The sequence below is a fragment of the Mesorhizobium sp. NPDC059025 genome, assembly GCF_042739655.1.
Lineage (GTDB): Bacteria > Pseudomonadota > Alphaproteobacteria > Rhizobiales > Rhizobiaceae > Mesorhizobium.
Map to the genome: position 1 here is coordinate 379,485 of NZ_JBHYIM010000005.1, position 50,444 is coordinate 429,928.

The 50,444-nt window shown below is 63.7% G+C and carries 47 protein-coding genes (1 of these 47 only partly in view); 28 read left to right on the forward strand and 19 right to left on the reverse strand.

What is annotated here, in order from left to right; genetic code table 11:
• The 3 genes from ACFWYE_RS15345 to ACFWYE_RS15355 all read right to left on the reverse strand — a co-directional run.
• A protein-coding gene (locus ACFWYE_RS15345) for an ABC transporter ATP-binding protein (protein ID WP_379112448.1) crosses the window boundary here: on the reverse strand, positions 1-1,034 show its 5' portion. Its footprint begins 505 nt before the window's first position; the window shows 1,034 of its 1,539 coding nt (coding positions 1-1,034); its start codon is at positions 1,032-1,034; its stop codon lies beyond the left edge, outside the window.
• Positions 1,035-1,303: 269 nt separating this feature from the next.
• A complete protein-coding gene (locus tag ACFWYE_RS15350) occupies positions 1,304-2,332 on the reverse strand; it encodes a BMP family protein (protein ID WP_379112450.1) in 1,029 nt (342 codons plus the stop codon).
• Between the two features lie 177 nt (positions 2,333-2,509).
• Positions 2,510-3,409 carry a LysR family transcriptional regulator gene (locus tag ACFWYE_RS15355; protein WP_379112452.1) on the reverse strand — a complete coding sequence of 300 codons (900 nt, stop codon included), beginning with the start codon at positions 3,407-3,409 and terminating at the stop codon, positions 2,510-2,512.
• A 189-nt stretch (positions 3,410-3,598) separates the two neighbouring features.
• Here ACFWYE_RS15355 and ACFWYE_RS15360 point away from each other — a divergent pair, with 189 nt between their 5' ends.
• Positions 3,599-4,408, forward strand: a complete 810-nt coding sequence (locus ACFWYE_RS15360; RefSeq protein WP_379112453.1) for an SDR family oxidoreductase — start codon at positions 3,599-3,601, stop codon at positions 4,406-4,408.
• A 44-nt stretch (positions 4,409-4,452) separates the two neighbouring features.
• Here ACFWYE_RS15360 and ACFWYE_RS15365 read toward each other — a convergent pair whose 3' ends face one another.
• The gene (locus ACFWYE_RS15365) at positions 4,453-5,268 is read right to left on the reverse strand and encodes a helix-turn-helix domain-containing protein (RefSeq protein WP_379112527.1); all 816 of its coding nucleotides are present in this window, start codon (positions 5,266-5,268) and stop codon (positions 4,453-4,455) included.
• 295 nt (positions 5,269-5,563) lie between these two features.
• Between ACFWYE_RS15365 and ACFWYE_RS15370 the strand changes: the two genes are divergently transcribed.
• The 5 genes from ACFWYE_RS15370 to ACFWYE_RS15390 all read left to right on the forward strand — a co-directional run bounded on the left by ACFWYE_RS15370 (position 5,564) and on the right by ACFWYE_RS15390 (position 11,822).
• On the forward strand, positions 5,564-6,835 hold the full coding sequence (locus ACFWYE_RS15370) for an ABC transporter substrate-binding protein (protein ID WP_379112454.1): 1,272 nt from the start codon (positions 5,564-5,566) through the stop codon (positions 6,833-6,835).
• Positions 6,836-6,960: 125 nt separating this feature from the next.
• Entirely contained in the window at positions 6,961-7,821 is an 861-nt protein-coding gene (locus ACFWYE_RS15375) for a carbohydrate ABC transporter permease (protein WP_379063777.1), read from the forward strand.
• Positions 7,821-8,654 (forward strand): carbohydrate ABC transporter permease, encoded by an 834-nt coding sequence (locus tag ACFWYE_RS15380; protein ID WP_379063775.1) that lies wholly within the window; start codon positions 7,821-7,823, stop codon positions 8,652-8,654. The genes ACFWYE_RS15375 and ACFWYE_RS15380 overlap by 1 nt, the downstream gene beginning before the upstream one ends.
• Before the next feature lie 34 nt (positions 8,655-8,688).
• Positions 8,689-10,719, forward strand: coding sequence for an aldo/keto reductase (locus ACFWYE_RS15385; protein WP_379112455.1), 2,031 nt, complete (start codon positions 8,689-8,691; stop codon positions 10,717-10,719).
• A gap of 38 nt (positions 10,720-10,757) precedes the next feature.
• Positions 10,758-11,822: an ABC transporter ATP-binding protein gene (locus ACFWYE_RS15390; protein ID WP_379112457.1), complete on the forward strand. Its 1,065-nt coding sequence runs from the start codon at positions 10,758-10,760 to the stop codon at positions 11,820-11,822.
• A gap of 138 nt (positions 11,823-11,960) precedes the next feature.
• Here the strand turns inward: ACFWYE_RS15390 and ACFWYE_RS15395 are convergent, their stop codons facing one another.
• Positions 11,961-12,851: a LysR family transcriptional regulator gene (locus ACFWYE_RS15395; RefSeq protein WP_379112459.1), complete on the reverse strand. Its 891-nt coding sequence runs from the start codon at positions 12,849-12,851 to the stop codon at positions 11,961-11,963.
• 101 nt (positions 12,852-12,952) lie between these two features.
• Between ACFWYE_RS15395 and add the strand changes: the two genes are divergently transcribed.
• The 3 genes from add (at position 12,953) to ACFWYE_RS15410 (ending at position 16,238) form a co-directional block, all read left to right on the forward strand.
• A complete protein-coding gene (gene add, locus ACFWYE_RS15400) occupies positions 12,953-13,993 on the forward strand; it encodes an adenosine deaminase (protein WP_379112461.1) in 1,041 nt (346 codons plus the stop codon).
• A gap of 146 nt (positions 13,994-14,139) precedes the next feature.
• Positions 14,140-15,498 (forward strand): guanine deaminase, encoded by a 1,359-nt coding sequence (gene guaD, locus ACFWYE_RS15405; RefSeq protein ID WP_379112462.1) that lies wholly within the window; start codon positions 14,140-14,142, stop codon positions 15,496-15,498.
• 281 nt (positions 15,499-15,779) lie between these two features.
• Complete coding sequence (locus ACFWYE_RS15410; protein ID WP_379112463.1) at positions 15,780-16,238, forward strand: GFA family protein; 459 nt, start codon at positions 15,780-15,782, stop codon at positions 16,236-16,238.
• 19 nt (positions 16,239-16,257) lie between these two features.
• On the opposite strand, the gene ACFWYE_RS15415 is transcribed toward ACFWYE_RS15410, so the two are convergent.
• Together ACFWYE_RS15415 and ACFWYE_RS15420 are read right to left on the reverse strand one after the other, a co-directional pair.
• Positions 16,258-16,869, reverse strand: a complete 612-nt coding sequence (locus ACFWYE_RS15415) for a class I SAM-dependent DNA methyltransferase (protein ID WP_379112465.1) — start codon at positions 16,867-16,869, stop codon at positions 16,258-16,260.
• A 26-nt stretch (positions 16,870-16,895) separates the two neighbouring features.
• Positions 16,896-17,051, reverse strand: a complete 156-nt coding sequence (locus ACFWYE_RS15420) for a hypothetical protein (RefSeq protein WP_165358088.1) — start codon at positions 17,049-17,051, stop codon at positions 16,896-16,898.
• Between the two features lie 101 nt (positions 17,052-17,152).
• On the opposite strand from ACFWYE_RS15420, the gene ACFWYE_RS15425 reads away from it, so the two are divergent.
• The gene (locus tag ACFWYE_RS15425; RefSeq protein ID WP_379112466.1) at positions 17,153-18,085 is read left to right on the forward strand and encodes a LysR substrate-binding domain-containing protein; all 933 of its coding nucleotides are present in this window, start codon (positions 17,153-17,155) and stop codon (positions 18,083-18,085) included.
• A 66-nt stretch (positions 18,086-18,151) separates the two neighbouring features.
• Here the strand turns inward: ACFWYE_RS15425 and ACFWYE_RS15430 are convergent, their stop codons facing one another.
• On the reverse strand, positions 18,152-19,840 hold the full coding sequence (locus ACFWYE_RS15430; protein WP_379112468.1) for a hybrid sensor histidine kinase/response regulator: 1,689 nt from the start codon (positions 19,838-19,840) through the stop codon (positions 18,152-18,154).
• Positions 19,841-20,192: 352 nt separating this feature from the next.
• On the opposite strand from ACFWYE_RS15430, the gene ACFWYE_RS15435 reads away from it, so the two are divergent.
• Complete coding sequence (locus ACFWYE_RS15435) at positions 20,193-20,540, forward strand: hypothetical protein (protein WP_379112470.1); 348 nt, start codon at positions 20,193-20,195, stop codon at positions 20,538-20,540.
• A 56-nt stretch (positions 20,541-20,596) separates the two neighbouring features.
• Here the strand turns inward: ACFWYE_RS15435 and ACFWYE_RS15440 are convergent, their stop codons facing one another.
• Both ACFWYE_RS15440 and ACFWYE_RS15445 read right to left on the reverse strand, forming a co-directional pair.
• Positions 20,597-21,592, reverse strand: coding sequence for a proton-conducting membrane transporter (locus ACFWYE_RS15440; RefSeq protein ID WP_379112472.1), 996 nt, complete (start codon positions 21,590-21,592; stop codon positions 20,597-20,599).
• A 263-nt stretch (positions 21,593-21,855) separates the two neighbouring features.
• Positions 21,856-22,548, reverse strand: coding sequence for a FadR/GntR family transcriptional regulator (locus ACFWYE_RS15445; RefSeq protein WP_379112474.1), 693 nt, complete (start codon positions 22,546-22,548; stop codon positions 21,856-21,858).
• Between the two features lie 207 nt (positions 22,549-22,755).
• Between ACFWYE_RS15445 and ACFWYE_RS15450 the strand changes: the two genes are divergently transcribed.
• The 8 genes from ACFWYE_RS15450 to ACFWYE_RS15485 all read left to right on the forward strand — a co-directional run bounded on the left by ACFWYE_RS15450 (position 22,756) and on the right by ACFWYE_RS15485 (position 31,285).
• Positions 22,756-23,484 (forward strand): SDR family oxidoreductase, encoded by a 729-nt coding sequence (locus ACFWYE_RS15450; RefSeq protein WP_379063758.1) that lies wholly within the window; start codon positions 22,756-22,758, stop codon positions 23,482-23,484.
• Position 23,485: 1 nt separating this feature from the next.
• Positions 23,486-24,997, forward strand: a complete 1,512-nt coding sequence (locus ACFWYE_RS15455) for a sugar ABC transporter ATP-binding protein (RefSeq protein WP_379112476.1) — start codon at positions 23,486-23,488, stop codon at positions 24,995-24,997.
• Positions 24,994-25,995: an ABC transporter permease gene (locus tag ACFWYE_RS15460; protein WP_379112478.1), complete on the forward strand. Its 1,002-nt coding sequence runs from the start codon at positions 24,994-24,996 to the stop codon at positions 25,993-25,995. Before ACFWYE_RS15455 ends, ACFWYE_RS15460 begins: the two co-directional genes overlap by 4 nt.
• A gap of 91 nt (positions 25,996-26,086) precedes the next feature.
• Positions 26,087-27,028, forward strand: coding sequence for an ABC transporter substrate-binding protein (locus tag ACFWYE_RS15465; RefSeq protein WP_379112480.1), 942 nt, complete (start codon positions 26,087-26,089; stop codon positions 27,026-27,028).
• A gap of 77 nt (positions 27,029-27,105) precedes the next feature.
• Positions 27,106-27,963, forward strand: coding sequence for a fumarylacetoacetate hydrolase family protein (locus tag ACFWYE_RS15470; protein ID WP_379063750.1), 858 nt, complete (start codon positions 27,106-27,108; stop codon positions 27,961-27,963).
• Between the two features lie 19 nt (positions 27,964-27,982).
• Positions 27,983-29,257: an L-fuconate dehydratase gene (locus ACFWYE_RS15475; protein WP_379112482.1), complete on the forward strand. Its 1,275-nt coding sequence runs from the start codon at positions 27,983-27,985 to the stop codon at positions 29,255-29,257.
• Between the two features lie 4 nt (positions 29,258-29,261).
• Positions 29,262-30,038, forward strand: coding sequence for an SDR family oxidoreductase (locus ACFWYE_RS15480; RefSeq protein ID WP_379112484.1), 777 nt, complete (start codon positions 29,262-29,264; stop codon positions 30,036-30,038).
• Positions 30,039-30,139: 101 nt separating this feature from the next.
• Positions 30,140-31,285: an alpha-hydroxy acid oxidase gene (locus ACFWYE_RS15485; protein WP_379112486.1), complete on the forward strand. Its 1,146-nt coding sequence runs from the start codon at positions 30,140-30,142 to the stop codon at positions 31,283-31,285.
• A 206-nt stretch (positions 31,286-31,491) separates the two neighbouring features.
• Here ACFWYE_RS15485 and ACFWYE_RS15490 read toward each other — a convergent pair whose 3' ends face one another.
• A complete protein-coding gene (locus ACFWYE_RS15490; protein ID WP_379112488.1) occupies positions 31,492-32,688 on the reverse strand; it encodes an MFS transporter in 1,197 nt (398 codons plus the stop codon).
• A gap of 216 nt (positions 32,689-32,904) precedes the next feature.
• Here ACFWYE_RS15490 and ACFWYE_RS15495 point away from each other — a divergent pair, with 216 nt between their 5' ends.
• Complete coding sequence (locus ACFWYE_RS15495; RefSeq protein WP_379112490.1) at positions 32,905-33,204, forward strand: DUF982 domain-containing protein; 300 nt, start codon at positions 32,905-32,907, stop codon at positions 33,202-33,204.
• 41 nt (positions 33,205-33,245) lie between these two features.
• Here ACFWYE_RS15495 and ACFWYE_RS15500 read toward each other — a convergent pair whose 3' ends face one another.
• From ACFWYE_RS15500 to ACFWYE_RS15525, 6 genes are read right to left on the reverse strand one after another with little or no spacing between them, the layout of a single operon-like run.
• Positions 33,246-34,307: an ABC transporter ATP-binding protein gene (locus ACFWYE_RS15500; protein ID WP_379112492.1), complete on the reverse strand. Its 1,062-nt coding sequence runs from the start codon at positions 34,305-34,307 to the stop codon at positions 33,246-33,248.
• 20 nt (positions 34,308-34,327) lie between these two features.
• Complete coding sequence (locus ACFWYE_RS15505) at positions 34,328-35,413, reverse strand: Gfo/Idh/MocA family protein (protein ID WP_379112493.1); 1,086 nt, start codon at positions 35,411-35,413, stop codon at positions 34,328-34,330.
• A complete protein-coding gene (locus tag ACFWYE_RS15510; RefSeq protein ID WP_379112529.1) occupies positions 35,410-36,429 on the reverse strand; it encodes a Gfo/Idh/MocA family protein in 1,020 nt (339 codons plus the stop codon). The genes ACFWYE_RS15505 and ACFWYE_RS15510 overlap by 4 nt, the downstream gene beginning before the upstream one ends.
• 49 nt (positions 36,430-36,478) lie before the next feature.
• Entirely contained in the window at positions 36,479-37,360 is an 882-nt protein-coding gene (locus ACFWYE_RS15515; protein WP_379112495.1) for a carbohydrate ABC transporter permease, read from the reverse strand.
• A complete protein-coding gene (locus ACFWYE_RS15520; RefSeq protein ID WP_379112497.1) occupies positions 37,350-38,294 on the reverse strand; it encodes a carbohydrate ABC transporter permease in 945 nt (314 codons plus the stop codon). The genes ACFWYE_RS15515 and ACFWYE_RS15520 overlap by 11 nt, the downstream gene beginning before the upstream one ends.
• Positions 38,291-39,577, reverse strand: a complete 1,287-nt coding sequence (locus ACFWYE_RS15525; protein ID WP_379112531.1) for an ABC transporter substrate-binding protein — start codon at positions 39,575-39,577, stop codon at positions 38,291-38,293. Before ACFWYE_RS15525 ends, ACFWYE_RS15520 begins: the two co-directional genes overlap by 4 nt.
• A 244-nt stretch (positions 39,578-39,821) precedes the next feature.
• On the opposite strand from ACFWYE_RS15525, the gene ACFWYE_RS15530 reads away from it, so the two are divergent.
• Together ACFWYE_RS15530 and ACFWYE_RS15535 are read left to right on the forward strand one after the other, a co-directional pair.
• Entirely contained in the window at positions 39,822-40,736 is a 915-nt protein-coding gene (locus ACFWYE_RS15530) for a LysR family transcriptional regulator (RefSeq protein WP_379112499.1), read from the forward strand.
• Positions 40,737-40,895: 159 nt separating this feature from the next.
• Complete coding sequence (locus tag ACFWYE_RS15535) at positions 40,896-41,363, forward strand: GNAT family N-acetyltransferase (protein ID WP_379112501.1); 468 nt, start codon at positions 40,896-40,898, stop codon at positions 41,361-41,363.
• Between the two features lie 6 nt (positions 41,364-41,369).
• On the opposite strand, the gene ACFWYE_RS15540 is transcribed toward ACFWYE_RS15535, so the two are convergent.
• Positions 41,370-42,197: a GNAT family N-acetyltransferase gene (locus ACFWYE_RS15540; protein WP_379112503.1), complete on the reverse strand. Its 828-nt coding sequence runs from the start codon at positions 42,195-42,197 to the stop codon at positions 41,370-41,372.
• 258 nt (positions 42,198-42,455) lie between these two features.
• On the opposite strand from ACFWYE_RS15540, the gene ACFWYE_RS15545 reads away from it, so the two are divergent.
• Positions 42,456-43,211, forward strand: coding sequence for a carbon-nitrogen hydrolase family protein (locus ACFWYE_RS15545; protein WP_379112504.1), 756 nt, complete (start codon positions 42,456-42,458; stop codon positions 43,209-43,211).
• A 35-nt stretch (positions 43,212-43,246) separates the two neighbouring features.
• On the opposite strand, the gene ACFWYE_RS15550 is transcribed toward ACFWYE_RS15545, so the two are convergent.
• Positions 43,247-44,494 (reverse strand): ROK family protein, encoded by a 1,248-nt coding sequence (locus tag ACFWYE_RS15550; RefSeq protein WP_379063712.1) that lies wholly within the window; start codon positions 44,492-44,494, stop codon positions 43,247-43,249.
• Positions 44,495-44,677: 183 nt separating this feature from the next.
• Between ACFWYE_RS15550 and ACFWYE_RS15555 the strand changes: the two genes are divergently transcribed.
• The 5 genes from ACFWYE_RS15555 to ACFWYE_RS15575 all read left to right on the forward strand — a co-directional run.
• A complete protein-coding gene (locus ACFWYE_RS15555) occupies positions 44,678-47,218 on the forward strand; it encodes an ATP-binding cassette domain-containing protein (RefSeq protein ID WP_379112505.1) in 2,541 nt (846 codons plus the stop codon).
• 5 nt (positions 47,219-47,223) lie between these two features.
• Positions 47,224-48,213 carry an ABC transporter permease gene (locus ACFWYE_RS15560; protein WP_379112507.1) on the forward strand — a complete coding sequence of 330 codons (990 nt, stop codon included), beginning with the start codon at positions 47,224-47,226 and terminating at the stop codon, positions 48,211-48,213.
• Positions 48,214-48,260: 47 nt separating this feature from the next.
• The gene (locus tag ACFWYE_RS15565; RefSeq protein WP_379112509.1) at positions 48,261-49,262 is read left to right on the forward strand and encodes a rhamnose ABC transporter substrate-binding protein; all 1,002 of its coding nucleotides are present in this window, start codon (positions 48,261-48,263) and stop codon (positions 49,260-49,262) included.
• A 51-nt stretch (positions 49,263-49,313) separates the two neighbouring features.
• Positions 49,314-50,099 carry a glutamine amidotransferase gene (locus ACFWYE_RS15570; protein WP_379112511.1) on the forward strand — a complete coding sequence of 262 codons (786 nt, stop codon included), beginning with the start codon at positions 49,314-49,316 and terminating at the stop codon, positions 50,097-50,099.
• 139 nt (positions 50,100-50,238) lie between these two features.
• Positions 50,239-50,444, forward strand: a 206-nt coding sequence (locus ACFWYE_RS15575) for a transaldolase family protein (RefSeq protein WP_379112513.1), incomplete at its 3' end; no start/stop codon positions are given.

Below are 50,444 nucleotides of genomic sequence, written 5' to 3' on the forward strand. Positions count from 1 at the left end.
CGGGCGATGCCGGCTTGCAATGCCGCCAGCGGCGACCATGTCGTCACGGTGGTGCCGTTGACCCGCACCGTGCCCGACACCGGCGCCTCCATGCCGGCGAGCAGCCCGGCCAGCGCGGCCTGGCCGTTGCCCGAAACGCCGGCGACGCCGGTGATCTCGCCGCCATGCAGCGCGAGTTCGATGTCCTGCAGCGCCGTGCCGTGGGCGCGCCGTGCGGTCGAGACCCCCTTCAGCTCATAGAGCAACGCCCCGCGCTCGACTTTGGCCACGACAGGTGGCGTCACTTCGCGCCCCACCATCAGGGCGGCCAGCTCGTGGCGATTGGTCTCGCCTGTACGGCGCTCGCCCGACAGCTTGCCGGCGCGCAGCACCAGCACGCGATCGCTCGCCATCATCACCTCGTTCAGCTTGTGCGAGATGAAGATCACCGACAGGCCCTTGGCCACCAGCAGTTTCAGCGTCTTGAACAGCGCCTCCGTTTCGGTCGGCGTCAGCACCGCCGTCGGCTCGTCGAGGATCAGCACCCTTGCGTCACGGTAGAGCGCCTTGAGGATCTCGACGCGCTGGCGTTCGCCGACCGAAAGATCGGCAACGAGCGCATCCGCCTTGACGGCCAGCCCGAAATCCCGGGCCAGCTGGTCGATCTTGGCGCGCGCGGCCGAACGGTCGAGTTTCAGCCGAAACAAGGGTTGCGTGCCGAGCGCGATGTTGTCGATCACGCTCATATTGTCGGCCAGTGTGAAGTGCTGGTGCACCATGCCGACGCCGGCAGCCAGCGCCGCCTTCGGGTCTCCCGGCGGCAGCGGCTTGCTGAACACCTCGACGCTGCCTTCGTCGGCCACATAGTGACCGAACAGGATGTTCATCAGCGTCGTCTTGCCGGCGCCGTTCTCGCCGAGCAGGGCGATGACCTCGCCCTGCCGGAGTTCGAACGAAATGCCGTCGTTCGCGGTCAGCGCACCGAAACGCTTGGTGATGCCCGAAAGCCTGAGTGCCGGAGCGTTTTGGATGAAGCTGGTCGAAGGTGATGTCATCCGGTGCGTCCTTCGAGGCTCGCCCGGCCAAGACAGGGCTTGCCTTGCACCGACCTGCGGGCTCGCACCTCAGGATGAGGACCGTTGTGGCAGGTCGAGAGGAAACTTCGAAACACGTTGGATTTTGGGCGCCGTTGCACGACAGCCCTCATCCTGAGGTGCGAGCCTGCACAGCTTTGAAAAAATTGCCAAGAACCATGCGGGCGAGCCTCGAAGGACGCACCAGATCGATGCTGCATGTCTTCGAAACTCCCTGATCGCGACCCCTATCAGCTCGACTTCGGCTCCTTGTCGTCGATCTCGATCGTCAGGCTGCCGTCCTTGATCGCCTTTTCCTTCTCGGCGACCTTGGCCATGACTTCTGCCGGCACTTTGCCGTCGAATGAACCCAGCGGCGCCAGCGAGCAGCCGCCGTTCTTCATGAAGGAATAGACGCCATAGTCCTCGGCCTTGAAGGCACCGGCCTTCACCTGCGCGATCGCGTGGTCGAGGGTAGGCTCGAAATGCCACAGCGCCGAAGCCACCACCGTGTCGGGATAGTCCTTCTGCGTGTCGATGACGTTGCCGACCGCCAGCACCTTGCGCTCCTTGGCCGCATCCGAAACGCCGAAACGTTCGGCGTAGAGCAGGTCGGCGCCGGCGTCGATCTGCGCGAAGGCGGTTTCCTTGGCCTTGGGCGGGTCGAACCACGAGCCTATGAAGGCGATCTGGAACTTGGTGTCGGGCGCGCTCTCCTTCACGCCGGCGATGAAGGCATTCATCAGCCGGTTCACTTCCGGGATCGGATAGCCGCCGACCATGCCGATGTTCTTCGACTTGGTCATCGCGCCGGCGATCAGGCCAGTGAGATAGGACGCGTCCTGGATGTAGTTGTCGAAGGTCGCGAAATTGGCCGCCTTCGCCGCGTCGGGCTTGAAGCTGGAGCCGGCGAGGAAGGCGACGTCCGGATAATCGGCAGCGACCGCGCGCGCCGCGTCCTCGACGCCGAAGACTTCGCCCAGGATCAGCTTGTGGCCTGCCTCGCAATATTCGCGCAGCACGCGCTCGTAATCGGTGTTGGCGGTGTTCTCCGAGAAGACATACTCGATGTCGCCGCGTTCCTTGGCGGCATTGGCCGCCTTGTGGATGCGGCTCACCCACTGCTGCTCGACCGGAACCGTATAGACGGCCGCGACCTTGATTGGATCGGCGGCGAAGGCGCGGCCGGCGAAGCCGCCGGTCATGGCGAGTGCGGCGCCGGCACCGACGCCCTTCAGGATGGTGCGGCGGGACGGCGTGAAGGAGCTGGAAGTCGACATGTTGCTTGGTTCCCCTGGCTGGCTTTTTTATCTTTTGGTCAAAACTACCAAGAGACTCGCGCGAGCACAATGTGCCGTGGCGATGACACAGGATGCCGGGCGAGGCAATTTCCAGATGGCGGAAGCCCACAGGAAGCTGCTCGTCGCGCCGCCGCGATCCATGCAAGGTCGACGCCGTTATCGGGCGTGTACCGTCCGCACCACATCGATGAAGGCGCGCAACTTCGGTTGGCTCTGCGTCGCCGCCGGGAAATAGAGGAAGATGCCGTCATCCTTGCCGATCTGGTCGGCGAACAGGAGCTGCAGTTCGCCGCGTTCGACCTCCTCATGGACCTCCAGCTCCTGGACATAGCCAAGCCCGATCCCGGCCTTCACCAGTCGGACGAGCGCCAGCCGGTCGTCCACGATCAACTGCTGGGGCATCTTCACGCGGATCGTCCTTCCGCCGCGCTCGAACTCCCAGATGTGAAGCGCTCGCGAGGATGGGAACCGGAACAGGATGGCCTTGTGCCGCGGCAGGTCCTCGAGCCGCCTCGGTGTGCCCGAACGGGCGAGATAGTCGGGTGTCGCCGCGATGGCCCATCTGTTTTCCGGCGTCAGCCGCACCGCGATCATGTCCTTGTCGATGGCCTCGCCCAGGCGGATGCCGGCATCGAAGCCTTCGGCGACAAGATCGACGAGCGCGTCGTTCAGCGAGATGTCGAGCACGACCTTCGGATACAGCTCCTGGAAACGCTCGATGATCGGCTGGATCGGATAGCGCATTGCGCTTCGCGGGATGGTGAGGCGCAGCGTGCCTGCCGGCACCGACTGGGCCGTGCTCAGGGCCTCGAGCGCATCGCTGATCTCGTTGGCCGCGCGATCGAGGCGCTGGAACAGTTCCGCGCCGGCCTCGGTCAACCGCACCTGCCGGGTCGTGCGCTGGAAGAGCCTGGTCTGGTAGCGCGTCTCGAGCGCCCGTATCGCCTTGCTCATCGCGGTCGGGCTGATATCGAGCGCCTCGGCGGCAGCGGTGAAACTGCCATGGCGTGCGACTGCCAGGAAGTGCGGCAGTCCGTCGAACAGGTCGCGATTCATCGGCTGAGCCAGTCCGGAGCGTTTGATGTGTCTGGAGGGTAGCCTACAACTATGAACCCTGGGTTCAAGACCCTTGTCGTCACCTGTAGATTATCTCCATAATCAGAATTGCTACATGCCACCCGTCGCAGACCCGATCCCTGGGCTGCAGTCAGGGCCTGCCGAATGGCGGTGGGCGAAGGAGTGAGCATGTCACAGACAGTTCTCATAACCGGCTCGTCGACCGGCATCGGCCGGGAAACCGCCAGGCTGTTTCAGGCGCGAGGCTGGAACGTTGTAGCCACGATGCGGACGCCGGAAAGCGAGACCGAGCTCAACCGGCTCGACAATGTCCGGGTCCTGCGCCTCGACGTGACGGATGAAGCCAGCATCCGTGACGCCGTCGCCGAAGGCATAAGCGCGTTCGGTTCGATCGATGTCCTGATCAACAATGCCGGTTTCGGCGCTTATGGCCCGCTCGAGGCGACGTCGCTCGAAACCATCCGCAAACAGTTCGACACCAACGTCGTCGGCCTGCTCGCGGTCACCCGGGCGGTGCTTCCGCACATGCGCAGCCGCCGCTGCGGCACGATCGTCAACATCAGCTCGATGGGCGGTCGCGTCGCGTTTCCGCTGGGCTCGCTCTATCACGGCAGCAAGTTCGCGGTGGAAGGTCTGACCGAGGCGCTTTCCTACGAGCTCGGTGCGATCGGTGTGCGGGTCAAGCTCGTCGAGCCGGGCATGACCAAGTCTGATTTCGGCAGCCGTTCGCTTGTCTTCAGTTCCGACGAGTCCATGCCCGAATATGCCGTGCTGGTGAAGGGCACGGTGGAAGCCTTTGCCACCCTGCCGGCGGCGGAAACATCGGATGTCGCCGAGACGATCTTTGCGGCCGCCACCGACGATGCGGAGCGCCTGCGTTATCCGAGCGGCAACGACGCCAGGATGTTCATCGACATGCGCCGCGAGCAGGACGACGAGACCTTCGCGCGGTCTCTGAAGCGCATGTTCAACATGTGACGCCGCGCCTTTTCCTGCGAAGGCTGCACGACAGCCTGCGCGGGTCAGGCCGTTGATCCTGCACGCCGGAAGCTGGATGGCGTCATGCCGGCCAGCCTGCGGAACGATTTGTTGAAGGCGCTCAGCGAACCGAAGCCGCTTTCCATGGCGATGTGCAGCACGTTGGCGTCCTCCTCGCGCATCAGCATCGCCTGCGCGTAGCTGAGGCGCAAAAGGTTCAGGTACTCGTTGAGGGTCATGCCGGTGGAGCGCCGGAAGACGCTCATGGCGTATTTCGGATGGATGGCGAATTCGGCGGCGATGTCGGCGATGCCGATGTCGTCGCGAAAATTGTCGGCGATGTAGGTACAAAGACGCAGAGCCAATGGCAGCGCGCGCTGATCGAATTCCTCGGCGGCGGTTGCGGCGCCCACGCCGGGCAGCAGCTCATAAGGCTCGAAACGCATGCGCTCGATCCGCAGCAGCAATTCGTTCACGGCGTGCGCGGCCTTCGTCGCATCGCCAGATCGGGCATAGAGGTTCCAGCGCTCGAAATTGCAGCAATCGGCTGGATCGGTCGCGCGCAGGAGGAGCACCTGGCCTGCCATCAGGTGCTGCTGGACGCCGGTCGGCAGGTTCAGCCGGAAGAAATGCACCAGCGGCAGATGCGCGCCCGCATAGATGGTGTCGTCGCTGCGCCAGTCCATCTGATGCGGGATGCCGCCCCAGAACAGGCAGAGATCGCCTTTCGTCAGCAGAACCTCGCGCTCGGCCATCCGGTAATGGACCTTGCCTTCCACGATGAAGTTCACCTCGACCTGGGCGTGCCAGTGCGGCGCCTCCATGACCACGGGATGCGTGTGGAACATCTGCAATTGCATGGGGAAGGCTTCAACCGTGCTTGCGCCGGTACGCCAGTAGGAATCGCTCGCTACCTTGCCGTTCACCAAGAAGAGAGCTCCTTTCGCCGAGCGAAGAACCGCGTGCAGTGTAACGCGGTCCTTTCCAAGCGCAAATGGAAGGCCAGCCGGCAAAGCCGGGACGCATGCAATCGATGCCGGGATACCGCGATCTTACCATTCGGCAAATTCATGTTCCGTTTGCGGGAGACCGGCCTGTTCCATCGGCTAATCTCGGCCTGCTCCGGGAGAGAGCAATCGAAATGGGAGGAACAGGATGCGTAACACACTCGTGTGCGCGGCGATGGCGCTTGCGCTGAGCCAGGGTTCGGCGCTTGCCCAGTCCGGCGAGATCACGATCTGGAGCTGGAACATCGCCGCCTCGTCGCTGAAGGAGACGGTCGCCGGCTTCAACAAGCAGCACCCCGACATAAAGGTGAACGTCCAGGACCTCGGCAACCAGCAGGTGTTCGACAAGACCCTCGCCGGCTGCGCCGCCGGCGGCGCCGGGCTGCCCGACATCATCACGGTCGAAAACCAGGAAGCCGAGATATTCTGGAACCAGTTTCCCGACTGCTTCGCCGACCTGAAGACGCTCGGCTACACCGACGCCACGGCCAAGCTTTTCCCCGAATTCAAACGCGTCGAACTGGAAGCGAACGGCAAGGTCTATGCCATGCCCTGGGATTCCGGTCCGGTTACTGTGTTCTACCGCCGCGACTTCTATGAGAAGGCGGGTGTCGATCCGGCGTCCATCAGGACCTGGGACGATTTCATCGCCGCCGGCAAGAAGATCACGCTGGCCAATCCCGGTGTCATCATGACCGAGGCCGACCTCAACGGCGACGACGAATTCTTCCGCATGATCTCCAACGAACAAGGCTGCGGCTACTTCTCGCCCGACGGTTCCACCATCACCGTCAACCAGCCCGGCTGCGTCACCGCGCTGGAAACGGTTCGGAAGATGAAGGCGGACAACCTCGTCAGCGCCGCCAACTGGGACGAGAAGATCCAGGCTACCAAGGCCGGCAAGGTCGCGACGCATATTTTCGGCGGCTGGTACGAAGGCACGATCCGCTCCAATGCCAAGGAACTTGCCGGCAAATGGGGCGTCTATCCGTTGCCCAGCGCAACCGTGGACGGTCCGCATGCGGCCAATCTGGGTGGCTCGTCGCTGGCGATCACCGAAGCCTCCAAGAACAAGGAAGCCGCCTACGCCTTCACCAGCTACGCGCTGGGCACGGTCGAGGGCCAGGTCACCATGCTGAAGGCTTACGGGCTGGTGCCGTCGCTGCTGTCCGCGCTCGATGATCCGTTCGTGCAATCGGGCCAGCCTTACTGGGGCGACCAGAAGATATGGGTCGACGTGCTGTCGACCCTGCCCAAGGTCAAGCCAAGCCGTGGCACGACCTATTTCACCGACGCCAACAAGATCCTCACCGCCACGCAGCTGAAATACATCGAAGGCGGTTATCCGGATGCCAAGGCAGCGCTCGACGATGCCGCCAGGCAGATCGAGTTGGCAACAGGTCTGCCCCTGTCCCAGTAACCTCCCCAGGGACGCCGGCAGCGGGGACTAGAGCGTCTGTTCCGACCGCAATTGACGCTCTAGTCCCGATTTTCGGGCCGATATGCTGTGTCCTGTCGCCGGTGTCTCTTGTTTCTGGAGTTGGAATGCGGCCCCGCACACTCACCGCCTACGGTTTCCTGACGCCGTATCTGCTGATCTTCCTCGCCTTCTGGGTGTGGCCGATCATCAGCTCGTTCTGGATGTCGTTCCTCAACACGCGTCGCCTGCCATGGACATTCGCGCCGCAGGCCAACTGGGGCCGCCTGCTGGTCGATCCGGCCTTCGCCAATGCGCTGAAGAACACGCTGATCATCCTCGTCGTGCAGGTGCCGGTCATGATCACGCTGGCGACGGTGCTGGCCGTGCTGCTGCATTCGCCTCTGCTCAGGGCGCGTGGACTGTTCCGCTTTGCCTTCTTCGCACCCGTCGTGGTCGGCGAAGTCGCCTATGCCGCCGTCTTCCGGCTGATGTTCAATTATGAGTTCGGCATCATCAACAAGCTGCTGGCTCTGATCGGCATCGCGCCGATCTCCTGGACCTCGAACCCGACCGCAGCCATGGCGCTGATCATCATCGCCGTCACCTGGCGCTGGGCCGGCTACAACGCCATCCTGATCCTGGCCGGCCTGCAGTCCATCCCGCAGGACCTCTACGAGGCCGCGACGCTCGACAAGGTCTCGAAGACCCGCCAGTTCCTGTTCATCACCGTACCGCTGCTCAGGCCGATAATCCTGTTCTGCATCGTGCTGTCGATCATCGGCACCATGCAGCTGTTCACCGAGCCGTTCCTCATCACCAATCGCGGCGGTCCCGGCGGCGCCACGGAAACGCTCGGCATGCTGCTCTACCGGCAGGGCTTCCTGTCGTTCAACTTCGGCTATGCCTCGAGCATCGCCTACACCATCGCGGCGATCGCCATGGCGCTTTCGCTGCTCAACATGTGGGCCGGAAAGGAGCGCCGCTGATGCCGTCCTTCACTTCCCGGACAGCTCGCGCCATGGCGCTCCATGCGGTGCTGCTGCCGCTGGCGCTGATCTGGCTGTTTCCGCTCTGGACGATGTTCGTCTTCGCCACGCTGCCCGATGACGGCATCTTCGGCTCGACCATACAATTGCTGCCGTCGACAGCCTTTGCCGACAATTTCGCCAATCTGCAGCACGACACGGATTTCATCCGCGCCATGGTGATCTCCATCATCGTGGCGACCGTCTACACGCTGCTGTCGGTGGCGCTCACCGCGATGGCCGGCTGGGCGCTGGCCCGCTATCGCTTCGTCGGACGCACGGCGGTGATCGGCATCATCTTCGGCACGATCACCTTGCCCTATTTCGTCGTCGTCATCCCGCAATTCATCATGGTTGCGCGCGACTTCAACATGGCCAACAGCTGGTTCGCGCTGATCGTGCCGCCGCTGTTCAATTCGCTCGGCGTGCTGTTCATGCGCCAGTCCTTCACGATGCTGCCGGAAGAGGTATTCGATGCGGCGCGGGTCGAAGGCATCAGCGAATGGCGCACGTTCTTCCACATCGCGCTGCCGATGACACGGCCGACGCTCGCCGCGCTGTCGATCATCCTCTTCCTGCACAGCTGGAACAACTATCTGTGGCCGCTGCTGGTCAACAGCCGGCCGGAGATGATGACCGCGCCGGTGGCGCTGGGCAGCCTGATCGGCCTCACCAAAGTGTCCTGGGGAGGCATCATGGTCGGCGCGGTGGTGCTGACCGCACCGATGCTTGCCCTGTTCGTCGCCCTGCAACGCCATTTCATCGCCGGAATCTCGGCCGGTGCGGTCAAGTGACCGTCCCGGCCCGCTGCCAATCGAGGAGACCATCATGAACACGCCGAACAAGATCCGTTGGGGCATCGTCGGCCCGGGCAACATCGCCAGGGCTTTTGCCGGTGGGGTTGCGCATTCGCGCAGCGGCGTTCTGGCCGCCATTGCCACGCGTGATCCCGGCAGGCCCGATCTCGCCGAAGCCTTTCCCGGCGCGCGGATCCTGCGGGGATACGATGCGCTGCTCGAGGATCCGGACGTCGATGCGGTCTACATCGCCACGCCTCACCCGGGCCACGCCGAATGGGCGATCAAGGCGCTCGAGGCCGGCAAGCACGTGCTGGTCGAGAAACCGATGGCGCTGACCGCCTTCGAGGCGGATGCTATCATGCATGCGGCCCGCAAGGCAGGCCGCTTCCTCGGCGAAGCCTACATGTATCGCCTGCATCCGCAGACCTTGAAACTGGTCGATCTGATCAAAGGCGGCGCCATCGGCGAAGTGCGGCTGATCCGTTCCAGCTTCGGTTATGCGATGCCGTCCGTCATGCCCGAGCACCGTCTTTTCGCCAACGACCTTGCCGGCGGCGGCATTCTCGATGTCGGCGGCTATCCGGTTTCCATGGCCCGCCTGATTGCCGGTGCGGCGGCAGGCGAGCCGTTCCTCGATCCCGAAAGCGTCACCGGTGCCGGCCATCTCGGTGTGACAGGTGTCGATGAATGGGCTTCTGCGCTGCTCAAGTTTGCCAACGGCATCGTCGCCGAGGTCTCCTGTTCCATCTTGCTCGCCCAGGACAATGTGCTGCGCATATTCGGCACGAAGGGACACATCGAAGTCGCCGATTTCTGGTTTGCCTCTGGCAAGCAGGGCGGCACTGGTTACATCGATGTCGTTACCGCCGACGGCAGGCAGGCGGTCGAAGTCCATGAAGAGGGCTGGCTCTATTCCTTCGAGGTCGATGCGGCCGGTGACGCGATCATGGCCGGTGGGCAGGAATTCGCCTGGCCGGGCATGGATTGGACCGACAGCCTGGGCAACCTGCGCGTCATGGACAGATGGCGTGCCGCGATCGGCCTCGAATACGGTATCGAGAAAGCGGGCGGCCGCCCGAACACGATTTCGGGGCGCAGGCTTGCCCGCAACGGCACGCGCATCCTGAAGCGCCTAGTCCCGGGCCTCGACAAGCCGTCTTCGGTGCTGGCACTCGGCTTCGAGGATTTCCGCACCTTCTCCTCCGGCGCGATCCTGCTCGATGCCTTTTTCGAGGCCGGCGGCAATCTCTTCGACACGGCCTTTGTCTATGGCGGCGGCTATACCGAAAAACTGTTCGGCGAATGGCAGCGCAATCGCGGCACGCGCGCGGAATCGGTCGTCATCGGCAAGGGCGCCCACACGCCGTTCTGCACGCCCGATGCGATCGGCAGGCAGCTGACGGTATCGCTCGACCGGCTGCAGACCGATCACGTCGACGTCTATTTCATGCACCGCGACAATCCCGACGTGCCGGTCGGCGAATTCGTCGATGCCATGGATGCCGAGGTGCGGGCAGGCCGCATCCGTGGCCCGGTCGGCGGTTCCAACTGGACGCGCGAGCGCATGGCGGCGGCAATCGACTATGCCGAAAAGAACGGCAGGCAGGCTCCCGGTGCATTGTCCAACAATTTCTCGCTGGCCGAGATGCTGGTGCCGATCTGGGATGGTTGCGTCGCCTCCTCCGACGCCGGCTGGAGGCAATGGCTGATCCAGCGGCAGATGCCGAATTTCGCCTGGTCGAGCCAGGGGCGCGGCTTCTTCACCGAACGTGCCGGCCGCGACAGGCGTGACAGCGAGGAACTGGTGCGGGTCTGGTATTCCGAGGACAACTTCGCTCGTCGCGACAGGGCGATCGAACTGGCCGGCCGCCTTGGCAAGAGCCCGATCCATGTGGCGCTGGCCTACGTGCTGGCGCAGCCATTCCCGTCCGTTCCCCTGATCGGGCCGAGGACGCTGGGCGAGCTGGACGACAGCCTGCAGGCGCTCGACATCACGCTGTCGCAGGCGGATCTCGACTGGTTGCTCAACGGGCCGTCACCACAACGCAAGGCCGGATGAATGCCGTCGCAGCGCATCGAGCAGGGGAGAGCCGTGATTTGAGTGCGATCGAGCTGAAAGCGGTCAGGAAATCCTTCGGCGTGGTCGACGTCATCAACGGCGTCGATCTCGCCATCGGGGCAGGTGAGTTCTGTGTTTTCGTCGGCCCTTCAGGCTGCGGCAAGTCGACCCTGCTGCGCATGATCGCCGGACTGGAGGATGTCACTTCCGGCGACGTGTTCATCGCTGGAAGGCGGGTCAACGCCGTCGAACCCGGCGATCGCGAACTTGCCATGGTCTTCCAGTCCTACGCGCTCTACCCGCACATGACTGTCGAACGGAACATGGGCTTCGGCCTCTCCATGAATGGCATGGCGAAAGCCGAAGTCGAAAGGCGCGTCGCCGAGGCCGCGGCTGCGCTGCAACTGCAGCCGCTGCTCAAGCGCAGGCCTGCGCAGCTTTCCGGCGGGCAGCGCCAGCGCGTTGCGATCGGCCGCGCCATCGTGCGGCACCCCAAGGCCTTTCTGTTCGACGAGCCGCTGTCCAATCTCGACGCCGAACTCAGGGTGCAGATGCGCGTCGAGATCACCAAATTGCACCGGCAGCTCGGCGCCACCATGATCTACGTCACGCATGACCAGGTCGAGGCGATGACCATGGCCGACCGCATCGTCGTGCTGCGCCGTGGCGTCATCGAACAGCAGGGTCGCCCGATCGATCTCTACCGCGATCCCGACAACGCGTTTGTCGCCGGCTTCATCGGCTCCCCGAAGATGAATTTCTTCAAGGGTGTCCTGCGTCCCGACGGCACGATCGGCCTGGCGGAAACCGCGTTTGCGCCCGCGCTGTCCTGCAGCCCCGGAGGCGGCCAGGAGGTAACGATCGGATTGCGGCCGGAGCATTTCGAGATCGGAGGCGAGGCTGGTGTTTCGCTTACGATGGAGATCGACCTGATCGAGAACCTGGGCGGCAATTCGATCTGGCATGGCCATTTGTCCAGCGGGGAAAAACTCCTGGTCGAACGCCGCGGCTATCACGACCAGGGTCTCGGAACTTCGGTGCCGGTTTCATTCCGGCGGGAAAACGCGCTGATCTTCGACCACGACGGCAAGCGGCTGCGCTGAGGCGTTGCGCGTCCCCTTTGCACGCGCAACACTCCGACATTTTTGATCCACACAGCGTGCTTTTCTGCACGGGCACAATGGCGATGCCGCAGGCTGCCTGGCGAGTAAACGTCAGCATTTGCCCCCTGGGCAACATGCTCAAAACAGATCGGTGATGTAATCGACTGCCGCGCGAATTCGTGCACTTCCCCTGAGTGCAGGATGCAGCAGCAGCCATACTTCCTGTTCAAGTTCGGCGATTTCGGGGATCACGCAGACCAGCTGCTCGTCGGGATCGCCGATGAAGCTTGCAAGGACGCCGAGGCCGGAATTGCCGCGCAGCCCGTCGAAAATTCCCAGCGCATAGCTGCAGCGAAGAACGGTCCGCGAGGCACCGGGAAGAGATTTCAGCCATTTTTCCGTGGGAAACTCGCTTCGAAGTTCATCAAAGCCGACGAACGACAAAGAACGCCAATCCCGGTTCTCGATATGCTGCCGATGGTCCTCGAAATATCTGCGTGAGCAATAGAGACCGAACCGGATCGATCCCAGGCGCCGGATCAACAGGTCGCAATCGCGAGGGCGCGTTGTCGTCACGACAAGGTCGGCCTCGCGCCTGCCGAGGTTGTATGGTTGCTGGGATGTAAGCACTTCCACCGACAGGCTGGGATAGCTTGAGCTGAAGGTCTCCATCCTTGTCATCAGCAGATAGGAAAGCCATTCATCGGCGTTGATCCTGACGGTTCCAACGGGCGAACTCGGGCTGTGCGCCTCTCCCGCCCTGCCGATTTCGTGCGCCAGTTCCTCCATCTGCTCGACCCAGCCAATGACGCCTTGCCCGAGCGGAGTGGGTATGCATCCGGAAGGAAGCCGCTCCAGCACGCGTGCACCCAGGCAGGTCTCCAGATTGGCCAGATGCCGCGAAAGCGTTGCGGGGCTCAGGCCGGTATCGTCAGCCGCCGCGCGCATCGTGCCCGAACGGACGATTGCGAGCAGCACCTGAAGGTCGTCCCAGCGCAGCCGTTTCATATTTGCAATGCCTTGTTTCATGGCACGGCATTCCTTTTCACTCGCATTCATATAATTTAACTATTACGCAAACGCCAGAAGGAATATGGCGGGCGATTTAAAAGAATAGAATGGAGGATAGCGTGAATTACGCCGAGTTCGTGCGCCGGCTTCCCAAAGCTGAATTGCACATTCACTACGAAGGATCGATGCGTCAAAAGACATTCTTCGAACTTGCCAGGAAGAATGGAATACCGCTACCGACAGAAAACGCCGAAGAACTGTATAACTATGACACATTGGTGGATTTTCTGAAGATCTACGACCTTTGCGCGAAGGCGATCAGGGATCAGGGCGACTTCGCGCGCGTCGCCTATGAATCTTTGGAAGACGGCGTCAAGAGAGGCAATCTCCGCTATCGCGAGATGTTCTTCAATCCGACGACCCACACCAGCGAGGGTGTCCGCTACGAGACGGTGATGGACGGTATGCTCGAGGGTATCCGTGCCGCAGAAAAAGATTTCGGCGTGCGGTGCAGGCTGATCCCCTCGATCTATCGCGCGCATTCTCCACGAACGGCGCAGGAAATGATGGAGACCCTTGTCCAGCGCTATCGTGACGACATCATCGGAATGGGATCTGACGCCCTTCCCGACGACGGGACGGAAGGCCTGCAGCATTTCGTCAAGACTTATCGCTACGCAAAGCAGCAGGGTCTGCGGGTTTCGGCGCATGCGGCTGAAAGCAAGAACACATCGCACAATTTCACCTATGCGCTCGATACGCTTGGCTGCGACCGCATCGATCATGGTTATGACGTGCTTGCAAGCGACGACCTTGTGAAGCGCGCGGTGGACGAAGGGATATTCTTCACCTGCTGCCTGACAGCGGTCGCCGTCACCCAGGTCTGGCCCGACCTGACGCGTCAACCCATCCGGGAAATGGCGGAGCGCGGTATAAACATCACCTTGAACTCCGACGATCCGGCGATGTTCAACACCGACATAGGCAAGGAGTTCGTTCTCGGCTGCGAGTCCATGGAATTCAGCGTGGACCGGGCCGTGCAGCTGGCGCTTGCAGGCATTGATGGGTCCTGGCTGGACGAAACCGAGAAGAAGTCGATGCGGAGCGATTTCGAGAAGGAGATCGCGGCGCTCAGATCCGAACTCTCGCTGGCGGCATGACTTGGTGCGCAGCCACTGAGGTCCCTGGGATCGCCATTGGCGATCCCTTTTTGCCGCGATAGGACGGCGTGTCTGGTGGACCAGCGGGATTTCTCCCGTCCGGACGAGAATACAACCTGCATCGGTCCGGGCATGGAGCAAGCCGCATGAATTCGGTATCGCTGGCCGTCGAAGGAACGGCTTTCCACGCCCCGCGCCGCGGCGGCGTGGAGATGCTGGAGAACTGTCTGATCGAAGTCGATCGCGACGGGAGGATCATCGAGGTCGTTAACCCTGAACGACGGGATCATGGCGTCCGGCGTGCAGCCGCGGCCGACGCAGGCATCCTCGTCTCGCTTGGGCCGGGCCAATATCTCATGCCGGGCCTCGTCGATCTTCATGTCCACGCGCCGCAATGGCCGCAAATGGGCAAGGCGCTGGATGTGCCTCTCGAAGTCTGGCTGCAGAAATACACTTTCCCTCTCGAATCCCGTTACGCCGACATCGATTTCGCACGCGCGGTCTATGGTGAGCTGGTCGACAACCTTCTGGCCAACGGCACAACGACGGCCATGTATTTCGCGACTGTGCATCTCGAAGCCAGTCTCGCCTTGGCCGAGATTTGCCTGGAGAAAGGCCAGCGCGCGCTCGTCGGCAAGGTTGTCATGGATGATCCAGAACAATGCCCGCCTTATTACCGGGACCAGACTGCCGCGCAGGCGCTGGCGGATACGAGGCGTTTCATCGAGGCGGTCAGAGCACTCGACCCCGGCGATCGCCCCCGGGTGCTGCCTGTCATCACACCACGCTTCATCCCCTCCTGTTCCGATGACGCGTTGCAGGGATTGGGGATTCTCGCCGCGGAGCTCGGCTGTCACGTGCAGACACATTGCTCGGAGAGCGACTGGGCGAACACTTTCGTCAGGGCGCGCATGGGTAAATCGGATGCCGCGAGCCTTGGCGAGTTCGGTCTGCTTACCCGTCGTACCGTTCTGGCGCACGCCAACTTCATCGACAGCCGGGACATGACTCTGATCCGAGCGCACGGAGCAGGGGTGGCTCATTGCCCCTTGTCCAATGTCTATTTCGCCAATGCGGTATTTCCACTGCGTGCAGCATTGGAGAGCGGCATGCATGTGGGACTGGGTACCGACATTTCCGCCGGTTACAGCCCGTCGCTCTTCGACGGTTGCCGGCATGCCCTTTCGGCATCACGGGTTCTCCATAGCGGCGTTCATGCCCACCTCTCGCCGGGAGAGCGCGGCGCCGATGGCGAACCGATCAGCCATCACGAAGCTTTCTGGCTGGCAACGGCTGGAGGCGCCGAAGCGCTGGACCTGCCCATCGGCAGCTTCCAGGCCGGTTACGAGTTCGATGCCCTGCTGGTCGACACAAATGCTGCGGCCTCGAATGTCCGTATCCGGCATGGCAGCGATGCGATCGAGGACGTGTTTCAGAAGCTGGTTCTCAATGCCAGCCGTGCTGACATCGCATCTGTCTGGGTGGGCGGCAGACGGGTGCTTTGATGTGCCTGCCGCGTCGCGGTCGGATTTAGGCGAACGGAAATTCGCTTGGCTTGACGGAGGTGTGGCAAGGACGGCTGGATGGTCTCTCTTTGCTGAGTTCAGTCAAGTCTGTCGGGACAGATAAGGAACTGGACTTCGACGGTATCACGACCTAGGCTGTTTTCTCGCCAGCCTGACATCGGATCAGGCTTCGCCCTTGGCCTCCGCCGCAACGCGGCCTGGGGCCTGCATCTCAGCCAAAAATTCAACGCATTTTCGCCGCGCGAGCGGAAGGAGTTCCCATGTCTCGAACAAACTCAGAGCGACCTTTGCATATCCATGAGGATGCCGGACACGCCAATGCCCGATGCGCCTGCGGCGCCCTCAGGCTGACGCTTCGCGAACCGCCGCAGCTGACGGCGCTGTGCCACTGCCTTGCCTGCCAGCGCAGGACTGGCTCGCCGTTCAGCGCCAACGCGTTCTACGCGGCTGCCTGCGTCGAGGTTTCCGGGAGATCGACGGAGTTCGTCCGCACCGCCGAAAGCGGCCGCAAGGTGCGCATGTATTTCTGTCCGGCCTGCGGCTCGACCCTCTATTGGAAGGCGGAAGCATCGCCTGAAATGATCGGCGTGGCTGTCGGTTCATTCGCCGATCCGGCTTTCACGCCGCCTGCGCTGTCCGTGTTCGAAAAGTCGAAACACGAATGGGTTCGGCTCGACGGGACGGTGGAGCATTTCGAGGGCCTGCCCGCAGGCAGGTGAAACGCTCGGGCCGGTCACGTCACGTCGTCTTCGTGGCCAGGAAGGTGATCCATTCGTCGCCATTGCCATTGTTGACGGCGAACTCTTCCCACAGAACGGTCATGCCGGCCTGTTCGAGAAGTCGCACGAAATCGTCTCGGCGCCAGAGCACTGTCTGGTAGTCGCCATTCTTCTCGCCGTCGCCGTGACGCATCGAGACGAGGAAGGCACCGCCCGGCCGCAGGGATTGCGCGATCTTGCCGAGGACGTCTCCGATCTCAGCACGGCGAACGTAGAACAGGACGCAGAGCGCGACTACGGCATCATAGGGGCCGCCGAGCGGGTCGGTGACGATGTCCAGCAGCTCGGCCTTCTTGCCGCGTGCCGCCTGGATCTCGAGGAAACGCCGCGTCGCGTCGGTGCGCTTCACATGCAGGCCAAGCTCTTCCAGCAGGTCCGCCTCGCGGCCCGCGCCGGACCCGATTTCCAGGACCTTGCCGTTGTTGCCGACTTCGGCGGCAAGGCGCTTCAGCGCGGCCTTTACGCGTTCGATCGGTTCGGTGCCGACGATTTCGTCATAGCGGTCGGCATAGGCTTCATACATGTCGACGACCTGGCGGCTCTGCTTCAGGGCTTCCGCGGCGATGGTCATGGTGATCCTCCCTTGCGGATTTTTGCCTAGAAGGCGGCGTCGCCGTCGAGCAGGCCGATATCGCGCTTCAGATAGTCCGGCAGGTCGCTGCGGGCGAGCAGGTCCTGCGGGCGTGGCTTGAACGGAGCGAGCAGCAGGCGGGCGAGATGACGGCGAGGGGAAAGGTGCGAGAGCGTGGTCATGGCGGGTTCCTTTCTGTGATCTGATGAAAGGATATTGCTCCCGAGAGCGCTTCATTTCCAATCGAACGTCGAGTATCATGCATGAGGAGGAGTAATGTGTCATGAGCTGGAAACTGCCCCCTCTCGGAGCCGTCCGCGTGTTCGAAGCCGCGGCCAGGCTTGGAAGTTTCACCAGGGCTGCCGACGAACTCGGCATGACCCAGTCTGCGGCCAGCCACCAGATCAAGCTTCTGGAGGAACGCGCGGGAACGCCGCTTTTCATACGCAAAACAAGGCAGATAGAGCTGACGGAGGCCGGCGCGCGGCTGGCGCCGGAAGCATCCTCGGCTTTTGCGACATTAGCCGATGGCTGGCTGGCGGCAAAGGGCGGGGCAGGCGGCGTGCTCTCCGTCTCGACGATGCAGACCTTTGCGTCGAACTGGCTCGCGGTTCGCCTTGGAACATTCCAGCTGATGCATCCCGAGCTTGCAGTGAAGGTCGAGACGTCGCCCCGGCTGGTCGATTTCACCCGCGAGGCGACCGATGTCGCCATTCGCACCGGGAGCGGCAGCTGGCCGGGGCTGGCCTCGCATTATCTGTTCAAGGCGGACTACTGCCCGATGATCAGCCCGCGCCTTGCGGAAAGCGTCGGCGGCATCAACACGCCCGAAGACCTCTACAAAGTGCCGTTGTGCTGCGCCGACGATCCATGGTGGAAGATCTGGTTCGAGGCGGCCGGCGTGCCCTATGATATTGATCGCGCCATCCATGGGCCTGACCTCGGCTCGCAGGTCTATGACGCGATGGCTGCGATCACCGACCAGGGTGCCGCGATCCTCACGCGCAATCTCTATGACGCCCTTCTCGCCAAGGGCCAGCTCATCCAGCCTTTCGAGGCCCTGGGCTCGGACGGAGACGGCTACTGGCTGGTCTATCTCGAGAGCCGCCGCAATTCCTCGCGCATCAAGGTCTTCCGCGACTGGATCCTGAACCAGACCGAGGAGGCGCGCAGGCTGGAGGCCCCCGCCAGGGCAGGTCCAAGGAAAAGTGCATAGCGGTTTCCCGTCCGGAATTGCTTGAAAACGAGGAGGTGGAGTGTTTCCGCGAAAAGCAGAAACACTCTAGATGGCAGCCTGCACCTGTCGGTTGCGTTCGCGCCCCAGCGACAGCGCGATCATGGTTGAGCGCAGTTCGGAAGGCCGCACCGGCTTCGACAGGATCGGGATGTCCTGCTGCCCGAGTTCCTCGCGCACCCGGTTCTCGTCATGGCCGGTCATGACGATGGCGGGGATGTCGCGGCCCGCCTGACGGCGCACTTCCTGGATGAAGTCGGCACCGACGATGCCGCCGCCGAGATCGAAGTCGGTGACGACCAGATCGCAGGCCGCGACGGACAGATCCGCTCCGGTTTCGGCCTGCACGACGCAGCCCCATTTCCTGAGCAGGGTGGCGGTGGCGAGCAGCACGTCCTCGTCATCCTCGACGAGCAGCACCCGCAAGCCTTCCAGCGGCGAAGCAAAGCGGTCTGGCCTCATCCGCCTTGTCCGCTCCGGTGTCGATACGACAGGCAGGCCGGCAATACGCACGCTGGTGCCGCGTGCCCTGACCGAGCGGATCGAGACCCGCAAGGACATCAGATGCGCCAGCCGCTTGACGATCGCCAGGCCGAGGCCGACGCCTTCAATGTCCTTGTCGCCGCGTTCGCGCACCTGATAGAATTCGTTGAACAAAAAAGGCAGATGCTCCTCGGCGATGCCTTCGCCGCGATCGTGGATTTCGATCGACAGGCCGTAGCGATGGCGGCGGCAGCCGATCAGCACCTCGCTGCCCGGCGCGTATTTCAGCGCGTTGGAAACGATGTTCTGCAAAATGGTGGTGAGCAGAGCGGCATCGGTGCGCACATGCAGCTTTGTGTGCACCAGCTTGAATGTCGTGCCCGACCATTTCGCACGGTCCGCATTCTGCGCCAGCACCTCATCGACGATGTCCTGCACGGCGACGACTTCGAAATGAGGTGACACCTTGCCACTGTCGAGTGTCGAGATGTCGAGCAGCGAGCGGAACAGGCCGGACACCGAATGCAGCGAGCGATCGATGTTCTCGACCATCTGCTTCTGTTCGCGGTTGAGCCCGGTGTCGCGCAGGCAGGCGGTGAACAGGCTGATGGCGTGGATTGGCTGGCGCAGGTCATGGCTGGCCTGCGCCAGGAAGCGCGACTTGGCGAGGTTCGCCTCCTGGGCGGCGTTGGAGGACTCGTGCACCCTTTTGAGCAGCGCATAGATATAGGCCGGCACCAGAATGGTGGTCATCACCAGGGTCAGGGTCACATAGGGGTTATCCCACCAGAAGGAATTGAAGTAGGTGGTGACGGCAAGCGAAAGCAGCGCCAGCAAAGTGGAAACGACGAGGTAGCGCGCGCCGAAGCGAAGCCCGTTGCCGACGGTCACCCAAAGCAGCGCCGAATAGACCGGAAGCAGCGCCGCGCCACCGATCGACATGCCGAAGGTGATGGCGGTGTAGTCTCCGCCCATCGACAGCGCGCGCCGTCGCACATAGGCGCCCGGCTTCCTGATGATCCACCAGTAGAGAAAGAACGAAACCGGCATGTAGGCGGCAAAATAGGCTGCGACGGCATTCAGGCTGGCGGACTGGAAGCCGTCGAGGAACGTGATCACGGTGATATAGGATCCGAACAGCGGGGTGAGGATGATCCGCACCATCGCCTGGGCGCGTTCGGTATCGTATTGCTCGCCGCCGGCGGGCCCCGCCGGCCGGCCTGCGCGAAGCGCGCGTTTGCGTTTCCCGAACATCGCTCCCCACTTCGCGCCATGACAGACTTATCATCTACACCGGCGCTATCCCTCTGTGAATTCGAAGATGGGGCCGCAGGGCTTGAGCTGCGCCACAGGTCTGATCCACGAGGGCGGTGGACCGAATTGCGCAGGGTCGAGTGATCCTGAGGTGGCGGGATTGCCGCCGCAAAAGACGTCCGCGATCCCACGAAAGGCGGTTCGGATTAAAACATGATAATTTTACTCCAGTTTCTATTTGCAGAACCGGATTCGCGTTGTATTGGTGTGGATGCCCCATCGCGACCTCGACTGAGGAGGGAGCCTGGCTCGCCTGGGTGAAGTGCCATGACAGAATTAGGAAACGGACGGGATGATCAATTACAAGCCCTCCAGCGTCCACGGCGCACCCTTGCAACATGGCGGGTTGACCGGAGAAACGGACCCTTTCCACGAATGCAGCGCGGCTCTCGACGCTTCATTGTCGCAGCTTCATCAGGCCAAGCGCACTGCCGATGAGAGCCTGCGGCGTGCGCAGGATGCGCCAGGTCCGCACACCTCCGACAATTCGATCTTCGTCGCGTTGTGGGAGGCGCATCTCGGGGACCGGGAACTGCTGTTTTCAGCAATGCGGCAACTGGACCGTGCGCGCCAGGCCGTGCCACCGGGCGCGGCAGGTGTTGGCGAGCCTGCTCGCGGCAGGAAAAACCCGACCGGCTGATCATGGTCGTTTTCCCGGCGGCGCGAGGGAACCCGCGCCGCCGGGTTGGAGAGTGCTCACGTGTTGTTGGAACTGCCGGCTGTCGGAAACTGGCGTGCGAATTCCTTCTCATCGCCGGCGGCCAGGAGTTTGGCCTGCTGCACCCAGCGCTCGCGCTCGATGCGTCCGTCGAACTGGAGGTATTCCTCGACGCGCTGGATGTCCGCCGCGGTCCATCCCGCTATCTGCGCATAGGTCGTGATGCCGTGTTCCTTCAGGCGACGCTGATTGACAGGCCCGATGCCGATCAGACGGCGCAGGTCGTCTCCAGCCGATGATCTGGCCGGCTTGGCTGCTGGCGCCTTTGCTGGAGCCGCCTTCGTTGCGGATGCCTTTGCCGTGGCCGGCTTGGCTGCTGGCGCCTTTGCTGGAGCTGCCTTGGCCGCGGGTGCCTTTGCCGTGGCCGGCTTGGCCGCTGGCGCCTTTGCTGGAGCTGCCTTGGCTGCGGGTGCCTTTGCCGTGGCCGGCTTGGCCGCTGGCGCCTTTGCTGGAGCTGCCTTGGCTACGGGTGCCTTCGCTGCGGCCGGCTTGGCGGCGGGTGCCTTGGCCGGGGTCGCCTTGACTGCTGGAGCCTTCGCCGCAGCCAGCTTGGCGGCAGGCGCCTTAACCGGGGCCGACTTGACCGCAGGCGCCTTGGCTGGAGCTGCCTTGGCTTGAGCTGCCTTGGCGGCAGGCGCCGCGGCTGCCTTCACCGCGGGCGCCTTGGCCGGGGCAGCCTTGGCTTGCGCGGGCTTGCTGGCGGTTGAAGAAACCGTTGCGGATGATGCCAGCAGCGGCGCTGGCGAGGACGATTTTGCCTCGCGCAATTGCCGCTCGAGATCGGTGCGCGCGTTGGCGCAGCTTTCCAGGTCGCCGGTCAGGCGCTTCGTATCGGATTTCAGCCTGTCGCGCTCGCTGCGGATGCTGTCGAGATCGCCACGCACCTGTGCAAGTTCATCACGCAGGCGTCCCCATAAAAACCAGCCGAGCAACAAGCCGACGATAAAGGCCAAAATCACGTAGAAAAAAGTCATCGCTTCTCTCCTGTCAGAAATCGTCCCGCCAAATGTTTGCGACACGCCATCTTGTGACAGAATAGCTGCAAAAGGAAAGATGCCTGTATTAAAGTCTATATCAAATCAGAAACTTAGTTCACGCGCGCCTGTTATCCGGGCCATCGGCATCCTGGGCGACCCTGCATTTCGCGCTCAGCCGGCGTTCGCAAGGTTGTGGATCCATTTCCAGGGGTGCCGAAGGATGAGCCCGGCAAGGCGCTGAAACCGCGATGACGCCGCCGTCAATCCCACACGCGCAGCATCGCCTCTTCGACATAGGTCAGATGCGCGGCCATGGCGGTGCGTGCCTGGTCGGACTCGCCGGCAAGGATTGCGGTGCAGATGGCTTCGTGATCGTCGAGGATATGGCTGCGCAGCACGGGTGCCTCGGCGAGGTGCCGGTGGAACTGCTGGTCGATCCCTTCCGACCGCGATGCCCACAGCTGCGAGATCATCTCGCGCAGCAGCCGGTTGCCGCAGTTCTCGACGATTGTCATGTGAAAGGCGCGGTCACTGTCATTCGACCAGTCGCCGCGGGCCGTCTCTTCGCGCAAGGCCACGATCGCCGCTTTCAGCCGCCGCCGTCCTTCCGCCGAAATATGCTGTGAGGCCTGGGCTGCCGCTTCCGGTTCCAGCAGCCGGCGCACCGCCATGACCTCGATCGGAGAATGTCCGACTTCCGGCAGGGCCTGGGCCGGATTGGCCGGCGCTTTCAGGAAGGCGCCCACGCCAACCCGGACCTCCAGCATGCCGGCCACTTCCAGCGCGATCAATGCCTCGCGCACCGTTGGCCGCGAGACGCCGAGCGAGACCGCTAGATCGCGCTCGGATGGCAGCTGCTGTCCGGGCGTCGCCTCGCCGGACAGGATCTGATCGCGGATCTGGTCGGCGATCTGCAGATAGAGCTTCCTGTTCGAGACAGCCTGAAGTTTCAAACCCGTACCCTCTGTCCGGGTCGGCCGGCAAATCGGCGCGGTCCCCGTGGTGACCATAATCTGGCGGCGACCGCAGCGGAAGCCTGCCTGCTTTATCTATCGGTCTGGCCACCTGACAGCAAGTGGTCTGACCACTTGACAGCATGACCGATGCTGAAATATTGGAAACCGTCCGCTGGGATCGGACGCGTTACGGGAGGAATTCACATGGCCAGCCTGGCAGGGAAGAGCTGTCTCGTGACCGCGGCCGCGCAAGGCATCGGTCGTGCCTCGGCCATCGCGCTTGCCAAGGCCGGCGCCCGTGTCGTCGCCACCGACATCAATGAGGAGCTCTTGTTCGGGCTCGCCAGGGATGGCATCGATACCCGCGTGCTCGACGTGCTGGACAGTGCGGCGGTCAACGCCGTGGCGGCTGAGACCGGGGCCGTCGACATCCTCTTCAACTGCGCCGGCGTCGTCCATAACGGCACCATCCTGGACTGCACCGAGGACGAGATGGATTTCGCCCTCGATCTCAATTTCAAGGCGCAGATCCGCACCATCAAGGCCGTGCTGCCCGGCATGCTGAAGCGCGGCTCCGGCTGCATCATCAACATGGCGACGGTCGCCTCCTCCATCAAAGGCGTGCCGAACCGCTTCGCCTACTCCGCCAGCAAGGCGGCGGTGATCGGTCTTACCAAATCCGTCGCCGCCGATTTCGTCTCGCACGGCATCCGCTGCAACGCCATCTGCCCGGGAACCGTCGACAGCCCTTCGCTCGAAGGACGACTGAAGGCTACCGGCGACTATGAGGCCGCCCGCAAGGCCTTCGTCGCGCGCCAGCCGATGGGCCGCATCGGCACCGCCGACGAGGTGGCCGATCTCGTCGTCTACCTGGCCGGCGCGACCTTCACGACCGGGCACACCTACATCATCGATGGCGGCTGGACGGCCTGACATGACCGACCTCGTCACCATGCGGGGCATCGACAAGGCGTTCCCCGGCGTGCGTGCGCTGAAGGGCGCCGGGTTCGACCTGCGCCCCGGCGAGGTCCATGCGCTGATGGGCGAGAACGGCGCCGGCAAGTCGACGCTGATGAAGATCCTGGCCGGCATCTACCGGCAGGATGCGGGCGAAGTGCTGGTCGGTGGCCAGCCGGTCGACCTCGGCTCGCCGCGCGCGGCGATCGCCGCCGGCATCGGCATCATCCATCAGGAGCTGATCCTGATGCCGCATCTCACCGCTGCCCAGAACATCCTGATCGGGCGCGAACCGCGCAAGGCAGGTGGGTTGCTGCTCGATGAAGCCGCGCTCAACGCCTATGCCGCCGATGTCTTCAAGACCATGCAGCTCTCGCTCGATCCGCGCACTTTGGTCGGCTCCCTCACCATCGCCAGGCAGCAGATGGTCGAGATCGCCAAGGCGCTGTCGTTCCGCTCGCGCATCCTGATCATGGACGAACCGACCGCCGCCCTCAACGACAAGGAAGTCGGCGAGCTCTTCGCCATCATCAACCGTCTGAAGGCCGACGGTGTCGGCGTCGTCTACATCTCGCACAAGATGGACGAGATCAAACGCATCGCCGACCGCGTCACGGTGATGCGCGACGGCGCCTATGTCGGCACCGTCGACGCGAAGGAAACGCCCATTTCGAAGATCATCTCGATGATGGTCGGCCGCGAAATCGACAATGAAGCACCGGCGGCACCCGACCTGTCGGCGGCGCCCGTCGCGCTCGAAGTGCGAGGCCTGACGCGGGGCTCGCAGGTGCGTGATGTGTCGTTTGCAGTCAAGTCCGGTGAAATCCTCGGCTTTGCCGGCCTGATGGGGGCTGGCCGCACCGAGGTGGCGCGGCTGATCTTCGGCGCAGACAAGGCAGATAGCGGCGAGATCTTGATGGGCGGAGAGCGCGTCGATGTTGCGACACCGCGGGATGCGGTGCGCCGCGGCATCGGTTATCTGTCCGAAGACCGCAAGGCGCTTGGCCTGGCGACAGGCCTCGACGTGCGCAACAACATCGCGCTGGCCAGCCTGCCACGGTTCACCGGGCCGCTCGGCATTCTCGACGAACAGGCCATGCATGCGGCGGCGAGCGAATACATCGCCAGGCTCGCCATCAAGACGCCGTCGGACAGCCAGCCGGCACGCCTGCTCTCCGGCGGCAACCAGCAGAAGATCGTCATCGCCAAATGGTTGCTGCGCGATTGCAAGGTGCTGATCTTCGATGAGCCGACCCGCGGCATCGACATCGGCGCCAAGAGCGAGATCTACAAGCTGCTCAACGCGCTCGCCGCCGAGGGCAAGGCCATCATCGTCATCTCGTCCGAACTGCCGGAAGTGCTGCGGCTCAGCCATCGCATCGCGGTGATGTGCGAGGGCCGGCTCACCGGCTTCCTGCCGGCGGGTGCGCCGCAGGAAGAGATCATGCGTCTGGCGACGTTGCGTGGCAGCGCAGGGAGAACAACATGAGCGACAATGTCTTCGCCGGCCTGATCGGCAAATCGCAAGGCGCCGGTGGTGCCCGCTACAAGCTGCTCGCCTTCGGCAGTCTCATCATCCTGTTCGTCGTCTTCAGCCTGGCCTCGCCCAACTTCCTGCAGACCAGCAACATCCTGGCGATCCTGCAGGCGACCTCGGTCAACGGCGTGCTGGCCATTGCCGCCACCGTCGTCATCATCACCGGTGGCATCGATCTTTCGGTCGGCACCCTGATGACCTTCTGCGCGGTCATCGCCGGTGTCGTCCTGACCTTCCTCGGCCTGCCGCTGCCGCTCGGCATTGCCGGCGCGATCCTGGCCGGTGCCGGCGCCGGTTTCGTCACCGGCAACATCGTCGCCCGGCTGCGCATCCCGCCCTTCATCGCCACGCTCGGCATGATGCTGATCCTGAAAGGTCTGTCGCTGGTCATCTCCGGCACGCGGCCGATCTATTTCAACGGCACGCCCGGCTTCACCTCGATTTCGCAGGGTTCGATCGTCGGCACCGTCATCCCGGCGGTGCCGGTGCCGAATGGCGTGCTGGTGCTGTTTGCGGTCGCCATCGTCATCAGCATGGTGCTGACCCGTACCGCGCTTGGCCGCTACACTTTCGCGCTGGGCTCCAACGAAGAAGCAGTGCGCCTGTCCGGCGTCAACACCAAGGGATGGAAGGTCGCCGTCTACACGCTGGCCGGCGCCATCTGCGGCATCGCCGGACTGCTCATCGCCTCGCGGCTGAATTCGGCGCAGCCGGCGCTCGGTCAGGGCTATGAGCTCGACGCCATCGCCGCCGTCGTCATCGGCGGCACCTCGCTCGCAGGCGGCAGCGGCACCATTCTCGGCACCCTGATCGGCGCGCTGATCATCTCGGTGCTCGCCAACGGTCTGCGCATCATGTCGGTACCCCAGGAATGGCAGACGGTGATCACCGGAACGATCATCATCCTCGCCGTCTACATCGACATGCTGCGCAACAGGAATGCGTCGTGATCCACGACGCGCAAATTCTGGCGGCCTGCACGCCGTCAGGAACCGCGCCAGTGCGCGTGGTGGGAAAACAACATCAGTGGAGGACCAAGAAGTGATTACCAGACGTCTGTTGATCGGCGCCGCCGGCGCCGCCCTGTTTGCTTTTTCCGCGCCCGCGATGGCGCAGGACAAGCCCTATGTCGCCCTGATCTCGAAGGGCTTCCAGCATCAGTTCTGGCAGGCGGTGAAAGCCGGTGCCGACAAGGCGGGCGCCGATCTCGGCGTCACCGTCACCTTCGAGGGCCCGGATACCGAGGCCCAGGTCGACCGCCAGATCGACATGCTGAGCGCCGCCATCGCCAAGAAGCCGGCCGCCATCGGCTTCGCCGCACTGGACAGCCAGGCCGCCATTCCGCTGCTCGAGCAGGCTAAGTCGGCCGGCATCCCGATCATCGCCTTCGACTCCGGTGTCGACAGCGACATTCCGGTTGCCACCGCCGCGACCGACAGCGTCGCCGCCGCTGCCCTTGCCGCCGACAAGATGGCCGAGCTGATCGGTTCGGAAGGCAAGATCGCGGTGGTCGCCCACGACCAGACCAGCCGCACCGGCATCGACCGTCGCGACGGCTTCGTCAACCGCATCAAGGAAGCCTATCCGAAGATCGAGATCGTCTCGGTGCAGTATGGCGGCGGCGACCAGCTGCAGTCGACCGAGATCACCAAGTCGATCCTGCAGGGCAACCCCGACCTGAAGGGCATCTTCGGCACCAATGAAGGCTCCGCCATCGGCGTGGTCAACGGCGCCAAGGAACTCGGCAGCAAGGTCACCATCATCGGCTTCGATTCCGGCGCGCTGCAGAAGCAGGCGATCAAGGACGGCCTGATGGCCGGCGCCATCACCCAGAACCCGGTCGGCATCGGCTACAAGACCGTCGAAGCCGCCGTGAAGGCCAGCAAGGGCGAAACCGTCGACAAGAAGATCGATACCGGCTTCTACTGGTATGACAAGACCAACATCGACAAGCCCGAGATCGCTGCCGTTCTCTACGACTGAGACCCTTTGATCTGACTTGCGCGGGCGGCACGTCGTCGCCCGTGCTTTTTCTCACGCATTCCCACAATGGTGATCCTATGAAACTGGTGCGTTATGGCCTCAAGGGCCGCGAACTTCCGGGCCTGCTCGACAAGGCCGGCCAAATCCGGTCGCTCTCCGGCATCGTGCCCGACATCGCCGGCGACGTGTTGACGCCGGCCGGCCTCGACCGCCTGCGCGCCATCGATCCCGAAACGCTGCCGAAGGTTGAGGGAACGCCCCAGTCCGATGTCCGCCTCGGCGCCTGCGTCGGCGCTATCGGCAAGTTCATCTGCATCGGCCTGAACTACGCCGATCACGCCGCCGAGACGGGTGCGCCGATCCCGCCCGAACCGATCATCTTCAACAAATGGACCAGTGCCGTCGTCGGCCCCGACGACGATGTCGAGATCCCTCGCAACTCGCTCAAGACCGACTGGGAAGTCGAACTGGGCGTGGTGATCGGCAAGCCCGGCCGCTACATCGACGAGGCGGACGCGCTTGACCACGTCGCCGGCTATTGTGTCATCAACGACGTCTCCGAGCGCGAGTTCCAGATCGAGCGCGGCGGCACCTGGGACAAGGGCAAGGGCTGCGACACCTTCGGTCCGACCGGCCCCTGGCTTGTCACCGCCGATGAAGTGCCCGATCCCCAGAACCTGAAGCTCTGGCTCTCCGTCGATGACGTCATGCGCCAGGACGGTTCCACCAGGACCATGATCTTCTCCGTGCGCCACATCGTCAGCTATCTCAGCCGCTTCATGAGCCTGCAGTCGGGTGACGTCATTTCCACCGGCACGCCGCCGGGCGTCGGCCTTGGCCAGAAGCCGCCCGTCTTCCTCAAGGCCGGGCAGGTGATGCGCCTCGGCATCGAGGGGCTGGGTGAACAGCGCCAGCGCGTCGTCGACGCGGCATAAACAAGCGTAAGGAACGGTCATGGCCAAGATCACCGATATGGAAGTGCTCGACCTGCGCTTCCCGACCTCTGAGCATCTCGACGGATCGGACGCGATGAATCCCGATCCCGATTATTCCGCCGCCTATGTCATCCTGAAGACCGACGGCGGGCTCGAAGGCCATGGCCTGACCTTCACCATCGGCCGTGGCAATGAGATCTGCTGCGCCGCCATCGAGGCCATGCGCCATCTCGTCGTCGGGCTCGACCTCGGCTGGGTCGCGGAGGATCCGGGCCGGATGTGGCGCCATCTCACCAGCGACAGCCAGCTGCGCTGGATCGGCCCCGACAAGGGCGCCATCCATCTCGCCACCGGCGCCGTCGTCAACGCCATCTGGGACCTGTTGGCCAAGCAGGCCGGCAAGCCTGTCTGGCAACTCGTCGGCGACATGAGCGCCGAAGAGATCCTGAAGATCGTCGACTTCCGCTACCTGACAGACGTGCTCACCCCGGACGAGGCGCTGGCGATCCTGCGCAAGGCCGAGGCCGGCAAGGCCGATCGCGTGGCGACGCTGAAGCGCGAGGGTTATGCCTGCTACACCACCTCGGCCGGCTGGCTCGGCTATTCCGAGGAAAAGCTGCGCCGGCTCTGCCAGGAAGCCATCGACGCCGGCTTCAACCACATCAAGATGAAGGTCGGCCGCGACCTCGAAGATGATATCAGGCGCCTGAGCATCGTGCGCGAGATCATCGGTCCGGACCGCTACCTGATGATCGACGCCAACCAGGTCTGGGAAGTGCCGCAGGCGATCGACTGGCTCAGGCAGCTTGCCTTCTCGAAACCATTCTTCATCGAGGAACCGACCAGCCCCGATGACGTCGCCGGCCATCGCAGGATCCGCGAGGCGGTGAAGCCGATCAAGGTCGCCACCGGCGAGATGTGCCAGAACCGCATCATGTTCAAGCAGTTCATCGCCGAAGGCGCCATCGACATCGTGCAGATCGATTCCTGCCGCATGGGCGGCCTGAACGAGGTGCTGGCGGTGCTTTTGATCGCCGCCAAATACAACCTTCCGGTCTGGCCGCATGCCGGCGGCGTCGGCCTGTGCGAATATGTCCAGCATCTGTCGATGATCGACTATCTCTGCGTGTCCGGCACCAAGGAAGGCCGTGTCATCGAATATGTCGACCATCTGCACGAGCATTTCATCGACCCCTGCGAGATCCGCGACGCCGCCTACATGCCACCTGTCCTGCCCGGCTTCTCTATCGAGATGAAGCCGCGGTCGCGCGCACAGTACCGGTTCAAGGGCTGACGCGATGGATCTCGGCCTCGCCGGAAAAGTCGTGATCGTGACGGGTGGCGGTGCCGGCATCGGCGGCGCCATCTCGCTTGGGCTGGCGGCCGAAGGTGCCATTCCCGCGATCGTCAGCCGCAGCCCCCTCGGCAGAGAATTCGAGGTGCAGCTCAAGGCGCTGTCGCCGGCAGCAACATTCGTCCGGGCCAATCTCGAATCCGACGATGAGACCGAGGCAGCGGTCGCCCAGATCGCAACGGTCTTCGGCCGGATCGACGGCGTCGTCAACAATGCCGGCGTCAACGACAGCGTCGGGCTGGATGCCGGCCCGGCCGAATTCCGCAGGTCGCTCGACCGCAACCTGGTCCACTACTATACGGTCGTGCACCACGCGCTGCCGTGGCTGAAGAAGAGCCGGGGTGCCATCGTCAACATCTCGTCCAAGACCGCCGTCACCGGGCAGGGCAACACCAGTGCCTATGCCGCGGCCAAGGGAGCGCAGCTGTCGCTGACGCGCGAATGGGCAGCCGCACTTCTCGAAGACGGCATCCGCGTCAACGCGGTCATCCCGGCGGAAGTCATGACGCCGCTCTACGCGAACTGGCTGGCGACCTTTCCTGACCCGCAGGCCAGGTTGCAGGAGATCACCGCCGCCATCCCGCTCGGCAAGCGCATGACGACCGCCGACGAGATCGCCGCCACCGTCGTGTTCCTGCTGTCGCAGCGCGCCAGCCACACCACCGGCCAGTGGCTGTTCGTCGATGGCGGCTATACCCATCTCGACCGGGCCCTCAGCTAGATATCGTCTGCGGGTGCCGGTCGTGTAAAAGGTGGCGTAAGCCACAGCATGCTTCTGAAGCGATTGTCTTCGGTTCGCGGTGCATCCAGGGAAACAGCTCCATGCGTCTCAGCCAGTGTCACAACTTCCACGATTTCCGGGAGCTGGCCAGGCGGCGCCTGCCGGGGCCGATCTTCAACTACATCGACGGCGCCGCCGACGACGAAGTCACCTACCGGCGCAACACCGCCGCCTTCGAGGCCTGCGACCTGGTGCCCAACGTGCTGCGCGGCGTGACCGACATCGACCTGTCGGTCACCGTCATGGGCCAGAAGCTGGCGTTGCCGGTCTATTGCTCGCCGACGGCGCTGCAGCGCCTGTTCCACCACCAGGGCGAACGCGCGGTCGCCGCCGCCGCCGGCAAGTACGGCACCATGTTCGGGGTCTCCTCCCTCGGCACCGTCAGCCTGGAGGAGGCGCGCAGGATCAGCGGCGCGCCGCAGGTCTACCAGTTCTACTTCCACAAGGATCGCGGCCTCAACCGCGAGATGATGGCGCGCGCCAAGCAGGCCGGCGTCGAGGTGATGATGCTGACGGTCGACAGCATCACCGGCGGCAACCGCGAGCGCGACAAGCGCACCGGTTTCGCCATTCCTTTCAGGCTCAACCTCGCCGGCATCACCCAGTTCGCGGTGAAACCGGCCTGGGCGCTGAACTACCTTACCCATGAAAGCTTCAGGCTGCCGCAGCTCGACAGCCATGTCGACATGGGCGGCGGCGTGATGTCGATCAGCCGCTACTTCACCGAGATGCTCGACCCGTCGATGACCTGGGACGACGTTGCGGAGATGGTGCGGCTGTGGGGCGGGCCGTTCTGCCTGAAGGGTGTCATGTCGGTGGAGGATGCTCGCCGCGCCGTCGAGATCGGCTGCAGCGGCATCGTGCTTTCCAACCATGGCGGGCGTCAGCTCGACGGTTCCCGCAGCGCCTTCGACCAGCTGGCCGAGATCGTCGATGCCGTCGGCGATCGCATCGACGTCATGATGGATGGCGGCGTGCAGCGCGGCACTCATGTGCTGAAGGCGCTGTCGCTTGGCGCCAAGGCAGTCGGGCTCGGCCGCTATTACCTGTTCCCGCTCGCCGCCGCCGGCCAGGCCGGTGTCGAGCGCGCACTGGAGCAGATGCGCATCGAGATCGAGCGCGCCATGAAGCTGATGGGCTGCACCGCGATCGATCAGCTCACCCGGAAGAATTTGCGTTTTCGGTAGAGGCCGGCGCGACGCTCCCTTCTCCCCTTGAGGGAGAAGGTGCCCGAAGGGCGGATGAGGGGTGTTGGAAGAAACGAGATCGAGCGAGATTACACTCGTTGCGTCGGCCGACGGTCGGAAAGGCAGCGCTCCGTCCAGCACCCCTCATCCGACCTCGCCTTTGGCGACGTCCCTTCTCCCTCAAGGGGAGAAGGGACGTCGCGTTCCTAGGTCTTCCGTCGCTTCGCGTCCCACAGCGTGATCAGCCACAGCACCAGCCCGCCGAGCGACAGGGCGCAGCCGACGTAACCGGCCGAGGGGAAGCCGTAGCCGGCCGAGATCGCCAGCCCCGCCAACCAGGGTCCGAGCGCGTTGGCGACATTGAAGGCACTGTGGTTGGCGGCGGCGGCCAGCGTCTGCGCATCGCGGGCCACATCCATCAGATAGGTCTGCAGCACGATGGCGAGGCCGGTGGTGCAGCCGATCAGGAAAACCACCAGCGAGATCGACCACAGCGAACCGACCGAGGAGGGGAAGGCGAAGAGCGCGGCGGCACTGGCGATGATCAGCACCGTGGCCGTCGGCTTGAGCGCCTTGTCGGCGGCCCAGGCCGAAATGAGGTTGCCGAGCGTCATGCCGACGCCGAACAGGCCGATCACCAGCGGTACCACGCGCGGATCGGCCCTGGTGACTTCGAGCAATGTCGAGGCGGTGTAGGAATAGACCGCGAAAAGCCCGCCGAAGCCGACAATGGCGGTCGCCAGCGTCAGCAGCACCTGGCGGTTGCGGAAGGCGCCGAGTTCACGCAGCGGGCTGGCGTCCTCGTCCGGCCTGTCGCGCGGCGCGAACAGCGCCACCATGATGAAGGTGGCCAGCGCCAGCAGGCCGGTCAATGCGAAGCCCGCCTGCCAGCCGTAGGCCTGGCCGAGATAGGTCGCCGCCGGCACGCCGATGATCGTGGCAACCGTCAGGCCAAGCATGACGCGCGCGATGGCCGTCGTGCGTTCCTTCGGTCCGACCAGCGATGCCGCGACGAGCGCGGCCACGCCGAAATAGGCGCCGTGCGGCATGCCGCTCAGGAAGCGCAGCACCAGCAGCCATTCATAGTTGGGCACCAAAGCGGTGAGGCAGTTGGTGATGCCATAGGCTGCCATCAGTGCCATCAGCAGTGTGCGGCGCGGGACACGTGCCGACAGCACGGCGATGATCGGCGCGCCGACCACCACACCCAGCGCATAGGCGCTGATCGCATGCGCCGCCTTCGGCTCGTCGATGCCGAGCCCCGACGCGATGTAGGGCAGCAGGCTCATCGCCGCGAATTCGGTCGAGCCGATGGCGAAGCCGCCGATCGCCAGCGCCAGCATCACCAGCCAGGGCCGTACGGCCGGTTCCTGTTCGACGATGGCTAGGTCTGTCTGGGACATCGGGCTGCTCCTGCGCGACGCAGCCGCGCGCTGCTATGTTGCGGTGCAATATCGTCATGTGCGGGGCAGGGCAATGGTTCGCAGACGGCCTTTGGCTGATCCAGAACAGTTCGGACCGCGCCCTGGCGCCGGCCGTCTCCCTCGCTGAAGATTTATGAAACCTGAGACTGCATGGGCGCGTTGACCTAAACCCACGGCTGTGGGTTGGAGGCCACCATGGACAGGCAGCCGAACAAACCCGTGCACGTCATGTTCGACGGCAGGATCGAAGAGATTGCCACGGTCGAGCGCGCGCTAGCTTTCCTGCGCCGTTGGCCGGAAGACAGGCGCGGTCACGTCTACATGTGCACCTGGAACGCTTGTAATGCCGTATCGATCGGTCATGTGTCGGAGCTCGACGCCATGCGCACCTTCATCGGCTTTGCGGAGGTCACCGGCATCTATGTGCGTGCGGAAGATGTGCCCGTCACGGTGAGCAAGCCACGCGCACCGCTGTTCAAAGTCGGCCGTCGGTAGATCGGCCCTTCATCCTCGGCATCATTCCCATCTTTTCGGGATCATGTTTCAGGCAGCGCGTTGCCGTTCGCTGCAAACAGATGGATGCGGGCCGGGTCGATGTAGACCGGGATGCTTGCCCCCACCTCGACCTGTCGCTGGCCGTTGAGGGCGACCGTCATCGCCTGTCCGTCCGTGGTCGTGGCATAGACCAGGGTCTGCCCGCCCAGGCTTTCGATCAGCTCCACCTTGACGTCCGCCAGCTTGACGCCCTCGCTCTCGATGATGCCGATATGCTCGGGCCGTACGCCCAGCGTCGTCGCGCCCGCTGTCGCGCGGGGCAGCGACAAGGCGTTGCCTGCCACCTGCAGGTGGCCGTCTTTCGAGCCGGCTGTGAGCAGGTTCATTTTCGGCGAGCCGATGAAGCCGGCGACAAAGAGGTTGCGCGGTCTGTTGTAGAGGTCGAGCGGAGCGCCAACCTGCTCGACGACACCGCTGCGCAGCACGACGATCTTGTCAGCCATCGTCATCGCCTCGACCTGGTCATGCGTGACATAGATCATCGTGTTGCCGAGATCGTTGTGCAGCTTCGCGATCTCGACACGCATCTGGACGCGCAGTTCCGCATCGAGGTTCGACAGCGGCTCGTCGAACAGGAAGATCCTGGGCTCCCGCACGATGGCGCGGCCGATGGCGACGCGCTGGCGTTGCCCGCCGGACAACGCTTTCGGGCGCCGGTCGAGAAGCGGGGTGATTCGCAGGATTTCCGCGGCTTTCGCAACGCGGCTCGCGATCTCGGCCTTCGGCGTGCCGATGGTCTCCAGGCCGAAGGACAGGTTCTTGCGAACCGACATATGCGGGTAGAGCGCGTAGCTCTGGAACACCATGGCGATGCCGCGCTTCGATGCCGGCACCTCGTTGATGCGCCGGCTATCGATCAGCAGGTCGCCGCCGGTGATCCGCTCCAGTCCGGCGATCAGCCGCAGCAAGGTGGACTTGCCGCAGCCAGAAGGGCCCACGAAGACCGTGAACTCGCCCGGTTCGATCGACAGGTCGACGCCATGGATGACTTTCACGTCGCCATAGGCCTTGGTGATGTTGCGCAGCTCGATACTGGCGGCCATTGGTCCCCCTCCCTTGTTGGTCACGCGGCCCGATACTGCGGCGGAAGCCAGCTGTCATAGCGCGGGTGATGCGTGCCGATGGGCAGCTCCACGTCTTCACGCGTGGAGGAGGAATGATAGAAGGCCGTCACGAGCTCAAGCGACCGGCGCGCGTCGGCGCTGGTGACCGGCAGCGGCGCCCTTCCGAGCAGCGTTTCGTGGAAGCGGCCCATCTGTGCCTGAAACCGTGAGGGCAATGGTTTCCAGTCCTTCAGCAAGGCCTCGATCCGTGCCGCCGCATCGGCGTTGCGCGGCTGGATCGTCCAGGGCCTGGCGCCGGGATTGTAGGGTTCATGATCGCTTTCGAAGGTCACGTTCTCGAACATCAGACGCAGCCGGCTGATCTCGTCCCCGGCGCCGAGCGTCGCCGTCAGGCTGCCGAGCGCACCATTGGCAAGTTCGACGCTGGCGGTCACGCAATCCTCGACCTCGATCGCGTTGACCCGCGTCGCAACCCGGCCGAACAGCCTTTTGACGTCGCCCATCAGATAGGTGAACAGGTCATGCTGGTGGATGGCATGCGTCATCAGCACGCCGCCGAGCTCGGTCGCCCATTTGCCGCGCCATGGAACGGCATAATAGTCCGCGTCGCGGCGCCATAATGTCTCGACGGTGCCGATATAGGGCTTGCCGGCGATGCCGGCGTCGATGATGGCCCTGGCCTGCTCGACGCCGTCGCCGAACCGATATTGCATGACCGGCATCAGCAGCCCTCTGGAGACCTTCTCCTGGGCGATCACCCTGTCGATCTGGCTCAGCGAGCCGACCAGCGGCTTTTCGCAGATCACATGCTTGCCGGCCTTGAGGGCCGCCATGACCTGAGCCAGATGCGTGCCCGGCGGCGTGCAGATATCGACGATGTCGATATCGTCCATGCCGAGCAGCGCCTCGAAGTCGGTGATGCGCCGTTCGACCCCGAACGTATCGCCGACGTCGTTCAGCCGCCCCGGATCGAGATCGCAGAGCGCCTTGACGCTGAACTTGTCGGCGTTGCTGGCATAGCCTTCCGTGATGTGGCTTCTGCCGATGCCGAGACCGACGACGGCGACGTTGAAAATCCTGCTCATTGGGCCCACTCCGTGCCACGCTCGGCCAGTTTCTGCGCATCGAGGGCCAGCTCCATCGCCTTGAAGCAGTGTGCCTGGCTCATCGCCGTCTCGGTGCGGTTCAGGACATCGGCAACCAGCTGCCGGCCATAGGGCAGCTCGACACCAGAACAATCGATCGCCTGTATTCCCTTCCTGTCGACCAGGAACAGGTGGTCGGTGCCGGGACTGCCACCGATATCGATGTATTTGCGCAATTCGATGTACCCTTCCGTGCCGAGGATGGTCAGGCGGCCGTCGCCCCAGGTCGGCAGGCCCTTCGGGGTGAACCAGTCGACACGCACATAACCCGTCGCCTTCGGCGATTTCAGGTGCATGTCGCCAAAATCCTGCAGGCCTGGACGATCCGGGTTGCCCCGGTTCGCGACGGTGGCCGAGGCGACTTCGACATCCAGCGTTCCCGCGAAGAACAGGAACTGTTCGCATTGGTGGCTGCCGATATCGCACAGGATGCCGCCATAGCGCCTGCGGTCGAAGAACCAGTCCGGCCGCTGGCCATTGTGAATGGCATGCGGCCCCAGGCCGACCGTGTGGATCACCTCGCCGATGGCGCCGGCCTTGACCAGTTCGCCGGCCTTGACCGTGGAACGGGTCTCGAAATGCTCGGAATAGCAGACCGAATAGATGCGACCGGTCTCGTGCTGGGTGCTGCGGATTGCATCCAGCTGCGCATGACTGATCATGCCGGGCTTGTCGCTCATGACGTCCTTGCCGTGGCGCATCGCCTCGATGGCGATGCCGGCGCGTTCGTCCAGGATCGCCGCCGTCACGACCAGATGGATGGAGCGGTCCTCCAGGATGGCGGCCCTGTCGCTTACCCGCCTCACGCCGGGGTACTTCTCGGAGAAGGATCTGGCCAGGTCATCCTCGGGGGAATGGAAGGCGACAAGTTCCGCGCCCGCTGCGAGCAGGCAGTTCACCTGTCCATAGATATGGCCGTGGTTGAGGCCCATGGCTGCAAATCGAATGCTCATCAGTCTACCGTTCATCTGTGGATTGTGGATGCGTGAGGTCGGCGGGCCGCCGTCACCTTTTCATGCCCGTGGTGGCGATGCCCTCGATCAGCAGGCGCTGGAAGACCAGGAAAAGCAGGAAGATCGGCACCAGGCTCGCAACGCTCATGGCGAACAGGCCGCTGAAATCGCTCTCGCCGGTGGAGTCGGTGAAGGTGCGCAGGCCGAGCATCACCGTGTACTGGCGCATGTCATTCAGATAGATCAGCGGACCGAAGAAATCGTCCCATGTCCAGATGAAGGTGAAGACCGCGGCCGTCGCCAGCACCGGCGTCGACAGCGGCAGCATGATCTTCCAGTAGATGCGCCAGGCCGAGCATCCATCCATCATCGCCGCCTCGTCGAGCTCGCGCGGGATGCCGCGGAAGAACTGCACCATCAGGAAGACGAAGAACGCATCCGCGGCGAGGAATTTCGGCACGACCAGCGGCAGGATGGTATCGACCCAGCCCAGCTTCAGGAACAGCACATATTGCGGGATGAGCGTGACCTGATAGGGCAGCATCAACGTCACCAGCATGACGCCGAACCAGAAGCGCTTGCCGAAGAATTCCAATCGCGCGAAGGCGAAGGCGGTCAGCGAACACGCCAGCACATTGCCGATGACGGCGAGGCCCGCGATGACGAAGGAATTCAGGAAGAAGGTTCCGAACGAGACGCGCAGGCCGTTCCAGCCGCGCCAGTAGGCGCTCCAGTCGACCGAGGATGGGATCAGCCCCGCCGAGCTGAAGATCTCGTCATGTGGACGGACGGATGCCGAGATCATCCACAGCAGCGGATAGATCATCACGAAGCAGATCGCGATCAGCGCGGCATGGATGAGCAGCGACCGCCACAGCGGGCGCCGGTCCGCCAGTTCGGCCTCGAGAGAGCCCGGGCGTGCATCAGTCGTCATAGTGCACCCAGTATCTGGAGGTGAGGAAGGAGATCGCCGTGAACAGCGAGATGATGACCAGCAGCACCCAGGCCAGCGCCGAGGCATAACCCATGCGGAAGAAGCTGAAGGCTTCCTGGTAGAGGTAGAGCGCGTAGAACAGCGTCGAGTTGACGGGACCGCCCAGGCCGCCCGAGATGATGAATGCCGGCGTGAAGCTTTTGAACGCCTCGATGGTCTGGATGATCATGTTGAAGAAGACGATCGGGGTCAGCAACGGCAGCGTGATCTTCCAGAATTGCCGCCAGCCGCTCGCTCCATCGAGGCTCGCTGCCTCATACATGTCCTGCGGGATCTGCCTGAGCCCGGCCAGGAAGATGATCATCGGCGAACCGAACTGCCAGACACCGAGCACGACGAGGGTCCAGAGCGCGTATTTCGGATTGGTGATCCAGCTCGGCCCATTGATGCCGAAGAAGGACCACAGCAACTGGTTGATCAGCCCGTCGGCCGAGAAGATGGTACGCCACAGCGTTGCGATCGCAACGCTCGCGCCGAGCAGGGACGGCAGGTAGAAAATCGCCCGGTAGAGGGTGAGCCCCTTGATGCCCTTGTTGAGTAGCATGGCCACCGCCAGCGCGAAGGCCAGCTTCAGCGGCACCGAGAACAGCACGTAGAGGAAGGTCACCCGCATCGAGGCGAGGAACTTCGGATCCTCGGTCAGGATGCGCCGGTAATTCTCCAGCCCGACCCAGTCCGGTGCCGTCAGCAGATCGAACCGGGTGAAGCTGAGATAGAAGGAATAGACGATGGGGCCGAGCGTGAAGCAGAACAGCCCGATCAGCCAGGGCGTCAGGAACAGATAGCCCGGACCGAGATTGTCCGTGAGCCTGGACCAGCCGGACGGCCTGCCTTCGCCACCTGCCGCCACTATCGGCTGCGCGGCCCCTGTCATGTCTTGCGCTTCAGGATTTCAGCGGCTTCCGCAACGAAGGCCTGGGCGGCATCCGAACTGCTCTGCGAACCGAACGCCACGCCCGATGCGGTGCGCTGGAATGCGATCAGCACCTCGCCGGCCGCGTTCGGCGGCGACGGCGGCAGCTTTGCCGCCAGGTCGCCGAGGCCGGACACATAGGACAGCATCGTCTTGCCGACATCGTCCAGCGTGGCGGACAACGCGTCGCGCACCTTGGAGGATTCCGGAATGCCCCGCTCGGTGCCAAGCACTTTGGCCGCTTCCAGATCGTTGACGAAATAGGAAATGAACTCCGCGGCGCCCTTCTGGTTCGGCGATTTCGCAAACACCGAGAACAACATCGCCGGCTTGCGATAGTGGCCACCCTTGGACTCGGCGGTGAGCCGGGGGAAATTCGCCAGTGCCACCGCATCCTTGTTCAGCTTCTGGTAGCCGACGAGCTCATTGGAGTTGGCATAGGCCACGGCCACCTTGTTCTGGGTCAGCAGCGAGGTGTCGATGTTCTGCTGGTCGAGTTCCTGGATATCGGCAGGCGGGATGGCACCGGCCTCGCGCAGCTTGGCCCACATGTCGAACCATTCGGCCACGTCCGTCGCATCGAAGGCGAGCTGCCCGTCCGCCGTATAGAGGGCCTTGCCGCGCTGGCGCAGGTAGTTCTCGAAGATCTGTTCGTTCTTCGAACCATCGGCGGCGCCATAGAACCCGCGGCGGATACCGGCATTGGTGATTTCCACCGCCAGCTGGGAAAAATCATCCCAGGTGGTGCTTGCGTCCGGCAACGGCAGTTTCAGCTTTTCGAACACCGCCCTGTTGACCATCATGGCCACGGAGTTGGCGCCGAGGCTGATGCCGTAGAGCTTGCCGCCAACCTTGCCGCTGTCGACCTGCAGCGGATCGAAGTCCGCGACATTGAGGGCGGTTCCGACAAAATCGTCGAGGGGAGCGATCGCGCCGCGGCTCGCATATTCGACGATGTAGCGATAATCCATCTGGATGATGTCGGGGGCGTTGCCGCCGGCGGTCTGCGTCGCGAGCTTGGCCCAATAGTCGTTCCAGCCGAGGAACTCGCCCTCGACGCTGGTGCCGGGATTGGCCTTCATGAAGAGGTCGGCGGCGGCATAGGTCCGCTCCGCCCGCGTCTGGCTGCCCCAGAAGATCATCCGCAGCCGCTGCTGCTGCGCGAATGCGGGCCCGAGCGAAGCCAATGCGAGCGTTGCCGAGCAACCCGCCAGGAGCTGGCGTCTGTTGAGATGGCCCGCCATGAAATGGCGCCTGTTGATATGGAATCGCATTTCAGGTTCCTCCCGGTTCACCGGCCATTTCCCCGGGGACGCCCGTGCGGTTCCACCGGCCGGTTCCTCCCGCGGCCATGTGGGCACCTTGCGTCCCCTGCCGGGGATATCCGGCAATTTGTCTAGACGGGCCAAGGTCGCACAGGCTGGATCGAAAGAAAAATACGAAGTACCGTCTTCGATATAGATAAAATCTATGGGTGGAGGACAGGCGATGAACAAGATGCTGCGTCAATTCATGGCTGTCGCGGAGGCCGGCACGATGAGCGGCGGCGCGACGGCCGCACTGGTCTCGCAGCCCTCATTGACCGTCAACATGCGCAGGCTGGAAGAGACGATGGGCGTGCCTCTGTTCATTCGCACGCCGCGTGGCGTTCGGCTGACGGAATATGGCGAAACGCTCTATCAGAACGCCAGGCTGATGCAGCGTCTCTACGACAACACGCTCAAGGCGCTCGAGCGGCAGCGGGAGCGCACGGAGGAAGGCCTGCGCATCGGCTCGGGCTATTCGTGGTGGTCGCTGTTCATCCGCGACATGGTGGTCGAGCATTCCAGACGCCACCCTGGCGCGCGCATCTATGTCAGCCTCGGCAACCAGCTGCGTTGCATGGACCTGCTGCTTGGCGGCGACATCTCCATGTTCGTCTCGCATGAGATCGAGGGGTTGAGCCACAACACCGGCACCGAACTGATTCCGCTCATGCAGGTCGGCGCGGGATATTTCGTGCGCGAGGGCCATCCTCTTCTGGGGCGTCCCTGTACCCTGGCCGACATCGATCGGTTCCCGATGGTCAGCACCGCCGTTCCCGAGGCACGGCACCAGCGTTTCTTCGAGACATGGACACAGACCCTCGCCGACAGCGCCTTCGACCAGCAGCACTATACGTTCGCCTCCAACTCGCTCGCCGCCTGCCTCGACTATGTCGAACATACCGATGCGGTGATCAACCACACCGACGTAATGGCGAAGGAGTTCGAGCGCCGCGGACTGCACCGCCTGTCCCTGACCGATCCCGCGCGCAAGAGGACGGTCGGCATCTATGCGCTTACCGAGAGGATGGGCGAGCAGCGCACCATGGAGACGATCGCGCTGCTGAAGCAGGCCGCAGCAACCGTGCTGCCGCTGTGAGTGGCCGCGACAATGGTCGAGGTACGGCTCCGACATTCCAGGTGATATGATCCTGCATCGGAGATCATTGATATGCATGTGCAATCCGTAACTCCCGAACTCTGGCCTGATCTGGAAGCGCTTTTCGGGAAGGCGGGTGCGAGCAATGGATGCTGGTGCATGTACTGGTGTGTCGGTGCCTCGTACCACCATGGACCGCGCGAGGAGAACAGGAAGGCGCTGCGAAACCAGATTGCCGGAGATCCGCCGCCGGGCTTGCTGGCTTTCGACGGAGAGAAGCCGGTGGGTTGGTGCCGCTTGTATCCGCGCAGCGACCTTCCCTGGCTTGAAAGGGCGCCGTGGTTCGTGCGGGTGGATGACAGCCCGGTCTGGTCGATACCTTGCTTCTATGTGCACCATCGCCACCGGCGGCAGGGGGTGATGAGCGAACTCATCGAAGCCGCGCTGAACGTGGCCAGACTCGCTGGCGCACCAGCCGTCGAGGCCTATCCGATCGATACGACGATAGCTGGCAGCACCCGAAACACATTTCCGGGTGTCGCATCGGCCTTTATCCGGGCAGGCTTCAAGGAAGTGGCGCGGCACGCGGCTGCACGTCCCATACTGCGTTACAGCTTGGCCCGATGACTGGCCTTATCCCGGTCGCAGCTCCATCTCCAGCTGCGACAGTGCCGACTGTTTCCAGCCGGTAGCGGCCAGGAAGCCGGCGGCCTGGGTGGCGGGCAGTGTTGCCGGGATCGTCCAGGGCCGGTCCGCAAACCGTGCCAGCAGGCTCTGCATGAAACGCCGGCCGATGCCCTGCCGTGGCGAGCGGACCGCGAAGGCCAGCAGCCGCACCGCCTGTCCGCTCGCATCGACCAGTGCGGCCGCGTCGCCGGCCCGGAACGCCTCGATCGGCTTCGTTGCGCCGGCAAAACAAAGCGGTGACGTCTGCCAGCTCGCATCATCGGGCCAGGCACCGAGCAGCAACGGCAGGATGTCGTCTGCCGCACAAGGCATGAGACTGTCCTCCCATGCGGCGGGCGGGACCGGATCGTGCGTGTAGCCCGCCAGTTTGCGGCGTGGCGCGAAGCCGGCCTTCGTGTAGGTCGAGATCGCCTTGGTGTTGCTGTCGATCACTTCGAGCACCAGCCGCAGGTCTCCGCGCGAGCGCGCCTCGGCGATCGCCGCGGCTACGGCCCGCGCGCCGATGCCGGTGCCGCGCAAAGGGGCCGCGATGCCGAGCGCCGCGAGGCGGCTGGTGTGGCCGCGTCGCGCGATCAGCATGATCCCGGCACTCCGATCGTCCACGCGCAGCAGCTGGCTCGCCACCAGGTCGATGTGCTCCGCCTGGATGCGGCGGGCGAGCGACACGGGATCGAAGGCGACCGGCACGACGTAGCCTTCATAGCCGGCGTTCAGCGTTGCGCATGCCTCGGCGAGCGGCACGTGCGCCAGGGAAAGGAACGAAATCTCAGCCATGTCTGTGCCTCTGTCGCTCTCACGCACGGGCCTATCGCGCCATCGGCCGGTTCGGCATGGCCACCGAGGTGGAAAAGGCGAGCCAGCAGCAGCCCCGCAATTCACGGAAAGCGGAAATGCCGCGGAGCAATTCCAGCAAAGGCGCGCAGCGGTCTGGCATTTTCTTAAGAGGCGGAAACGCTCTAACTCTTTGTTTTAACGCAATTCCGGACGGAAAACCGCTACACACTTTTCCTGGAATTGCTCTAGGATCGCGCCATGGGGACCACCATTCGCATCGCGGCCGCTCAGACGCCTGAATTCCGCGAGGATATCGCGGCAGCGACTGGATACATGCTGCATCTGGTCGACAAGGCGCAGCGCGAGCGCGTGTCGCTGTTGTGCTTGCCGGAATGTTTCCTCCAGGGCTATCTGACCGACGGGCAGGCCGCGCGCCGGCATGCCCTCGATCTCGGCTCGCCGGCCTTCACGGCGTTGCTGCGTATGTTTCCGCCAGACGCGCCGACGACCGTGTTCGGCCTGATCGAGATCGCGGGAGACCGGCTTTTCAACACCGCAGTGGTCGTGCGCGATCAGGCGCTCGTCGGGCGCTATCGCAAGACCCGCCTGCTCGCCGGCGAACGGTGCTTCTATCCTGGAGATGGTGCCGATGTGTTCGCGGTCGGCAGGTTGCAGTTCGGCATCAACATCTGTTTCGACACCAATTTTCCCGCTGCGTCGAAGTCCCTGGCCGACAGCGGTGCCTCTCTCATCGTATGTCCGGCCAACAACATGCTGCCTCGGCATACGGCGGAAAAATACCGGCACGCCCACAATGCGGTGCGGGCCGAGCGCTGTCGCGAGACCGGGATGTGGCTGGTTTCGGCAGACGTGACGGGCGAAAGGGACGGGCAGATATGCTGGGGCCCGACCGCGGTCCTCAGCCCGTCTGGCGACGTGGCCGCGCAACTGCCGCTCGACGAACCGGGGCTCCTGGTCTTTGACCTGCCGGTTGGTTCTACATCCCTCGAGTGAGGTCGGGGCGCGGGCTGCCCCAGCGCTGCCGCTGTCTACCCTGCCGCGAAGGTGGCTAGGCTGCCGGGCAGTTTGGTCCTGTCCTTGCCGATCATCAACACGCCCGAGTCCGGGCCGAAGAGAACCGAGAAGGGCAGCAGGGCGGCGCCAAGCGGCGACGCTTCCGGACCAAACTGGCCCGAGACGATGTCCGGCGCGATGATGCCGACCGCATTGGCGGAACCGAACTGCGCCTGGACGCGCGCCAGCAGATCCTGATGGATCGATCGCGGCAGGATGCTGTCGAGGACGATCGCCTCGATGTCGATGACAGAGGTGATGGCGATGACGGCTTCGGCCAGTGCCTCGGCGCAATCGTCCATCCATTCGAGCAGCGGCTCGCGGGCGCCTGCAGGCAGCGGGTCCAGTTCGCGGACGCGGTTGATGTCGATGCCGTGGGCCTTGAGATGGTTCACCAGCACATAGATCGATGCACGATGCAGCAGGCTCTGGTACTTTGCCGAGCTGCGCGAGGCCGAACTGAGTTTCGACGGCGAGACAGGCAGCGGCCCGAGCGCCGCGCTGTTGCCATGCGGACCGGTATGCACCTTGCCGCCCTGGACGAGGCCGCCGCCGACAAAGGTGTCGATCGACACATGCATGAAGTCGCGATACCGCGATCCGATGCCTTGTGCCAGTTCGGCCAGGGCCGCGGAGGTCGCGTCGTTCTCGACAAAGACGGGTGTCTTCGGATCGATGTCGAAGAATTTCTCCAGTTCGATGGCGGCCCAGCTTCCGCCGATATCTTCCGGAAAGCCGAGCTCGTCACCCCAGTCGCCGAGAAAGTAGGGTGAAGCGATGCCCACGCCGACGATGGAGGCTTCGTCGAGGCTGTTCACCAGCTTGCGGAAATTGGCGAGCGCCGTGTTGCCGCCGCGCAGCACCATGTCCGCCGCGGGATAGCGGTATTCATGGGTTTCCCGCGATCGGATCTCGCCGGCAAAATCGACAAGCACCGCTTCGAGCGCCCGTCGGCCGATCTTGATGCCGACGCTGTAGATGCGTTCCGGCGTCAGTCGGTACAGGATGGACGGCGAACCACGCTGTCCGAACCTTTTTCCAATCTGCTTAACGAAACCGGACGCTTCAAGCCCATCGACAATATCGGCGACCGCGGCCGGCGTGAGATTCGCCGCCCTGGCGAGGTCCGATTTGGAGGCTTCTTTCATGCGGCGAACGGCATCGAGCACGAAACGCTCGTTGTAGTGCCTCAACTTGATGGAATTGCTGCCTTTTCCGCTCAAGAGAATTCTCCGTGCCTCGGCCCCCGTCGCGAAGGCCGCACTGAAGCATCGTTGCGTTAGCCCTTCGTAATGAATGAGCTTCGCATGCCGCTTCCAGCGAAGTCAATTTTCGCCATTGTCATCCGATCGCATTTAATATAGCAAGTTAAAAAAACATTTGATGCTACGGGAGGTCGGCGGAGAATGGATGCGCATCGCGATGTGCAGCGGGAGGCAGCCGCAGGCGCGCCCATTGGCCTGATCGGGGTCACCAAGGCATTCGGCGGTACCGTCGCTATCAGGGATGTCTCGTTCGATCTGCGTCCCGGCGAGGTCCTCGCGCTGCTCGGCGAGAACGGCGCCGGAAAAAGCACCTGCGTGAAATTGCTGGCCGGTGTCTATGCCCCGACCGAGGGAAGCGTCCATGTCGATCGCCATCCGGTCGCGTTCCGGTCGCCGCACGATGCCCAGGCCGCCGGCATTGCCGTCATGCACCAGCATCCCGGACTGTTCCCCGACCTGTCCGTGGCCGAGAATATCTATCTGGGGCATATGCCGCGTGACCGCTTCGGCGGCATAGACGCCGCAACCGCCTCGGCGAAGGCCGGGACGATCCTCGCCACCGTCGGGCTGGACGTGCCGCCCGAAACCCTGCTCGGGACGCTGCGCACATCCGAGCAGCAACTGGTCGAGATTGCGCGTGCGCTTTCTCTCGACGCCCGCGTCCTCATCATGGACGAGCCGACCGCGGCGCTTTCGCAACGGGAAGTGACCCGGCTGTTCGCCGTGGTCGACGATCTGCGGGCCCGCGGCGTGGCGATGATGTTCGTCGGTCACCGCATGGACGAGATCTTCCATGTCGCCGATCGCATCGCGGTGCTGCGCGATGGCCGCCTGATCGACGTCTGCGCCAAGGCCGAGCTCAGCCGTGGCCGCGCCATCTCCATGATGGTCGGTCGTGAACTGACCGAGCTCTATCCGGAGCGGACGCAGACCCGGGGCGACCTCGTTCTCGAGACGAGGGGGCTTTCCCGAGCCGGCGCCTTCTCCGGCATCGATCTTGCCCTGCATGCCGGTGAGGTGCTCGGGCTGGGTGGCCTTGTCGGCTCCGGCCGCACCGAGATCGCACGTGCCCTGTTCGGCGTGGACCGGCCCGACGCCGGCACCATCCTGATCGACGGCGGGCCGGTCCGGTTCGCGTCGGCGATCGATGCGATGCGCGCACGCATCGCCTATGTCTCGGAGGATCGCCTCGGACAAAGCCTCGTCACCGATTTCTCGATCCTGGACAACGCGATCCTGCCCAGTCTCGATCGGGCCGCTCCGCGCGGTCTTTACAACGCGGGGCGGGCAACCGAACTGGTCTCCGGCTTCCTCAAGCAGATGAAACTCCGCTTCGCGGGCTACCAGCAGCCGGTCAAGGAACTGTCGGGCGGCAACCAGCAGAAGGTCGTGCTGGCCAAATGGCTGCGCACGGAACCGCGCATCCTCATCCTGGACGAGCCGACGCAAGGCATCGACGTCGGCAGCAAGGCCGAGGTCCATGCCATGATTGCCGATCTCGCCCGGCAGGGCATGGCCATCATCCTGATCTCCTCGGAGATGCCCGAGCTGATCGGCATGTGCGACCGCATCATTGTCCTGCGCGAAGGGCACAAGACCGCCGAATTCGTCAAGGGCGGGGTCTCGCAGGAAAAGGTCCTCGAGGCCGCCACCACCAGCGACATCGCCAGGGCGTCGGCCCATTCCGTGGATGATCAGCCGGGCGCCGGAAAAGCCGGTCGGCTGGATTTCCTGAAGCGCCGCGAGCTCGGGCTCCTGGCAGCCATGCTGGCGGTCGTCATTCCCGTTGCCATCATCAATCCGCGCATGGTCAGCGCCGCCAATCTCACGGCGGTCTCGATGGATGCCGCCCTGTTGATCGTCGCTGCCCTTGCCCAGATGCTGGTGCTGATCACCCGCAACATCGACCTGTCGATCGGCTCCGTCATCGGCCTTTCCGCCTACATGGCCGCAAGCGCGGTCCAGGCCTTCCCCGGCGGCGACATCCTGGTCGGATTGTCGGTGGCCTGTGCGGTTGGCCTCGCTGCCGGACTGCTGAATGGTCTCGTCGTGACCAGGGGGCAGATCCCCTCCATCGTCGTCACGCTGGCCTCGATGTCGATCTATCGCGGCTTCAATTCCTTGTGGGCGGCCGGCAATCAGGTCAGCGCCGACGAGGTCACGCAGCGATGGCTGAACATGACCGGCTACAGGATGCTGGGCATCCCGCTCATCGTCGTCCTTGCCGCGCTGGTGCTTCTGGCTGCCTATGTCCTGCTCTACCGGACATCGTTCGGCCGCGAACTCTTCGCCGTCGGTTCGAATCCGGATGGCGCGCGGCTGATCGGCATTCCGGCGGACAGGCGCATCCTGGCGGCCTTCGCCATCGCCGGGCTGCTCGGCGGCCTGTGCGGCGCGCTCTGGGCCTCGCGCTATGCCACCATCGACGCCCGCGTCGCCGTGGGTTTCGAGCTGACCGTCATTGCCTCGGCGGTTGTCGGCGGGGTCGCCATCAGGGGTGGCGCCGGAACGCTGCTCGGCCTGACCCTCGGCGCGCTCACCCTGCTGCTCATCCGCAACGGGTTGACGCTGGTCAGGGTCGATCCGCTCTGGCTGCAGGCGGTCTACGGGCTGGTCATCCTCATCGCCATCGGCATCGACGCCCTGATCGTGCGTCGCGGCCACCAGGCAAAGCGAGGCTGATCGTCATGAAAAAGCTGCTTGCGTCCATCGACTTCTGGGATCTGCTTCTGGCCACGGCCTGCGCGCTGGTCTTCGGCTACGCTACGGTTTTCGTCCCCAACTTCCTGTCTGGTTTCAACCTGTCGCAGCTTGCCGCCAGCGTGTCCGAGAAGGCGCTGCTCATCCTGCCGATGACATTGCTGATCATCGTCCGCGAGATCGACCTCTCGATCGCCTCGCTCCTGGCGCTGTCGTCGGTGATCTTCGGCCTGCTGCTGCAGGCCGGCGTGCCGATGCCCGCCGCGATCCCGCTGACGCTGCTGTTCGGCGGCATACTCGGCGCCTTCAACGGATTCCTCGTCTCGGCGCTTGCGCTGCAGTCGCTCGTCGTCACGCTGGGCACGATGGCGCTGTACAGGGGCCTCGGCTACATCCTGCTCGGCACCGGCTCGATCAATGTCCTGCCGCCGTCGCTGGTCGATTTCGGCATCGACAATGTGCCGGGCACGCAGATCCCGCTGACGATCATCCCTTTCCTTGTCCTGGCTCCGATCTTCGCCGTCCTCTTGCAGAAGACCCCGACCGGCAAACGCATCTACGCGCTCGGCGGCAATCCGGAAGTGGCGCGCTATTCGGGTATCAGGACCAGGCGCATGGTGCTTGGCCTCTTCATCGTCTCGGGCGTGATGGCCGCGATCGCCGGCATGGTCTATACGGCGCGCCTTTCCAACGCCCGTGCCAACAACGCGCTCGGCATGGAACTGGACGTGATCACCATCGTCCTTCTGGGTGGCGTCAGCGTGTTCGGCGGCAAGGGAAAGCTGACGGGCGTGATGCTCGCGCTCGTCCTGATCGCCATCGTGCGCAACGTGCTCGCCCTCAACCAGATCGGCGGCGACGCGCAGGGCATGATCATCGGGCTGCTCCTGATCGGCTCGCTGCTGGTCGGAAACCACTGGCGCTCCTTCGAGGAGTCGCAAAGCAGGTCGCGCGCGCTGCGCGAGACAAAGGGATGATCGAAACATCCCCACCCACAAGACCCGAAAACCAAAGGAGGAGTAACATGAAATCTCTTGGCCTGGCCCTTCTTGCAACGGCTGCCTTTCTTGTCCCGACCACATTCGCCATTGCGGACGAATGCGCCAAGGAGCCGGTGACCGTCGGCTTCCTGCCCAAGCTGGACACCGATCCTTATTTCAAGGCCGCCCAACTGGGCGCAGAGGAAGCCGCCAAGGAGATCGGCGGCAAGGCCATCCAGGTTGCGCCTTCCCAGGCCACCGCCGATGCCCAGATCGAGTTCATCAACAGCCTGGTGTCGCAGCAGGTCGGCGTGATCGCCATTTCCGGCAATGACGCCAATGCCACCGCGCCGGCGCTGAAACGCGCCGCCAAGCAGGGCGTCAAGATCATTTCCTACGATTCCGATGTCGCGGCCGATGCCCGTTCGATCTTCGTCAACCAGGCCCTTGGCGCAAGCCTGGCCGAGATGATGTTGGAAAGCGCCTTCAACCTCACCGGCGGCGAAGGAGAATTCGCGATCCTGTCGTCGACGCCGACCGCCACCAACCAGAATGCCTGGATCGAGCTGATCAAGGGCAAGCTGGCCAGCGATGCGAAGTTCGCCAAGATGAAGCTGGTGCAGGTTGCCTATGGCGAGGAGAGCGAGCAGGTCAACCAGCAGCAGGCGCTGGCCCTGGTGCAGGCCTTTCCGAACCTGAAGGCCATCATCGTGCCTGCCGGCATCGGCCTGCCTGCCGCGGCCCGTGCGCTTGAGGAGGCCGGCATGATCGGCAAGGTCAAGCTCACCGGTCTCGCGCCGGCGACGCTGATTTCGAAATACATCAAGGATGGCGCCGCCCAGGACATCTGGTGGAATGTTTCGGATCTCGGCTATCTCACCTACCAGACCGCCCAGGCGCTGGCCCAGTGCAAGATCACCGGCAAGGAAGGCGACAAGTTCTCGGCCGGGCGGCTCGGCGAATACACGATCGGCGCCAAGGGCGAACTGATCCTCGGGCCGGCCAAGATCGTCACGCCGGACAACCTCGCCGAATTCAAGTTCTGACCGGTTGGGGCGGGGGCGCACCCGCGCCACCGCCCGCCGAAGGAGTGGACAATGGCAGCCTTGAAGATATTGCTGGCCGGCGAAACGTTCCGGGCCACGACACTGGTTGCGGTGGGCGGTGACGTGATCACCAGCGCCTCGCAGACCAATGGCGCGGTTGCCTTCAACGCGGCTCTCGCAAAGGCCGATGTCGCGGTGACCCAGATCGGCTCCGAACAATGCGGTTCGGAGTTCCCGGCCTCCGTCGAGGCCCTTCGACAATATGGCGCCGTCGTCATCTCCGACGTCGGCGCGCTTTCCCTGCTGATGACACCCGAGACGCGCCTCGGGCGTTGCGGTGTAAACCGCCTCGAGGTCCTGAAAAGCTATGTCGAGGCCGGCGGCGGCTTGGTCATGGCCGGTGGCTATATGGGCTTCCAGGGCATGTTCGGCGGCGCGAAGTTTTTCGACACGCCGGTGGAAGACGTGCTTCCGGTGCGGTGCCTGCCTTACAGCGACGGCCTCGAGGTACCCGAGGGCCTGAAACCGACGATACGCCGCGACACACATCCGATCCTGGCCGGGATCGAAGAGCCGCTGCCCGCCATTCTCGGACTGAACAAGGTGTCGTTCCGATATGACGGCTCCTCGATCCTCGTGGCGACCTGCGGCCACCGCAACAGCCACTGGCCGCTGCTTGCCACGCGCTGCATCGGCAAGGGCCGCAGCGTGGCATGGACGACCGACATCGGTCCCCACTGGCTGTCGGCGGAATTCCTCGATTGGCCGCACTACGGCAGGCTGATGAGCAACATGGTTCTGTGGGCTTCCGGAAAGGATCCGGCGGTGCCCGCGTGAGCCCAACCAGTTTGGCCAGTGCCGGCCGCTGCTCCCTGCGGCATGCCGTTGGAGGACGTTCGCGGTGGGGGCACCACGGCGGTTCCTCGACCGGCCAGGCACTGGCCAAACCCCTCCATGCAACCAGGAATGAACAGCCATGAAATTCTTCGTCGACACCGCTGATGTGAAGGAAATCCAGGAGCTCAACGCACTGGGCCTGCTCGATGGCGTCACCACCAACCCGTCGCTGATCCTGAAGTCCGGCGGCAAGATCGATGAGGTCACCAAACAGATCTGCGACATCGTCGAGGGTCCGGTCTCGGCCGAAGTCACCGCCACCGATTTCGACGGCATGATGAAGGA

Coding starts and splice junctions, on each gene's coding strand:
- ACFWYE_RS15350 (WP_379112450.1), bottom strand. CDS start 2,332: ATGTCGACTTCCAGCTCCTTCACGCCGTCCCGCCGCACCATCCTGAAG.
- ACFWYE_RS15355 (WP_379112452.1), bottom strand. CDS start 3,409: ATGAATCGCGACCTGTTCGACGGACTGCCGCACTTCCTGGCAGTCGCA.
- ACFWYE_RS15360 (WP_379112453.1), top strand. CDS start 3,599: ATGTCACAGACAGTTCTCATAACCGGCTCGTCGACCGGCATCGGCCGG.
- ACFWYE_RS15365 (WP_379112527.1), bottom strand. CDS start 5,268: ATGCAATTGCAGATGTTCCACACGCATCCCGTGGTCATGGAGGCGCCG.
- ACFWYE_RS15370 (WP_379112454.1), top strand. CDS start 5,564: ATGCGTAACACACTCGTGTGCGCGGCGATGGCGCTTGCGCTGAGCCAG.
- ACFWYE_RS15375 (WP_379063777.1), top strand. CDS start 6,961: ATGCGGCCCCGCACACTCACCGCCTACGGTTTCCTGACGCCGTATCTG.
- ACFWYE_RS15380 (WP_379063775.1), top strand. CDS start 7,821: ATGCCGTCCTTCACTTCCCGGACAGCTCGCGCCATGGCGCTCCATGCG.
- ACFWYE_RS15385 (WP_379112455.1), top strand. CDS start 8,689: ATGAACACGCCGAACAAGATCCGTTGGGGCATCGTCGGCCCGGGCAAC.
- ACFWYE_RS15395 (WP_379112459.1), bottom strand. CDS start 12,851: ATGAAACAAGGCATTGCAAATATGAAACGGCTGCGCTGGGACGACCTT.
- guaD (WP_379112462.1), top strand. CDS start 14,140: ATGAATTCGGTATCGCTGGCCGTCGAAGGAACGGCTTTCCACGCCCCG.
- ACFWYE_RS15410 (WP_379112463.1), top strand. CDS start 15,780: ATGTCTCGAACAAACTCAGAGCGACCTTTGCATATCCATGAGGATGCC.
- ACFWYE_RS15415 (WP_379112465.1), bottom strand. CDS start 16,869: ATGACCATCGCCGCGGAAGCCCTGAAGCAGAGCCGCCAGGTCGTCGAC.
- ACFWYE_RS15420 (WP_165358088.1), bottom strand. CDS start 17,051: ATGACCACGCTCTCGCACCTTTCCCCTCGCCGTCATCTCGCCCGCCTG.
- ACFWYE_RS15425 (WP_379112466.1), top strand. CDS start 17,153: ATGAGCTGGAAACTGCCCCCTCTCGGAGCCGTCCGCGTGTTCGAAGCC.
- ACFWYE_RS15430 (WP_379112468.1), bottom strand. CDS start 19,840: ATGTTCGGGAAACGCAAACGCGCGCTTCGCGCAGGCCGGCCGGCGGGG.
- ACFWYE_RS15435 (WP_379112470.1), top strand. CDS start 20,193: ATGATCAATTACAAGCCCTCCAGCGTCCACGGCGCACCCTTGCAACAT.
- ACFWYE_RS15440 (WP_379112472.1), bottom strand. CDS start 21,592: ATGACTTTTTTCTACGTGATTTTGGCCTTTATCGTCGGCTTGTTGCTC.
- ACFWYE_RS15450 (WP_379063758.1), top strand. CDS start 22,756: ATGGCCAGCCTGGCAGGGAAGAGCTGTCTCGTGACCGCGGCCGCGCAA.
- ACFWYE_RS15455 (WP_379112476.1), top strand. CDS start 23,486: ATGACCGACCTCGTCACCATGCGGGGCATCGACAAGGCGTTCCCCGGC.
- ACFWYE_RS15460 (WP_379112478.1), top strand. CDS start 24,994: ATGAGCGACAATGTCTTCGCCGGCCTGATCGGCAAATCGCAAGGCGCC.
- ACFWYE_RS15470 (WP_379063750.1), top strand. CDS start 27,106: ATGAAACTGGTGCGTTATGGCCTCAAGGGCCGCGAACTTCCGGGCCTG.
- ACFWYE_RS15475 (WP_379112482.1), top strand. CDS start 27,983: ATGGCCAAGATCACCGATATGGAAGTGCTCGACCTGCGCTTCCCGACC.
- ACFWYE_RS15480 (WP_379112484.1), top strand. CDS start 29,262: ATGGATCTCGGCCTCGCCGGAAAAGTCGTGATCGTGACGGGTGGCGGT.
- ACFWYE_RS15485 (WP_379112486.1), top strand. CDS start 30,140: ATGCGTCTCAGCCAGTGTCACAACTTCCACGATTTCCGGGAGCTGGCC.
- ACFWYE_RS15490 (WP_379112488.1), bottom strand. CDS start 32,688: ATGTCCCAGACAGACCTAGCCATCGTCGAACAGGAACCGGCCGTACGG.
- ACFWYE_RS15495 (WP_379112490.1), top strand. CDS start 32,905: ATGGACAGGCAGCCGAACAAACCCGTGCACGTCATGTTCGACGGCAGG.
- ACFWYE_RS15500 (WP_379112492.1), bottom strand. CDS start 34,307: ATGGCCGCCAGTATCGAGCTGCGCAACATCACCAAGGCCTATGGCGAC.
- ACFWYE_RS15505 (WP_379112493.1), bottom strand. CDS start 35,413: ATGAGCAGGATTTTCAACGTCGCCGTCGTCGGTCTCGGCATCGGCAGA.
- ACFWYE_RS15515 (WP_379112495.1), bottom strand. CDS start 37,360: ATGACGACTGATGCACGCCCGGGCTCTCTCGAGGCCGAACTGGCGGAC.
- ACFWYE_RS15520 (WP_379112497.1), bottom strand. CDS start 38,294: ATGACAGGGGCCGCGCAGCCGATAGTGGCGGCAGGTGGCGAAGGCAGG.
- ACFWYE_RS15525 (WP_379112531.1), bottom strand. CDS start 39,577: ATGGCGGGCCATCTCAACAGACGCCAGCTCCTGGCGGGTTGCTCGGCA.
- ACFWYE_RS15530 (WP_379112499.1), top strand. CDS start 39,822: ATGAACAAGATGCTGCGTCAATTCATGGCTGTCGCGGAGGCCGGCACG.
- ACFWYE_RS15535 (WP_379112501.1), top strand. CDS start 40,896: ATGTACTGGTGTGTCGGTGCCTCGTACCACCATGGACCGCGCGAGGAG.
- ACFWYE_RS15540 (WP_379112503.1), bottom strand. CDS start 42,197: ATGGCTGAGATTTCGTTCCTTTCCCTGGCGCACGTGCCGCTCGCCGAG.
- ACFWYE_RS15545 (WP_379112504.1), top strand. CDS start 42,456: ATGGGGACCACCATTCGCATCGCGGCCGCTCAGACGCCTGAATTCCGC.
- ACFWYE_RS15555 (WP_379112505.1), top strand. CDS start 44,678: ATGGATGCGCATCGCGATGTGCAGCGGGAGGCAGCCGCAGGCGCGCCC.
- ACFWYE_RS15560 (WP_379112507.1), top strand. CDS start 47,224: ATGAAAAAGCTGCTTGCGTCCATCGACTTCTGGGATCTGCTTCTGGCC.
- ACFWYE_RS15565 (WP_379112509.1), top strand. CDS start 48,261: ATGAAATCTCTTGGCCTGGCCCTTCTTGCAACGGCTGCCTTTCTTGTC.
- ACFWYE_RS15570 (WP_379112511.1), top strand. CDS start 49,314: ATGGCAGCCTTGAAGATATTGCTGGCCGGCGAAACGTTCCGGGCCACG.